Below are 53,116 nucleotides of genomic sequence, written 5' to 3'. Positions count from 1 at the left end.
TGCCTGCGGCAACAGGGTCCCACCCCAGCGGACGGTCCTTGGAGAAACTCCCGGCACCCCCAACACCACGCTGACCGTACAGGCCAAACGTCTTTTAGGCCGCTATGAGCTGCCGACCATAAAACGCCTGACCGCCCTTTGCAGTGCCCGGCATCCGGAACAGACCAGGGCCTTTGCTGCCCTGCGGGCCGAGGCGGAGCGGCTGACAGCAGAAAATGCCTGCTGCCGGGTGAGCCAGCTGGCCGTGAATGGCCGTGACCTGATGGCGGCGGGGGTCAGACCCGGCCCGGGTCTGCGGCAGGTGCTGAACGCCCTGCTGGAGGCTGTCATCACCGGGCAGACACCCAATGAAAAAGATGCGCTGTTGGCAGCGGCGGCCCGATTTTCTGCGTCTTGACAAGAGAAAGAAGCTGCGGTAGTATTATACTACTGTTTTAGTGTGTTATTGAATGAGGAACGATATGACAGAAGCACAGAACACGAAGCGCCCCGGGGCACTCATCGCCATGAGCGGCGGTGTGGACAGCTCGGTGGCGGCATGGCTGATGCAGCAGGCGGGGTACGACTGCACCGGCATCACCATGCGGCTCACCCGCAACGAGACGCTGGGGCAGTCCGGTTTCCACACCTGCTGCTCCGAAAAGGATATCGAGGATGCCGCCGAGGTGGCCTTTGCGATGGATATCCCCTATGAGGTGCTGGATTTCACCGCCGACTTCCGGGAGAAGATCATCGAAAAATTCATCCGGGTATACGAGATGGGCGGCACGCCCAACCCCTGCATCGACTGCAACCGGTATATGAAGTTCGACCACCTGCTCCGCTGGGCTGAGAGCCATGGCATGGAGTATGTGGTCACGGGCCATTACGCCCGGGTGGAGCAGGACGAGGCCACCGGCCGCTGGCTGCTGAAAAAGGGGCTGGACGAGGGTAAGGATCAGAGCTATGTGCTCTATAACCTGACCCAGGAGCAGCTGGCCCATGTGCGCCTGCCGCTGGGGGGGCTGCACAAGGCCGAAGTGCGTGAGATCGCGGAAAAGCAGCATTTCATCAACGCCCGCAAGCATGACAGCCAGGATATCTGCTTTGTGCCGGACGGCGACTACGCCCGCTTCATGGAGGACTTCACCGGCAAGCACTACCCGGCAGGTGATTTTCTGGACGAGAACGGCAAAAAGGTGGGCACTCACAATGGCGCGGTGCGGTATACCATCGGCCAGCGCAAGGGCCTGGGCCTTGCCATGGGTGCGCCGGTGTATGTCTGCGCCAAGGATATGCAGGCCAACACCGTCACGGTGGGCCCGGAGGAGAACCTGTTTGACCGCATCGTCTATGCCGACGAGGTGAACTGGATCACCATCCCGGAGCTGACCGTGCCCTTGCGGGTCACGGCCCGCACCCGCTACCACCAGACCGAGCAGGCGGCCACCGTCTACCCGGCAGGAGAGGGGCAGTTCCGGCTGGAATTTGACCAGCCCCAGCGTGCCCCCACGCCCGGTCAGGCTGTGGTGCTGTATCAGGGGGATGTTGTGCTGGGGGGCGGCACCATCGTTGCGGTGGAATAAACCGCTCAGGCGCTTTGCAGGAAAGTGATAAAGTAAAACAAAAGCAACTGCGTCGAACTGATAAAACAATAGGCGTAGTGTAAGATGGAGGAGCAAGTATCTATGCAGGATCAATATTCCCGCACCCAGCTGCTGCTGGGCAAGGAAGCAATGGAAAAGCTGCACAATTCCCGTGTGGCGGTGTTTGGCATTGGCGGCGTGGGCGGCTACACGGTGGAAGCGCTGGCACGCAGCGGTGTGGGTGCGCTGGACCTCATTGATGATGACAAGGTCTGCCTGACCAACCTGAACCGCCAGATCGTGGCCACCCGCAAGACCGTGGGCCAGTACAAGGTGGATGTGGCCGAACAGCGTATCCACGAGATCGACCCCAACATCAAGGTCACCACCTACAAGATCTTTTTCACCCCGGAAACGCAGGATCAGTTCGACTTCACCCAGTACGACTATGTGGTGGATGCCATCGACACCGTCACCGGCAAGATCGCGCTGGTGGTCAAGGCCAAGGAGGCCGGCACCCCCATCATCTGCGCCATGGGTGCAGGCAACAAGATGGACCCCACCCGCTTTGAGGTGACGGATATCTACAAGACCTCCGTCTGCCCGCTGGCCAAGGTGATGCGCACCGAGTGCCGCAAGCGGCGGATCAAGCACCTGAAGGTCGTCTACTCCAAGGAGCCTGCCATGACCCCCATTGAGGATGATTCCATCAGCTGTAAGAACCACTGCATCTGCCCTCCGGGCACCCAGCGCAAGTGCACCATCCGGCGCTCGGTCCCCGGCTCCAACGCCTTTGTGCCCTCGGTGGCCGGGCTCATCATCGGCGGCGAGGTCGTGAAGGATCTGGTCGGATTTGTGCCGATGAAAGGTTAAAAACGAGAACGCCCCTCTCCGGTCTCACAGATGTCGGAGAGGGGCGTTTTGGGTCAGGGGAAACCGCTCTCACGGCATGGGAACAGGTGGAGCGCGCATCGGGCCGCAGGGCTGCCGCCTGCCCGGGCGTAGCCATTGGCGGTCACCCCAGCAAACAAAATGTTGAAATACGTTCATTTGACAAAATACTTTTGCTAATTTATACTGGGATGCATATTCACATGCAAAAATTAAGGATAGAAGATAGGAAGTATCGTCATGCTGACTCTGGATAAGATCTACCACGCCGCCTTTGTGCTCAAGGACGTTGCCCGCAAGACCGACCTGATCGAAGCGCCCAAGCTCTCCAAGGACTGCCGCCTCTACCTCAAGACCGAGAACCTGCAGGTGACCGGCAGCTTCAAGGTGCGGGGAGCCTATTATAAGATCAGCCAGCTCTCCAGGGAGGAGAGCGAAAAGGGCGTGATCGCCTGCTCTGCCGGAAACCACGCACAGGGCGTGGCTCTGGCCGCCACCCGCCGGGGCATCAGGAGCATCGTCTGTATGCCGGACGGTGCCCCCATTATGAAGGTGGAAAATACCAAGAGCTTGGGCGCGGAGGTCTGTCTGGTGCCCGGCACCTATGATGATGCCCACGACAAGGCCGTGGAGCTGCAGGCCGAGACCGGCATGACCTTCATCCACCCCTACGATGACGAACAGGTCATCGCAGGTCAGGGCACCATTGGTCTGGAGATCCTTGACCAGCTGCCCGATCTGGATGCCGTCATCGTGCCCGTGGGCGGCGGCGGCCTGATCTCCGGCGTGGCCTTTGCCATCAAGAGCCTGCGCCCCGAGGTCAAGGTCTATGGTGTGCAGGCCGAGGGTGCCCCCAGCATGTACCGCAGCCTGCATGAGCACAAGTATCAGACCCTGAAAAATGTGGCCACCTTTGCGGACGGCATTCAGGTCAAGACCCCCGGCGAGCTGACCTATCAGCTCTGCGAGGAATATGTGGACGACATCGTGACCGTCAGCGAGGACGAGACCGCCGCCGCCATCCTCTCCCTGATGGAGAACCAGAAGCTGGTGGCTGAGGGGGCCGGTGCGGTGCCTGTGGCAGCGGCGCTGTTCCACAAGCTGCCCATCGAGGGCAAAAAGGTGGTCTGCCTGATCTCCGGCGGCAACATCGATGTGAACATCCTCAACCGCGTCATCACCCGTGGTCTGGTGATGAGTGGCCGCAAGGCCAACCTGACCATTGCGCTGGAGGATAAGCCCGGCCAGCTGGAGCGGGTGGCTGCCATCGTTTCCCGCTGCGGCAGCAATGTGGTCTCTGTCCTGCATGACGGCTCTGACCCCAATATGCCCATCTCCAGCTGCTTCCTCAAGCTGGTGCTGGAGACCCGCGACCATGCCCAGATCGAGCAGATCCGGCAGGAGCTCACCAAAGAGGGCTTCCAGCTGGTGGCCGAGCGCGTGTGATTTTCTGACCGCCTCATCTGCCGCCTGCGGCGGCAGTTTTCTTTCAAAACAGCAAAAAGCGCCGTGCAGTCATTTCACTGCACAGCGCTTTTTCTTATCCATAAAAACGAAAAAGCAAACATTATTTCTGCACGCCGCTCTCGCACTGTTCGATGAACTGTTTGGCCACGCGGGGGCTGCGGCCGCCGGCGCGGATGGCGAAGGCCTCGGCTTTGACCAGCAGCTCTTCCATGGGCATCTGGATGTGGTGCTGTTTTGCCAGCTCTTCCAGAATGGCGGCAAAGCGGGCTTTCTCGGGCCGCTGGAAGGTGACAGTCAGGCCGAACCGGGCGGAAAGGCTCATCAGCTCCTGCCGGGTGTCGGCTTCGTGGATGTCGTCGCCGGTGCGGTCGGTCAGGGTCTCCTTGATGAGGTGGCGGCGGTTGGAGGTGGCGTACACCGCAATGTTCCGGGCCCGGCCGCCCACGCTGCCCTCAAGGATGGCTTTCAGGGCGGCAAAGTTGTCGTCGTTGGAGGAGAAGCTCAGGTCATCGATGAAGAGGATGAACTTGAGGGGGTTGGCCGCCAGCTGATCCATCAGGTCGGGGATCTGGTAGAGCTGGTTCTTCTTGACCTCCACCAGCCGCAGGCCGTCGGCGGCATACTCATTGGCAATGGCCTTGACCGTGCTGGATTTGCCGGTGCCTGCATCGCCGTAGAGCAGGACATTGTTGGCGGGGGAACCGGCCAGCAGGGCGCGGGTGTTGGCAATGACCTTTTCCCGCTCCTTCTCGTAGCCCGGCAGCTCGCTGAGCTTCTGGGGGTCGGGGTACTTCACGGGCACCAGCTGGCCATTCTCCACTGTGAACACGTGGTGCTTGGCAAACATGCCGTAGCCCTTCTTCCCGGCTTCCCGCATCCGCTGGTTGTAGGCGGCGGTCAGGTCGAGCTGCCTTGCCTCCCAACGGGGCAGGAACGCCAGCTCCCGGCTCTGCCGGTCGGCGGCTTCCAGCAGCGCGTCCAGCGTCAGGCCGCAGAGCTTCTGCAAAAAGTTCAGCTCACTGTTCAGGGCGGCTTCCATCACAGGGGAGAGCTGGCCCGCGGCGGCCTGCCGCACACAGAAGGTCTCGGTCTCCAGCACGGCGTTGGAAAGATAATCGCCCAGATTGGTGGTGTGGGCAAACAGGGCAGCTTCAAAGGCGGCCACAGCATCGCACAGGGGGGCGATGCTGTCGTCAGCCGCTTCCAGCCGGTCGGTCAGCGCCGCCAGCTTTGCCACAACGGGGTCGCCCAGCAGGGCACGGAAAACAACAAGCCCGTGGAGCCGGGCGTTCCATTCACGAAGTTGCATAGGAAAATCCTCTCTTTTTAACGGCCTTGCCCTCTCAGGCGCGCCGCGCCAGCTCCCCCAAAGGGGGAGCCATTGGCAGGCCGGTCAGAAGGCTGTTTATTTTTATAACAGTGTAGAATTGATTATACTCTTGGAAAAGGCGCTTAGCAAGGGTGTGTTCAATTATCTTCATCTTTCGGCTGATTCACTTTACAAATCGTCGATTGACAAAGGCCCGATTTATAGTATAATTGACCCAACGTTCAAATCGGAATGCAAGATGCGAAAAGTAACGTGTCTGAGGGAAAATTTTGTTGAGAGTGTAAGAGGAAAAGGAACAGGAGCAACTTACCATGCAGTTGAATGGTTCGCAAATTTTTGTTGAAGTCCTCTGCGAACAGGGCGTGGACACCATCTTCGGCTATCCCGGCGGTGCTGTGCTGAACCTGTACGACGAGCTGTATAAGAATTCTGACCGCATCCACCATGTGCTGACCGCCCACGAGCAGGGCGCTTCTCATGCGGCCGATGGCTATGCCCGCGCAACGGGCCGCACCGGCGTGGTGTTGGCCACCAGCGGCCCGGGTGCCACCAATCTGGTCACCGGCATTGCCACTGCCTACATGGACTCCGTGCCCATGGTCGCCTTTACCGGAAATGTGCCGACCCCCGGTCTGGGCAAGGACGGCTTTCAGGAGGCGTACATCGAGGGCATCACGATGCCCATCACCAAGCACAACTTCACGGTGCGCAAGGTAGAAGAGCTGGCCGATACCATGCGTGCGGCGTTCCGCATTGCGCAGAGCGGCCGCAAGGGCCCGGTGCTGGTGGATATCCCCAAGGATGTCACCGCTGCTGTCTGCGAGTTCACCCCCAAGCAGCCGGAGCCGATCCGCACCGTGACCACCTACGACGAACAGCAGGTCAAGTGGGCCGCCGATATCATCAACGCGGCCAAGCGCCCGCTGGTCTATTTTGGCGGCGGCGTGCGGAGCGCGGCTTCCTGCCAGCCCCTGCGTGACCTGATCCACAAGGCGGAGATCCCCGCCACCTATACTCTGATGGCCGCAGGCGTTGTGCCCTACGGTGACCCGATGAACATCGGCATGGTTGGAATGCACGGCTGCTACACCTCCAACCGGGCGGTCGCGGATTGTGACGTGCTGATTGCACTGGGTACCCGATTTTCTGACCGCGTGGCCCTGAACCCCAAGACCTTTGCCAAGAACGCCACCATCATCCAGATCGATATCGACCCCAGTGAGCTGGGCAAGAATGTGGATGTGGATCTTGCCATTGCCGGTGATGTCTGCTATGTCCTGAGCGGGATGCTCCCCCTTATTGAGGAGAAGAAGCACCCCGACTGGTTGAAGATGATCCACGAGTGGCAGGCACAGGATTACCACCCCGTGTCCGACCCCACCCGCCTGATGCCCCATCAGGTCATCGGCGAGGTGTGCAGCCAGTGCGGCCCTGAGGCCGTGTATGTCACCGACGTGGGCCAGCACCAGATGTGGGCGGCCCAGTACATCCGCCACACCAAGAGCCGCGGCTTTATCACCAGCGGCGGCCTGGGCACCATGGGCTTTGGCTATGGCGCGGCCATCGGCGCGCAGATGGCGCTGGGCCGGGAGCAGCGGGTGGTCATGTTCACGGGCGACGGTTCCTTCCACATGAACCTCAACGAGGCCTGCACCGCTGTCAGCTATGAGCTGCCCATCATCACGGTCATCTTCAACAACTCTGTGCTGGGCATGGTGCGCCAGTGGCAGACCACTTTCTACGAAAAGCGCTACTCCCAGACCGACCCCCACCGTCGCACTGACTTTGTCAAGCTGGCCGAGGGCTTTGGCCTGAAGGGCTACCGCTGCACCAACCTCCCCGAGTTCCAGGCCGCATTTGCCGATGCCCTCAAGCAGAAGGGCCCCACCTGGATCGAGTGCATCATCGACAAGGACGAAAAGGTCCTGCCCATGATCCCTGGCGGCGGCGACATCAATGATATCATCATGGAATAAGGAGGACTGACCCATGGAATCCAAACGCAGAGTCATCAGTCTGCTGGTGGACAACCAGAGCGGTGTTCTGGCCCGGGTGTCCAACCTGTTCTGCCGCCGCGGCTTCAACATCGACAGCCTGACGGTGTCCGCCACCAACGACCCGGCAGTCAGCCGCATCACCGTGACCATCACCAGCGATGAAAAGGCGCTGAGCCAGCTCATCCTCCAGACCGAGCGGCTGGAAGTGACCCGGCAGGTGTTCGTGCTGGATCACGAGAACTCGCTGGAACGGGAGCTGCTGCTGCTCAAGGTGGCTGCCGATGTCCACAACCGCAGTGAGCTGCGGGAGATCGCCAGCATCTACAAGGCAAAGATCATTGATCTTTCGCCCGACAGCATGGTGCTGGAACTGACCGGCCGCCCTGAAAAGGTGGACGCGTTCCTCAAGATCCTGGCAGATTACAAGATCCTTGAGCAGTGCCGCACCGGCGTGACTGCCCTGGAGCGCGGCGGGATGCACCAGCACATGCAGAAACCCCCGCAGGAGGTGCGGGCAGCCCAGCTGCCCCTGCCCGGGACCCATTGCCCGCAGTAAGGGGAGAAACCCCACCGTCAATGCTTCGCATTGCCACCGCCCCTAGTAGGGGCGGCTCTGGCGTTGCATAAAGCCCTGCAAGTTCCCCTTTCTGCCAAGGGCTCCCCTAATAGGGGAGCTGGCGAGCAGATGCGAGCCTGAGGGGTTCAACTCAGTTTTCCATAAAAATCAAAATATAAAAATAAAACAGGAAAGAGTAAAAGGAGACTACTACCATGGCGATCAAGAAATACTACGATTCCGACTGCAACCTCGGCGTGCTGGACGGCAAGACCGTTGCTGTCATCGGCTTCGGCAGCCAGGGCCACGCCCATTCCGAGAACCTGGCCGAGAGCGGCGTGAACGTTGTTGTCGGTCTGCGCAAGGGCTCTGCCCACTGGGCAAAGGCCTCCGAGTTCGCTGCCACCCACGACAACTTCAAGGTCATGGAGGTCGAAGAGGCTGCCAAGGCTGGCGATGTTGTGATGATGCTGGTGCCCGATGAGCTGTGCGCCGATATCTACAACACGCAGGTCGCACCTTACATGACCGAGGGCAAGGCTCTGGCCTTTGCACACGGCTTCAACATCCACTTCAAGACCATCACCGCTCCCAAGAATGTTGACGTGATCATGATCGCTCCCAAGGGCCCCGGCCACATCGTCCGCCGCCTGTACACCGAGGGCGAGGGCTGCCCCTCTCTGATCTGTGTGGAGCAGGATTACACCGGCAAGGCAAAGGACATCGCTCTGGCTTACGCTTCCGGTATCGGCGCTGGCCGTGCAGGCATCCTGCAGACCACCTTCAAGGAGGAGACCGAGACCGACCTGTTCGGCGAGCAGGCAGTTCTGTGCGGCGGTGTCTGCGAGCTGATCCACGCAGGCTTCGATACGCTGGTGGAGGCTGGCTACGAGCCCGAGATGGCATACTTTGAGACCTGCCACGAGATGAAGCTGATCGTTGACCTGATCAACGAGGGCGGCTTCTCCAAGATGCGCTACTCCATCTCCAACACCGCTGAGTACGGCGATTACCGCACCGGCAAGCGCCTGATCACCGAGGAGACCCGCAAGGAGATGAAGAAGGTCCTGACCGAGATTCAGGACGGCACCTTTGCTTCCGAGTTCCTGACCGAGATGAGCCCCAAGGGCGGCCGCAAGGTTCACTTCCTGGCTGAGCGCCGGATGCAGGCCGAACACCCCATCGAGAAGGTGGGCGCAGAGCTGCGCAGCATGATGAGCTGGCTGAAGAAGTAATTAACTCCCCCAGTCGCCTGCGGCGACAGCCCCCTCAAAGAAGGAGCCTTTTGTCTGACCGCAGCGTGAAGCCTCCCTCCGTGAGGGAGGTGGCATCGCGCAAGCGATGACGGAAGGAGTTCAGCCAAAAGCTGCTTTTAAAACTAAGAAAGGCTCCCTCCTTTGGGAGGGGGTCTTTTGTTATAAGGAAAAGAGGAATAAACCATGAGAAGCGATAATGTGACCAAGGGTTCGGAGCGGGCCCCCAACCGAAGCTTATTCTACGCACTGGGTTACACCCCCGAGGAGCTGGAGCGCCCGCTGATCGGCGTGGTCAGCGCTTACAGCGAGATCGTGCCCGGCCACATGAATCTGGATAAGATCGCCGATGCCGTCAAGGCCGGTGTGGAGATGGCGGGCGGCACCCCCATCCTGATCCCTGCCATCGGTGTCTGCGATGGCATCGCCATGGGCCATGTGGGCATGAAATACTCCCTGGCCTCCCGCGAGCTGATCTGCGACAGCGTGGAGACCATGCTGATGGCCCATCAGCTGGACGGTCTGGTGCTGGTGCCCAACTGCGATAAGATCGTGCCCGGCATGGTCATGGCCGCGGTCCGCATGGATGTGCCCGCGGTGGTCTGCTCCGGCGGCCCCATGCTGGCTGGCAGCTACGGCGGCGAGGAAGTCAGCCTTTCCAAGATGTTCGAGGCCGTGGGTGCTTACAAGGCCGGTATGATCACCGACGAGCAGCTGGAAGACTGCACCTGCAACTGCTGCCCCAGCTGCGGCAGCTGCTCCGGCATGTACACCGCCAACAGCATGAACTGCCTGTGCGAGGCCATCGGCATTGCCCTGCCCGGCAACGGCACCATCCCGGCGGTCTACTCCAAGCGCCTGCAGCTGGCCAAGCACGCCGGTATGGCCATCATGGACATGGTCAACAAGGGCATCACCGCCCGCCAGATCATCAACGAGCGCTCCATCCGCAACGCACTGACCTGCGATATGGCGCTGGGCTGCTCCACCAATACTGTCCTGCATCTGCTGGCCATTGCCTACGAGGCCGGTGTGCCCATTGACCTGAAGCTCTTCAACGAGATCAGCGCCAGGACCCCCAACCTCTGCCATCTGGCCCCCGCAGGCCCCACCCACATGCCCGACCTCTATGCCGCAGGCGGCATCCCCGCTGTGCAGGCAGAGCTGGCCAAGAAGGGCCTGCTGGATCTGGATGTGCCTACTGTGACCGGCAAGACCCTGGGGGAGAACATCAAGGGTGCCCACATCCTGAACGAAAAGGCCATCCGCCCCATCGAGAACCCCTACTCCCAGACCGGCGGCCTGCAGATCCTGTGGGGCAACATTGCTCCGGACGGCTGCGTGGTCAAGCGCAGTGCCGTGGCCCCCGAGATGCAGCAGCACTCCGGCCCGGCCCGCGTGTTCAACAGCGAGGAGACCGCCATTGCAGCCATCTACGCAGGCCAGATCGTCCCGGGCGACGTGGTGGTCATCCGCTACGAGGGCCCCAAGGGCGGCCCCGGTATGCGCGAGATGCTCAACCCCACCTCCGCTCTGGCCGGTATGAAGCTGGATAAGACCGTGGCCCTCATCACCGACGGCCGCTTCTCCGGCGCATCCCGCGGCGCGGCCATCGGCCACGTCAGCCCCGAGGCTGCTTCCGGCGGTCCCATCGGCCTGATCGAAGAGGGCGATACCATCAGTATTGATATCCCCAACGCAAAGATCACACTGGAGGTCAGCGACGAGGTGCTGGCCGAGCGCAAGGCAAAGTACGTTGCGCCCGAGCCCAACATCAAGACCGGCTGGCTCAGCCGCTATGCCCGCATGGTCACCAGTGCAAACCTGGGTGCGGTGCTGAAGTGACCCGGAAGACCGCATAACAGCAAAAGCTCCCGACGCGCAGAACGTCGGGAGCTTTTTTTATCCGAAACAGCGGGATACAGAAAATAGGACAAAAGAAAAGCATCTTGAATTGCTTCGAGATGCTTGGTGGTTGCGGGGGCCGGATTTGAACCAACGACCTTCGGGTTATGAGCCCGACGAGCTACCAGACTGCTCCACCCCGCGATATTTACTTGTCTGCATCAGCTGTTCGCTGACTGCTCAAGTATAATACCACAGAGGCGGGTGGATGTCAAGGGTTTTGGAAAAGTTTTTTACTTTTTCTTTCTGGGATGGCGGACACGGTAGTAGATCACGCCGCAGACCGCGCCGATGAGGATGGCGGGCCATGCGCCCACAAGGAACACCGCCACGGCCTGTGCGCCGGACACGAAGCCGGTCCAGCCATTGCGCAGGGCGGCCAGCAGCTTTGCGCCGAAGCTGGTGCTGGTGGGGGTCAGGGTCTCCACCTCGTTCAGGGTGATATAGACGGTGCAGCAGGAGACCTGATTGCTGTACCAGTCCAGCTGGCTCTGCCAGCTCTCGATCTGGTACTGCACATCGCTCAGGCTGGACTCGATCTCCAACAGGTCGGCCAGGGTGTCGGCCTGGGCCTGCAGCTCCTGCAGGCGGGTGCGCTGAGCGGTCAGGCTGGCCAGCCGGGCCTCGGTGTCCATATACCGGGTGGTGATATCCTCCGCCTGCTGGTTCTGGTAGGTCACGCTGCCGGACTGGGCAGCGGCGGCCAGAAAGCTCTTGTAGCTGTCCTGGGGCACCCGCAAAGTCAGGCTGACGCTCCGGGTGCTGTCGGTGTTGGTGTACTCGCTGCTGGATTCCATATAGCCGTCCGCGTCAGAAAGGGCCGCATCCAGTGCCGCACGGGCGGTATCGTAATCCCGGGTCTCCAGCGTGAGATTGGCAGTATAGATAATCTTGGCGCTGTCGGCGGTGCGGGTGGAAGCATCGCTCTCCGCTTCGCCGGAGGTCAGCAGGGAACCGCCGGTGGCAGTGTCTGCTGACCGGTGGCCGTCCTCTGCGCTGAAGGAGGAGATACCGTTGTCCGCAGAACCGTAGGTGGCGTTTTCGGTGTCCTCCATGGAGTAAACAGCTGCCTGCGGGGCGGCTGCCCTGGTGGCGGCGGCAGAGTAGTTGGAGGAAGAGCCGCCGCCCAGCAGGGTGACCCCTTTCCATTCGTAGGCATACACGGCACCGTACAGGCAGACCCCGCAGACTGCCGCGCAGGCGGCCAGCTGGGCCCAGCGCCGGGCGGGGAAGCGGAGGGTCTTTTTCTGTTTTTGGGGGGTCGGGGAAGGCGCGGGCATGGCGATGCTCTTGGCACCGGGTGTCTCGGCGGCATTGGCCTGCAGGGCAAGCAGTTTTGCCTTCAGGTCATCGGAAGCGTGCAGATCGTCCACTTCCATCTTGTATTCATACCACCTCATCTTCGATCTCCTCCTTCAGCAGCGTATGTAACTGGGCGCGTGCCCGCCGCAGCCAGCTGAGCACCGTGTTGGTGGGCGCACCCAGCATCCGGCCTACCTCGGCGGCGGTGTAGCCCTCATAATAATGGAGGTACACGGCGTTGCGGTAGTTTTCTGGCAGAGTGCGCACCGCATCGAGCACACTGCCGTCATTTCTGGATTCCGGGGCAGGAATGTTTTCGTCCAATTCGGTGTCCTTCTGGCGCGCGGCCCGGGTAATATCCCGGCAGCGATTGATGGCGACCCGCAGCAGCCAGGCTTTGAGGTGCTCCTCGCTCTCAAAGCGGCCTTCGTAGCGCAGGAGCTTTTCAAACACATCCTGCACCACGTCCTCCGCGTCGGCGGTGCAGCTGCAATTGTGCATCGCGGCGCGGAACACGGTGTCGCTGTATCGCTGTACAGCCAGCGCAAAAACTTCATCTTTGGTCAACTGTCCCATAAGTCTCTTTCTCTCCTTTGCGGCCCCGGGCGGGGCTGGTGGAAACAACTGTTTCAAAGGGACGTTTCACCCCATATACGGGTGAAACGCACGGATTATTGCATTAACGATAAAGCCTTTGGAAAAGGGCAATTTTCTCCGCAAGATACAGATCTGCTTTGGGGTGGGCCAGCCAGTGCTTCTGCCGGGTGGTCTGGCACAGGCGGCGGGTAAGGGCGGCAGGGTCGGTGTCGATGGCCTCCACATCCTGCAGGGTCAATTGCAGGGTCAGAGCGGCCGGGACATCCGGCAGGGGCGGCAGCGGGTCCTCCCAGACAAAGGGAGGCAGGAGCTGCACCGCGCAGACAGCGCGGGAACACTCCTCGGTGAGCAGCAGGGCGGCGGGGGAGCCATCCGGCTCCACATGCAGGCTGCTGTAAAGCAGCTGGAGGTTCCGGGGAGCAGAGAGCAGAACAGCACCCTCGTCCGCCGTTTCGCTGAGGGTGAGGCACCCGGCGGCCTCGTCGGCATAGATGCGCCGGGCCGGTGCCCGGAAGCTGGCATAGAGCGCAGGCAGGTGGAACACACCCGCCTTGTCCAGCCCGTGCTGCAGCAGCAGATAGAATTCGGTCAGCGGGTGGTTCGGGTCCGGCTGCGGCATCCCGAAGTCCGGCCGGGAAAGATGTCCTCCGCCCATAGTCTCCCTCCTTTTCCAGTGCATTACCCTTTTAGTATATGGGTTTTGCAACGGATTTTCAACTGTAATTGCAACGCTTTCGGAGAATGGGAAATTTTCCCGCGCGGCCAGGACCCTTTGCGGTGGAGCCTCCGGCAGACCAAAACGGGAGACAGAAACAAAAAGCCCGATCGTTCGGAAACGACCGGGCCTGTGCATATTGTGCTGAGAGAGACGCAGTTACTTCTGATAACCCAGCGTAGCCGCCATCACGGCTTTGATGGTGTGCATCCGGTTTTCGGCCTCGTCAAAGACGATGCTCTGGGGGCCCTCGAATACCTCATCGGTCACCTCCATGGCATCGCGGCCAAAGCGCTCGCCCATCTCTTTGCCCACAGCGGTCTTGTGGTCGTGGTAGGCGGGCAGGCAGTGCATAAACACGGCCTTGGAGCCTGCAATATTCATCAGCTCCTGATTGATCTGATAGGGGGCCAGGTCGTGGATGCGCTCGGCCCAGACCTCGATGGGCTCACCCATGGAGACCCACACATCGGTGTAAAGGACATCGGCACCCTGGGCAGCCTTGGCGGGATCCTCCTCAAAGGTCAGGGTGGCACCGGTCTCGGCGGCAATGGCCTGACACTGTGCGATCAGGGCGGCATCCGGCTGATACTTTTTGGGGGCGCAGGCGGTGAAGTGCAGACCCATCTTGGCACAGCCCACCATCAGGCTGTTGCCCATGTTGTAGCGGGCATCGCCGAAGTAGACGAAATGGATGCCCTTCAGGCTGCCGAAGTGCTCCCGGATGGTCAGGAAGTCGGCAAGGATCTGGGTGGGGTGGAACTCGTTGGTCAGGCCGTTCCAGACCGGAACACCGGCGTAATGGGCCAGGTCTTCCACGATCTCCTGCCCATAGCCGCGGTACTCGATGCCGTCAAACATCCGGCCCAGCACCCGGGCGGTGTCGGCAATGGATTCTTTTTTGCCGATCTGGCTGCCCGACGGGTCAAGGTAGGTGACCTCCATGCCCAGATCGTGAGCGGCGACCTCAAAGCTGCAGCGGGTGCGGGTGGAGGTCTTTTCAAAGATCAGGGCGATGTTCTTGCCTGCCAGCTGCTCATTGTGGCGGATGCCGGCCTTTTTCCTGGCCTTCAGGTCAGCGGCCAGATCGAGCAGCTCCTCGATCTCGGCAGGGGTGTAGTCCAGAAGCTTCAGAAAACTGCGATTTTTCAGACTCATTGTATACTTTCCTCTCTATGCAATGCAAAATGTATATTTATTCGATAAGATGGTTCTATTATATAACGAATAAACTGTATTTTCAAGGGAAAGTTTTGGGAGAAACCTCTCAGTCGCGGCAGCGCCCGCGACTGAGAGGTTTGATCACAGCTCCAGCAGTTCCTTCCGCCCGCTGGGGGTGTAGGCGGTCAGCCGCACGCCTGCCTTTTTGAACATGAACCGCGCCGCCACGCTGGAATCGGAATCGTGGTACTTGTCGCCGTAGTACACCACCTCGGAGATGCCGGACTGGATGATGGCCTTGGCGCACTCGTTGCAGGGGAAGAGGGTCACGTAGACCCGGGCACCCTTCAGGTTGTTGTGGGCGCTGTTCAGGATGGCGTTGAGCTCCGCATGGCAGACATACATATATTTCGTGTCCAGCGGGTCGCCCTCGCGCTCCCACGGCATGGCATCGTCATCGCATCCAATGGGCATTCCGTTGTAGCCCAGGGAGAGAATCTTGTTCTCCGGGCTGACGATACAGGCTCCCACCTGGCTGCTGGGGTCCTTGGAGCGCATGGCGGTGAGCAGGGCGATGCCCATAAAGTATTCATCCCAGTTGATGTAATCGGTGCGTTTCATGGCAAAGTGCCTCCCTCTATCTTTCATTGGGTCTATTGTACCATGCCAACCCACGTCCTGCAATCGATTTTGCGCGCATCCGGTCAAAATGCACAAAAGAACCCTGGGAAGTTTGGCGGGCAGATGAAAGAAAATTTCGGACAATCTATTTGAAAATCATTTGGAGTGTGGTATTATCTTTGTAAAATATGCCACAAAAACGGAGAGGCTGCTCCGTGCGGCGGAAATGAGGGAAAAACCGATATGAAATACGCAAGCAACAACATCCGTAATATCTTGATTGCAGGCCATGCCGGCAGCGGCAAAACGACGCTGACTGAGGCACTGGTCTATTTTTCGGGCGCAGCAGAGCGTATGGGCCGTGTTGAGGACGGCACCACGATTTCGGACTTTGACCCTGAGGAAGCAAAGCGGAAGGCAAGTCTGTCGGCATCCGTGGTGCCGGTGGAGTACGAAGGCATCAAGTACAACCTGATCGATGCGCCGGGCCTGTTCGACTTTGAGGCAGGTGAGTATGAGGGCATCCGCGCTGCCGAGAGCGTGCTGGTGTGTGTTTCCGGCCGCAGCGGCGTGACCGTGGGCGCGGAGAAAGCCTTCCAGCTGGCCCGCAAGAACGGCAAGGCCACCATGGTGTTCATCTCCAAGTGCGACCTGGAAAATGCCAACTACTTCAAGATCCTGGAGGAGATGAAGATCAAGTTCGGCTCCACCGTCTGCCCCTGTGTTGTGCCCGCCAAGCTGGACGATGGCACCCCTGTCTACATCAACCTGTTCAGCCAGAAGGCCTTCAAGTATGAGAGCGGCAAGCAGATCCAGGTGGAGCTGCCCGATATCGGCCACCGCTTCCAGGGCCTGATCGAGGCTATGAGCGAGGCCATTGCCGAGACCGACGATGAGCTGATGGAAAAGTTCTTCGGCGGTGAACCCTTTACGACCGAGGAGATCGTTGAGGGAATGCGCAAGGGCGTTAAGGACGGCCTGATCACCCCCGTGTTCTGCGGCAGCGCTGTCAACCAGCAGGCATTGGATATGCTGCTGTTCAATATGCACAAGCTCCTGCCCAGCCCGCAGCACGATGCCGCCATCCTGGCCGAGAATGCCAGCGGCGAGCCTGTGGAGCTGCATTGTGATGAGACCGAGCCCACCGCAGCCTATGTCTTTAAGACTGTGGCTGACCCGTTCGTGGGCAAGCTGAGCTACCTGCGCGTGATCAGCGGCAAGGTGACCGGCGGCGCTGCTCTGGTCAACGCCCGCACCGGCGAGACCGAGAAGATCAGCAAGCCCCTGACCGTCATCGGCAAGAAGCAGGTCGAGACCGACGGCATCGGTGCCGGTGATATCGGCGCTGTGGCAAAGCTGGTCAGCGCAAAGACCGGCGATACCCTGTGCGATGCTTCCCGCGTGGTCAAGCTGCCTGCCGCTGCCTTCCCGCTGCCCAGCCTGTTCATGGCAGTCACCGTGGCCAAAAAGGGCGATGAGGGCAAGATCTCCAGCGCACTGGCCCGCCTGATGGAAGAAGATCCGACCCTGAGCTACGTCAATAACGCCGAGACCCACCAGCAGATCATTGGTGGCCTGGGTGAGCAGCATCTGGATGTGGTCAAGGCCAAGCTGAAGAATAAGTTCGGCGTGGAGATCGGTCTGGAAGCTCCTCGCATTGCCTACCGTGAGTCCATCCGCAAGGCCTGCCAGAAGCAGGGCCGCCATAAGAAGCAGACCGGCGGCCACGGCCAGTTCGGCGATGTCGTCATCAACTTCGAGCCCTGTGACAGCGAGCAGGTCGTGTTTGAGGAAAAGGTGTTCGGCGGCAGCGTGCCCAAGAACTTCTTCCCGGCTGTAGAAAAGGGTGTCCGCCTTGCCGCCGAAAAGGGCGTGCTGGCCGGTTATCCTGTGGTCGGCCTGAAGGCTACCCTGCTGGATGGCAGCTACCACCCCGTGGACAGCTCCGAGATGGCCTTTATCATGGCTGCAAAGCTGGCCTATAAGGCTGCAATGCCCGAGGCAGGCCCCGTCATTCTGGAGCCCATCCATACCCTGAAGGCCCATGTCCCCAACGACAACACCGGCGATATCATGGGCGATGTGACCAAGCGCCGCGGCCGCGTGCTGGGCATGGAACCCGATGAGGATGGTATGCAGACCGTTATTGCCGAGGTCCCGCTGGCTGAGCTGAGCAACTTCACCACCTTTATCCGGCAGATCACCCAGGGCCGCGGCTGGTTCACCACCGAGTTTGCCCGCTACGAGATCCTGCCCGAGATGCTGGTGCCTGCCGTGGTGGAGCAGGCCAAGAAGCTGGGCAACCTGGATGAGGGTGCGGAGGATTGAGCCTCTCCGTCTCGCATCCGCTCGACAGCTCTCCTGATAGGTGAGCCAAGTTAAGTTCATATTGACATTTCCGGAGCCCTGCTGGCAATTCCCTCTGCCGGCGGGGCTTTTTGTTGTTGGGGGAAGGGAACAAAACAGAAAAAGGCGGGGCATCAGCTTACTGCACTGATGCCCCGCCTTTGCAGGTCAGATCATTTTTTTCCGTTTTCCGGGTTTCTTTTTCCGCACACTATACCCGAAGGTGCCCAGCTTTTTGCCCAGGCTCAGGTACTCGCCGTGGCTGTACACGATCAGCTTTGCTTTGTCCAGGCAGAGCTTGCCGTTTTCATCCAGCAGGCTCTCATCCACATCGCAGGCCACGACTTCGGCCAGGAACAGGTCATGGCTGCCCAGCGGGATGACCTGCGTGACCCTGCATTCCAGATTGACCGGACTTTCCTCCAGGATGGGGCAGTCGGTCAGAACGCTGCCCGGGGCGGCGTGGAGCTTACAGGCGGCAAACTTGTCGTTGTCGCGGCCGCTCTTCACACCGCACCAGTCCACCGCACGCACCAGCTGTTCGGTGGGCAGGTTGATGGCAAATTGTCCGCTCTCCTTGATGAGGTGGTGGCTGTACCGCTCGGGGCGGACGCTGATGGATACCATGCTGGGCTGGGTGCAGATGGTGCCTGTCCAGCCGATGGTGATGAGGTTGGGCTGCTCCAGCCCGCCGCAGGAGACCAGCACCGGCGGTTCCGGGTTCAGCAGGGTGCTGCCCCGCCAGCTCTGTTTGCTCATCCGTGATACTTCCTTTCATAGGGGGCCCAGGTGCGCTCCGAGATGATGTAGCGCGGGCGGGCCTTTGTTTCCATATAGATCTTGCCGATGTATTCGCCGATGACACCCAGGCAGACCAGCTGCACGCCGCCCACAAAGCAGACGATGCAGATGGTGGAGGCCCAGCCGGCCACCACGCTGCCCATGGCCGCCTGCACGATGGCCCAGATCACGCCGATGAAGCTGATGAGGCTGACCACGATGCCTGCCCCGGTGATGAGCCGGATGGGCTTGTTGGAAAGGCTGGTGATGCCATCAAAGGCCAGCGCCAGCATTTTGCGCAGGGGATAGTGGCTCTCACCGGCCAGCCGCTCGTGCCGCTCGTAGAGTACCTGCTCGCTCTGGAAGCCCACCAGCGGCACCATGCCGCGCAGGAAGATGTTGACCTCCTTGTAGTCGGCAAAGCTGTCCAGCACGCGGGCGCTGATGAGCCGGTAGTCGGCGTGGTTGAACACGATATCCGCGCCAAGGGCATTCATCAGGTGGTAGAAGCCCTCGGCAGTGAACCGCTTGAAGAAGGTGTCGGTGTCCCGGCGGCTGCGCACGCCGTAGACCACCTCGGCACCGTCCAGATATTTCTGCACCATCTCGTCCATGGCGTTGATGTCATCCTGACCATCGCAGTCAATGGAGATGGTGATGTCGCAGTTGTTGGCGCGGGCCTCCATCAGGCCCGCCAGCACGGCGTTCTGGTGGCCCCGGTTCCGGCTCTGGGAAATGCCGATGAAATGCGCATCCTGCTTTGCAAAGCTGCAGATGAGCTCCCAGGTCTTGTCGCGGGAACCATCGTTGACGAACAGCACCCGACTCTTGTCGCTGATCATGCCTTTTTCGGTGAGGCTGGTGATCTTTTGCAGGAACATCGGCGCTGTGATGGGCAGCACCTGCTCCTCATTGTAGCAGGGGATCACGATCCAGAGAATTGGTTTAGACATAGTTACAGATCACTTTCCTTTTATAGAATCATCTGCCGCAGAGCTTCCGGCTCCAGCAGCTTGAAGCTGGAACGGTAGGTGTCCAGCAGGCCGTCCCGCTGCATCAGGCTCAGCTCCCGGGAAAGGGCGCTGCGGTCGCAGTTGAGGTAATCGGCCAGCTGGATGCGGGAGAAGGGGATGGTAAAGGTCATGCTGCCCTGCTGCTCGGCCTCGCTGAGTAGGTAGGCGCAGACCTTGGCCCGCAGGGTCTTCATCACCAGCAGGTCCACCCGGCGGGAGAGCAGGAAATATTTATCGCTGATGGTCCGCACCAGATTCTGCAGCAGGCGCTGGCGGGCAGCGGAGCCGTCCGGCTGGAGCAGCTTCTCGTAGGGGAAGAGCAGGACCTCGCAGGGGGCGGATGCCACCACCGTGACCGGGCTGTCCAGGCTGGAACCGCCCAGCACGTCACCAAACACGCCCCCCGGCCCCATGTGGGTGATGGGGATCCGTGCCCCGCCCGGTGCCGGGCGGTAGGCCTCGATGCTTCCGGTCAGCACAACGCCGACCCGGTGGCTGGGGGCCCCGGCCTGCACCAGCGCCTCGCCCCGGCCATAACTGCGGATGCAGGCCCCAAGCTCACTGAGCAGGGGGCGCAGTTCCCCGGCAGAGATCCCGGCAAAAAGAGAGGTGGATTGTAACAGCGGCAGATAGTTTTCCATGTCAGTTCCGTGAGGTTTTCCCCGGGCCCTCACCGCCCTTCTGCAATTCCGTTGCATGGGCAACGGTATTTTTAGCTCCATTATAGTAAACTTGAGCGCGTAAAGCAAATGATTTTGCAAAATTTGCAAATTTTGTTTCTGGTTGGAACAACAAAGAGAGGAAGGAATCTGAACCATGATGAAAAAACTGACTTCCCTGCTGCTGTCGGCTGCGCTGATGATCAGCCTGCTGGCCTGCGGGGCTTTTGCCGCCAAAACAAAAAGCGGTGTGCGCATTGCGGGCCTGAAGGGCCCCACCACCATGGGCCTGGTCAATCTGCTGGATATGGAGCGCAGCGGCAAGGCCAGCCAGCACTACGACTTGCAGCTCTACGGTGCAGCGGACGAGATCGTGCCCAAGCTCATCAAGGGTGAGCTGGATATGGCCGCCATCCCCGCCAATCTGGCCGCGACCCTCTACCAGAAGACCAATGGCGGCATTCAGGTGATGGCCGTGAACACGCTGGGCGTGCTGTATGTGGTGGAAAAGGGTGACAGCATCCACAGCTTTGCCGACCTGAAGGGCCGCACCATCCTGTCCACCGGCAAGGGCACCACGCCGGAGTATGTTCTGCGCTATCTGCTCACCAAGAATGGCCTGGACCCCGACAAGGATGTGAAGATCGAGTATTACAGCGAGGCCTCCGAGGTGACCGCCCAGATGGCCGCCTCCAAAAAGGATGCCATTGCCGTTCTGCCCCAGCCCTATGTGACCGCCGCCCAGCTGAAGGACAGCAGCCTGCGGGTGGTGCTGGACCTGACCAAGGAGTGGAACAAGGTCTGTGACACCCAGCTCATCACGGGGGTCACCGTTGTCCGCACGGAGTACGCCAAAGAGAACCCGGACATCGTGGCAAATTTCCTGCGGGATTACGAGAAGAGCATCAAGGCCGCCCAGACGGATGTTGCCGGTACGGCGGCTCTCTGTGAGGAGACCGGCGTGGTGGCCAAAAAGGCCATTGCCCAGAAGGCGCTGCCCCAGTGCAACATCGTTTACCGTGTGGGGGACGAGATGAAGGCCGATGTCAACGCCTACCTCAAGGTGCTGTATGATGCTTCCCCCGCTGCAGTGGGCGGCAAGCTGCCGGATGCAAACTTCTACTACACCAAGGCCACGCCCGGCCAGGTGTTCTGGAAAAGCGTCCAGCGCAGTTTTCAGTAAACCGATAAAAAGGAGAGCCGTGCAGCCGCACGGCTCTTTTTGAGTGAGAACGGAGCAGATAAAATGAAGCAGACAAAAAAACGCTGCACAGGGCTGCTGGCAGCGGCGGTGTTCTGGCTGGCCGTCTGGCAGGCGGCGGCCATGGCCATCGGGCAGGAGGTCTTTCTGGTGTCACCCATTCAGGCGGCGGGCACCCTGATGGAGCTGCTGCCGCAGGCCGATTTCTGGCAGCGGGTGGGGTTCAGCGCCGGGCATATCCTGCTGGGTTTTGCGCTGGGCGTGGTGGTCAGCGTTCTGCTGGCGGCCGCCGCCGAGCGCTGGGCCTGGGTGGACACGCTGCTGGCCCCGGTCATCCAGCTGGTCAAGGCCACGCCGGTGGCCAGCTTCATCATTCTGGCGCTGGTGTGGGTCAGCGGGCGGTCGCTCTCCATCCTCATCAGCTTTCTGATGGTCCTGCCCGTGCTGTACAGTGCCGTACGCACCGGCATCGAGAGCGCGGACGTGCAGCTGCTGGAAATGGCACAGGTGTTCCACCTGCCGCTGGCCCGGCGGGTCAAAGCCATCTGGCTGCCCGCCATTCTGCCGGCCTTCCGGCAGGGGTGCAGCGTGGCGCTGGGCATCTGCTGGAAGAGCGGTGTGGCCGCCGAGGTCATCGGCCTGCCCGATGGCAGCATCGGAGATGCCCTCTACCGGGCAAAGATCACACTCTCCACCGGGGAGCTGTTCGCCTGGACGTTCGTCATCATCCTGCTGAGCGCAGGTTTTGAGAAGCTGTTCCTGGCCCTGCTGGACAAGGCGGTGGCCCGCGTGTTGGGAGAGGATGTGGCAAAAAATGATTAACAAACTGGAAATTTGCGGATTAACAAAACGCTTTGGAGAAAAAACGCTCTTTGAGGATCTGAATCTGACCCTTGCGGAGCCTGCCGTTCTCTGGGCACCCAGCGGCTGGGGCAAGACCACCCTGCTCCGCATCCTGATGGGGCTGGAAGTACCGGATTCCGGCACGGTGCAGGGCGTGGGCCGGGTCGGCGCTGCCTTTCAGGAGGATCGGCTCTGCCCGCAGCTGACCGCCGTGCAGAACGTGGAACTGGTGCTTCCGGAGGAAAAAACACAATACAAAACGCAAATCGTGTCAGATTTTCAACGATTTGGATATGATGAGCAGGCGCTTGCCCTGCCTGCCCGGAAGCTTTCCGGCGGGCAGAAGCGCCGTGCGGCCCTGCTCCGCGCCCTCTGGGCCGGGTGCGACACCCTGCTGCTGGACGAACCCTTCACCGGCATGGACCCGGAGACCATGAAAAAAGCCGCAGCGCTCCTGAAGGAGCGCCGCGGTGAACGGGCTGTTCTGTTGGCCACCCATGACCGGGAAGCCATCCGGGAGCTGGGATGGAGGGTCATTGACCTCACGTAAGCAGCCGCTTACAGCAGCTCTGCCAGAATGCTGTTCTGCACAATGAGACCGGCGGGGGTGAGGGCAAGGGTGCTGCCATCGAAGGTGGCATAGCCGGACTTCACACAGTTTTTCACAAAGGCGAGCTGGGCGGTGGAAAACTCCTTCCCGTAGCGGGCCTTATAGGCGGCAAGATCCAGCCCCTTGCGCAGCCGCAGCTGTAAAATGAGATAGTCCTCTGCGCCGCAGCCTCCGTCCATAACGGGGGCTGCTTTGTCGTTCAGGAAGGCCTCGGTGTCGGCAGGGTAATAGAATCGTCTGCCGCCCATGCAGGAGTGCGCCGCCGGGCCAAGGCCGAGGTAATCCCCACAGTCCCAGTAGATGAGGTTGTGCCTGCCCTCATAGCTGGGCTTTGCAAAGTTCGAGATCTCATACTGCCGGTATCCGTGGTGCTCCAGGTGTTCCACGGCGTAGAGGTAAAAGTCTGCTGCTTCGTCGGGGGAGGGCAGACCCTCGGGCGGGTGCCTGCCAAAGGCGGAATCCGGTTCGATCTTTAAGAGGTATGCGGAGATGTGCGTTGCCCCGCCCTCCGCAATGAGCTCCAGTGTCTCATCGAATTCGGCCTGCGTATAATGGGGCAGGGCCAGCATGATGTCGCCGCTGATGTTGGTAAAGCCTGCCCGCCGTGCCGCCGCAAAAGCTGCCCGGGCCTGCCGGGCGGTGTGGGGGCGGCCCAGCGTTTTCAGCTGGCTGTCACGGGCCGACTGTACCCCGAAAGAGATGCGGTTCACCCCGGCTTCCCGGAAACCGCACAGGGTCTGCTCGGTTACGGTCTCGGGGTTGGCCTCCAGCGTGATCTCCGCCCCGGGTGCCGGAGCTGCCGCCGCAATGAGCCGGGCGGCATCGGCAGGGGAGAGCAGGCTGGGGGTGCCGCCGCCAAAATAGATCGTGTCCGGGTGAAGAGGCGCTTCCGGCGCAAAGCGGGCAAGCTCCCGCAGAAGGGCATCCACATACTGGGTGGGCACACCGCGCTGGCCGGGGGCAGAATAGAAATCGCAGTACCGGCATTTGGAAAAGCAGTAGGGAATATGCAGATAAAGTCCAAGAGACATACAATATCACAGCCTTTTTCACGAAACGTTCATTTCTATGCAGTATACTATAAAACGTAGACCGGAGCAAGGCGGAATGCCCGCCCCGGCAAAAAGACTGGAGGAGTTCCACAATGGATTACAGAAATTATGACCGCGGCTATGCGGAGCCCACGATGAGCGCATCGGACTATATGACCCGCACCTACCGCTGGATGGCCTGCGGCCTGCTTATCACCTTCGCCATGGCCTATCTCACTGCGACGACCTCGCTCATCTATCTGGTCGATTCGCTCTATCTTGTGCTGACCATTGCGGAGCTGGCGCTGGTGTTCGTGCTGAGCTCCCGGGTACAGACCATGTCGGTGGGAGCTGCCCGCGCGACCTTTTTCGGTTATGCACTGCTCAACGGCATGGTGCTGAGCTACTATTTCCTCGTTTTCTCGGCAAGCACCCTGATCATGGCGCTGCTGGCAACGTCCCTTTACTTCGGGCTGATGGCTGTTTACGGCACCACCACCCATAAGGACCTGACCGGCTGGGGCCCCCGCCTGATGATGGCTCTGGTTGCCATGATCATCACCGGCTTTGTGGGGATGCTGTTCGGCTTCGGCTTTGGCGGCTCGGTGCTCTACTGCGGCATCGGTCTGGTGGTGTTCATGCTGTTGACCGCTTACGATACCCAGAAGCTGCAGCAGATGTACAGCTACTACTCCGCTGATGCTGAGATGGCCGAAAAGGCTTCCATCTATGGCGCGCTGACCCTGTATCTGGACTTCATCAACATCTTCCTGTATGTTGTCCGCCTGATGGGCAACAACCGCCGCCGCAGCTGATCTGTGTATTTCAGCCCTCTCCGTCAAGGCCTCAGGCTTTGACGGAGAGGGTTTTCTTTTTATAAAATGTGTATAAACCCGGTTCCGGAATCGCATACTGCAATCAGAAAATCAAGCGAAACCATGACGGATTGGAGTAACGAACATGGAACAGATCAGGAAATTTCTGCGGGACAAAGGGTTTGCACTGGCACTGCTGGCCTGTCTGGTGGCGGCAGCGGCGGCGGGGGTCTGGGCGGTGCGCACCGTGCGCGACGAGCTGGACAAGAACCTTTCGGGCCTGAAGACACCGGACAGCACATCCACGGCCCCCGGCATCGATGAGGGGCTTTCCACCACCACGCCACAGGAGGACGAAACAACATGGGAATGGCCGACCGAACCCGCCGCAAACAGTGTAAGCAATGTGCCCAAGGCGGCCTCCTCGGCATCGCGGAGTGCATCTTCGGCCTCCTCTGCGCCGCAGGCTGGCTCTGGCTCGGTGCGCGAACCATCCGCGCTGCAAGGTGCATCCTCGCCTGCCAGCAGTTCGGCAGCGCCTGCTTCCACGCAGCCGGTCTCTGGCAGGGTGCTCAATGGATACAGCGGCGATGAGCTGGTCTACAACAAGACCCTGGGCGACTGGCGTACCCACAACGGCATCGACTATGCCTGCGCAAAGGATGCTGCCGTCCAAAGCCCCACGGCGGGTACGGTGGTGCTGGCCGGTTCCGATGGCAGCTGGGGCCCCACTGTGGCGATCAAGGACAGTGCGGGCCGTGTCTGGCGGCTCTGCGGCGTGGCCAGCCCGGCGGTGAAAGAGGGCGAGACGGTCAGTGCCGGGCAGACATTGGGCAAAGTGGGCAGCGTCAGCTGTGAATGCGCCGAGGAAAGCCACATCCATCTGGAAGTGAAGCAGGACGACAGTTATCTTGACCCCGCAAAACTGATGCAGTGACCCAAAGCGGCAGACACGACCGTCTGCCGCTTTTCTGCGCTTTTCCAAAGGAATGCAGATTGCAATTGCGGGCCGATTCTGGTATGATAAACTAGAACAAATTTCGACAGGCAGTGAATTGCGGGAGGAACCAGAATGGCAAAGGTGTTGATCGTGGGGGCCGGTGCGGCCGGGCTGATGGCGGCGGGGGCCGCTGTGCGGCAGGGGCATCAGGTAACGGTGCTGGAGCATACCGACAAGCCCGGTCAGAAGATCCTGGTCACGGGCAAGGGGCGCTGCAATGTGACCAACGACTGCACTGCAGAGGAGTTTCTGCACCATGTCCGCACCAATCCGCGCTTTCTGTTCTCCTCGCTGGGGGCGTTCCCGCCCGCCAGGACCATGGAGCTGTTTAAGAGCCTGGGCGTGGAGCTGAAAGTGGAGCGCGGCCGCCGGGTGTTCCCGGTGTCCGACAAAGCCGAAGAGATCCGGCAGGCACTGCTCCGCTACGCACAGGACGCGGAGATCGTCTATGACGGGGCAAAAAAGCTGCTTCTGGAAGAGCTGCCCCCGGAGCCGGAAGCCGCCCCTGCCGTGCCGGAAAATCCGCGCCATCCCAAAAAGAAAAAAGCCGGGCCTGCCCTGCGCTGTGTCGGTGTGCGGGGGACTTCCGGGAAAGAATACCGGGCCGATGCCGTGCTGGTGGCCACCGGCGGTGTGAGCTACCCCACCACCGGCTCCACCGGTGACGGCTACCGGCTGGCCCGGCAGGCCGGGCACACCCTTGTGGAGCCGGTGCCCAGTCTGGTCAGTCTGGTCAGCCATGACCCGGACTGCAAAAAGATGATGGGGCTTGCCCTGAAAAATGTGACCCTGACCCTTTTTGAGGACGGCAAGGACATCTTTGAGGAGCAGGGCGAGATGCTGTTCACCCACTTTGGCATCAGCGGCCCGCTGACCCTGAGCGCGTCCAGCCATCTGGGCGACATGAAAAAGCACAAGTACCACGCCGAGATCGACCTGAAGCCCGCCCTGAGCGAGGAGCAGCTCTATGACCGCATCACCCGGGATTTTGCCCTGCTGGCCAACCATGCCGCCCAGGGGGCGCTGGTCAAGCTGCTGCCTGCCAGTATGCAGCCGGTCATGGTGGCACGCTGGGGCATTGACCCTGCCACAAAGGCCAACCAGATCACCCGGGAGCAGAAGCGGGAGCTGATGCGCCTGATGAAGCACTGGAACGTGCCTATCGATGCCCGGGGCGACCTGGCCCATGCGGTCATCACTTCCGGCGGCGTGTCCGTGCGGGAGGTGGACCCCAGGACCATGCAGAGCAAGAAGGCGCTGGGCCTTTACTTTGCAGGTGAGGTGCTGGATGTGGATGCCTATACCGGCGGCTACAACCTGCAGATCGCTTTCTGTACGGCGCAGAGCTTTGCAAATCACCTCTGAGAGGTTGGACAGAGCAGAGCTTGACTGATAATAAAATACTTATTATATAAATAAAGGAGAATCCCAAATGGTTTCAGTTGCAATCGACGGCCCTGCGGGGGCAGGCAAATCCACTCTGGCGCGGCGGCTGGCCGCAGAGATGGGCTACATCTATGTGGATACCGGTGCCATGTTCCGCACCATCGGCCTGTATGCCCTGCGCAAGGGCGTGGACCCGAAGGACAATGCGGCGGTCAACACCCTGCTGCCGGAGATCGGCCTGCGGGTGGACTGCATTGACGGAGAGCAGCATATCTATCTGAACGGTGAGGACGTGAGCACCGCCATCCGCACGGAGGAGGCCGGCATGGCCGCCTCTGCCGTGGGTGCCAACCCGGAAGTCCGCGCCTTCCTGCTGGAGCTGCAGCGCGGCATGACCAAGACCCAGAACGTCCTGATGGATGGCCGGGATATCGGCACTGTGGTGCTGCCGGATGCTACTGTCAAGATCTTCCTGACCGCTGCTCCCGAAGCCCGGGCCAGACGGCGCTGGCTGGAATACCAGCAGAAGGGCATGGAGGTCGCTTTTGAGGATGTGCTGGCTGATGTGAAGCAGCGGGACTATCAGGACACCCACCGTGCCGCCGCCCCCCTGAAGCAGGCCGAGGATGCAGTGCTGCTGGATACCTCTGACCTCAACTTTGAGCAGAGCCTTGCGGCGATGAAAAAGATTATTGCAGAAAAGGTTGATTAAATGGTACTATATTACATACTGCTGCCGCTGGCCTGGCTGGTGTTCCACATCGGCTTCCGGGTCCATACCGTTGGCCGCGAGAACCTGCGCAAGGTGCAGACCAAAGGCTGCATCATTGCCCCCAACCACGTTTCAGCCATTGACCCGGTGTTCATCGTCATCAGCCGGTTCTGGGGCAGGCGGATGCTCGTTTTTGCCAAAAAGGAGCTGTTTGAGATCAACGCCCTGCTCACCTGGTTCTTCCGCTGCTGCGGCGCGCTCTGCGTGCGCGGCACCAAGGAGGAGCTGGAGATCATTGACCGGACCGTGGAGGCCTGCCGGGCGGGGGAGACTTTGCTCATCTTCCCGGAGGGCACCCGCGAAAAAGAGGGCAGGCTCCTGCCGCCCAAGAGCGGCCTGTTCGTCATTGCGGCGCAGGCCGGGGTGGATGTGGTGCCGGTGCGCATCCGCTACGATACGCCGGACGGGAAGATGCGGTTGTTCTGCCGGGTGAACGTCATCTACGGCGAGCCGATGCCCGCCGCCCAGTTCGCCATGGAGAGCCGCCGGGATATGAAGGTGCTCCGGGCCAATAAGCAGGCACTGCTGGATGCCTGGGAACAGCTGAAGTGAGAACCTCTCCGTCACCTTCGGTGACATCTCCCCTGGTAGGGGAGGCAAGAAAACAACAGCGTAAACTTGGCTCCCCTATTAGGGGAGCTGCCGAGCGAATGCGAGGCTGAGAGGTTTAGAGAAGGAGAAACGCTATGGAAATTCGTCTTGCCAAAACCGCCGGCTTCTGCTTTGGCGTGAACCGCGCGGTGGAGTTGACCTACAATCTGCTGAACGAGGGCCATAAGGTGGCAACGCTGGGCCCGCTGATCCATAACCCGCAGGCAGTGGCCGATATGGAAAGGCGCGGGGCGCTGGTGGCCGATACCGTGGACGATATCCCCACCGGGTATGAGGTCATCATCCGCAGCCACGGCGTGCCCCGCACCATCTATGATACTTTGGAGCAGCGCGGCCTTGTTTACCACGATGCCACCTGCCCCTTTGTGAAGAAGATCCAGAGCATTGCCGCCCGGGCCGAGGCCGAGGGCGCGGTGCTTCTGGTGGCCGGTGATGCTGCCCACCCCGAGGTGCAGGGCATCGTGGGCCATACCCGGGGAGAGGTATTTGTGTTCAGCGATCTGGACGAGCTGAAGGCCTGGAAAGGCCCTTCTGACCCCCAAAAGCCCATTTTTGCGGTTGCACAGACCACATTTCAGGTAACAAAATGGCAAGAAAGTTCGGAGTTTCTCAAAAAAGCCTATACAAACGCCCGAATTTTTGATACAATATGTAATGCGACGTGGGCGAGGCAACAGGAAGCGGAAGACCTCAGCCAACAATGCGACATCATTGTTGTCATTGGCGGTCATCATTCTTCCAATACCCAAAAGCTGGTACAGGTCGCCGCAAAGCATACGAAAGCCGTGACGGTCGAGACAGCGAGCGAACTTCGGCCGGAATGGTTTGCAGATGTAAAAACGGCGGGCGTAACAGCAGGGGCTTCAACGCCATCGTCTATTATTGAGGAGGTACTTAACAGTATGAGCGCAGAAATCAATGACAGCATGAGCTTCGAGGAGATGCTGAACGCATCCGAGGAGAAGCGTGTTCATGCAGGCAGTATTGTGAAAGGAATCGTGACCAGCATCTCTGCCAACGAGATCCAGGTGGATATCGGAGCCAAGCAGACCGGCTTTGTCAAGCTGAGCGAGCTGACCGATGATTCCTCCGCCAAGGTCGAAGACCTGGTGAAGGTTGGCGATGAGCTGGACCTCATCGTCGAGAAGGTTATGGACCAGGACGGCGTTATCCAGCTCTCCCGCAAGAAGCTCGCATCTCGCAAGGGCATGGAAGAGATCGCCAAGGCTGCTGAATCCGGCGAGGTCGTCGAGGGCGATGTCACCGAGTTCAACAAGGGCGGCGTTGTCGTCAACGTCAAGGGTGTTAAGGTGTTCGTTCCCCGTTCTCAGGCCACGATGCGCCGTGACGAGGACTACACTGCTCTGGTTGGCCAGCATGTCCAGCTGGTTGTTACCGAGTGCTCCGGCCGCAAGATCGTCGGCAGCATCAACAAGGTCACCGCTGAGCAGAACAAGGCAAAGCGTGAGGAGTTCTGGGCAAATGTCGAGGTGGGCAAGACCTACACCGGCGTTGTCAAGAGCCTGACCTCTTACGGTGCATTCGTCGATATCGGCGGTGTGGACGGCCTGTGCCACATCAGCGAGCTGAGCTGGAACCGCATCAAGCATCCCTCCGAGGTTGTCTCCGTTGGTGACACCATCGAAGTGTATGTGAAGGACATCGACACCGAGAACCACAAGGTCTCTCTGGGCTACAAGAAGGCTGAGGACAACCCCTGGGAGCAGCTGAAGAACAACTACCCCATCGGCAGCACCTTCCATGCTCCGGTCGTGTCCCTGACCAAGTTCGGTGCATTCGTCCGCATCCTGCCGGGTGTTGACGGTCTGGTCCACATCAGCGAGATCAGCAATGATCGCGTTGAGAAGGTCTCCGACGCACTGAAGGTCGGCGATATGGTCGATGTGAAGCTGCTGGATGTTGACTTCGACAAGAAGCGCATCAGCCTGTCCATGAAGGCTCTGCTGAACGACGACGCTGAGTAATCAGTCCGTGGTTCGCTGAGTTTCAGACACAATGCGACTGCAGCCCCGTTGCCGGGTAACGGCGGCGGGGCTGTTTTTATTAAACCTCTCAGTCAAAGCCTTGCGGCTTTGCCAGCTCCCCTAATAGGGGAGCCCTTGGCAAAACCGGGAACTTTGGACTGAATGAGAAAGGTTTGACGGTATGATTAACTGGTTAAAGAAGCACTGGGAGGTCATCTCCTACCTGATCTTCGGCGTGCTGACCACCCTGCTGAATATCCTGCTGTACGCCCTGTTCAACAGGCTGTTCGGCTACACCGCCGCCAACAGCTGGGGCAATGTGCTGGACAACATCCTCTGCATCCTGTTTGCCTACACCACCAACCGGGCCTTTGTGTTCAACAGCAAGACCAAAGGCAGGGCGATGGCAAAGGAGTTTGGTGCATTTGTCACCTGCCGTCTGGGTACAATGCTGCTGGACACTGCAATTATGCTGGTGCTGGGCAATCTGCTGGCGGCCCAGGGCGCAGCACTGATGGACGAGCTGATGCAGGGGGTGCTGAGCGTGGTGGCCCACTGGCTTGGCCCGGATACGGCCATACAGATGGCAGCCTCCTATGCAGGCACACCGGCGGGGGTCACGGATGGCTCTGCCGCTATTGCCGTCATCGGCGGTGCAGACGGCCCCACGGCAATCTTCGTTACCAGCTGCTACAATGCGCAGGCACTGTGGGGGCTGTGCGTCAAGGTGTTCTCGAATGTGATCGTTGTGGTGCTGAACTATGTGTTCAGCAAGCTGATCATCTTTAAGAAAAAGTAACTCCCTCTGTCTGCACCTACGGTGCAGCCACCTCCCTCTGGGAGGGAGGCATTGCCTTGCATTTGCCGACAAGGCTCCCTCTCAGAGGGAGCTGTCACCGAAGGTGACTGAGGGAGTTTTAAGTAACAAAACAATGGAGGTACGGTATTATGAAACGTGGTCTGAAAGGTTTTGCATTCCTGGTTTCCGGTCTTGTTCTGGGCATCATTGGTGCCACCGCATCCGTAACGGCAATTGCCCTGAGCGCTGTGGGCATGGCAAAGGTCCGCCGTGCCAGCAAGAATTGATGGAGGAAAATAATATGACCCGTGAAGAAATCCTCTCCCATGTCGATCATACCCTGCTGAAGCCCGAGGCTACCTGGCCCCAGATCCGGACCATCTGTGATGAGGCCATTGCCAACCACACCGCATCCGTCTGCATCAACACTTGCTATGTAAAGCAGGCAGTCGAGTATATGGCGGGCCGCATCCCGGTGTGCTGCGTGGTGGGCTTCCCTCTGGGTGCCATGGATACCGCCAGCAAGGCCTTTGAGGCCAAGACTGCCATTGAGAACGGCGCTGCCGAGGTGGACATGGTCATCAACATCGGCCGCCTGAAGAACAAGGAATACGATGCTGTCCGTGAGGATATCCGTGCCGTGAAGCAGGCTGTGGGCGACAAGGTGCTCAAGGTCATCATTGAGACCTGCCTGCTGACCGACGAGGAAAAGGAAAAGATGTGCGACATCGTCTGCGAGGCGGGCGCTGACTACATCAAGACCAGCACCGGCTTCTCCACCGCAGGCGCTACCTTCCACGATGTGGAGCTGATGGTCAAGGGCGTGCATGGCCGCTGCAAGGTCAAGGCTGCCGGCGGCATCTCCACCGTGGAGGATATGGAAAAGTTCCTCGCTCTGGGCGCAGACCGTCTGGGCACCTCCCGTGCGGTCAAGCTGCTGAACGGCGAACAGGCCAAGGGTTACTAAGAGAGCTTCGGGAAACTCCCGGTACTTCTAGGGGAAATCCTAATCAATTTCGTTGAGATGTCTAAAAAGAGTGATACTCTTCTTGACAATCTGACGAAGAGATGATAAGATATCTCTCAGAAAACAACTGAATACCGACTTATCAAGAGCGGCTGAGGGGACAGGCCCTGTGAAGCCCGACAACCTGTGCGAAAGCATAAGGTGCCAAATCCTGCGGGAAACCGAAAGATAAGAGTGCAAACGCTCAGAGCTTCGGTTCTGAGCGTTTTTGTTTGCGCAAACTTGATGGACGTGTATGAAGCTGTGCAAGATTCACCACACACATGGAGGACAAAATTTATGGCAAGACACCTGTTTACTTCTGAGTCCGTCACCGAGGGACATCCTGACAAGATCTGCGACCAGATCTCCGATGCTATCCTGGACGAGATCCTGACCCACGACCCCGATGCCCGCGTGGCCTGCGAGACCTGCGCTTCCACCGGTCTGGTCCACATTATGGGCGAGATCACCACCAACTGCTATGTCGATTTCCAGAAGATCGTCCGCGAGGTCATCTCTGACATCGGTTACACCCGTGCAAAGTACGGCTTTGACGCTGACACCTGCGCTGTTATCTCCAACATCGACGGCCAGAGCCCCGATATCGCACTGGGCACCAACGACCAGGTCGGCGGTGCAGGTGACCAGGGCATGATGTTTGGCTATGCCTGCGATGAGACCCCTGAGCTGATGCCCATGCCCATCAGCCTGGCCCACAAGCTGGCCAAGAAGCTGACTGAGGTGCGCAAGAGCGGCGAGCTGGATTACCTGCGCCCGGATGGCAAGAGCCAGGTCACCGTGGAGTACGACGAGAACAACAAGCCCATCCGGGTGGATGCAGTCGTCATCTCCAGCCAGCATAGTGAGAACGTGACCATGGAGCAGCTCCGGGCCGACATCATGGAGAAGGTCATCAAGGCCACCATCCCTGCCGAGCTGCTGGATGAGAACACCAAGTACTACATCAACCCCACCGGCCGCTTTGTTGTGGGCGGCCCGCAGGGTGACAGCGGCCTGACCGGCCGCAAGATCATCGTTGACACCTACGGCGGCTACGCCCGCCACGGCGGCGGCGCATTCTCCGGCAAGGACCCCAGCAAGGTGGACCGCAGTGCCGCTTACGCGACCCGCTGGGTGGCCAAGAACATCGTGGCTGCCGGTCTGGCTAAGCAGTGTGAGGTGCAGGTGGCCTACGCCATCGGCGTGGCAAAGCCTGTGTCCATCATGGTGGATACCTTTGGCACCGGCACCGTGGCCGATGAGAAGATCGAGCAGGCAGTGGAGAAGGTCTTTGACCTGACCCCCGCCGCCATCATCCGTGACCTCGGCCTGCGGAAGCCCATCTACCGCAAGCTGGCCGCCTACGGCCACATGGGCCGCGAGGATCTGGGCGTGAAGTGGGAGAACACCGACCGCGTGGATGAGCTCAAGGCCGCTGTTGCAGCGCTGTAAAACTGAAACGCAAAGCGCCCTGTACCGTGAAAGGTGCAGGGCGCTTTTCTATGGTGGGCGGCAGACAACCAAAAAACGCTCCCCCGTGCAGGTGGGGAAGCGTTTTTTGGTTGCCCTTTTCAGGACAGGGTAAATGATAAGAAGGTAAATGAAGAAAATAGCATAATAATAGAAGGATGAACAACAGGAGTGCCGGAAAGCGCGTCGTTTCGCTTTGTATCCAACTGACGCTCCTGTTGGATACAAGATAACACTTTTCACAGAAAAATACAAGAGCTTTTTTGAAAAAAGTTCTTTTGTTCGAGCAAAAAAAGTAATTTTGTCACAACGCACAAAAACGGGGGAGATGTGTTTGGCAAAGTGATGAAACAAGCATGGGCCGGGGCAGAGGTTCAGAATTGCAGAAGCTGATTCTTTACAACAGGATGCGGCTGTGTTATGATGGATACATCTATGAGAAAAGGACGCTCTGCGGCTCGGAAGGGCAGAAAGCGTGTGAAGAAGCGAGGAATAGAATGGAACATACGATCACAAAAAACGGAGCCCCGTGCTTTGGCGGGCGGGCCCCGCTGTTCAGCCAGCGTGACCTGCTCAGGCTGGTGGGGCCGCTGCTGGTGGAGCAGCTGCTGGCCGTGACGGTGGGCATGGCCGATACCATGATGGTCTCCCGCTGCGGCGAAGCCGCCATCTCGGGTGTCAGTCTGGTGGATATGATCAACAACCTCATCATCGTGCTGTTTGCGGCGCTGGCCACCGGCGGCGCGGTGGTGGTCAGCCAGTATCTGGGTGCAAAGGAGCAGAAGCACGCCAACGCAAGCTCGGGTCAGCTGATCCTGCTCAGCGCTCTGCTGGGCGTGGGTGTGGGGGTGTTCTGCTTTGTGCTGGCCCGTCCCATGATCCGGCTGTGCTATGGCAGCATCGATGCCGACGTACTGGAGGCCGGTGTGCTCTACCTGCGCATCACGGCGGTCAGCTACCCGTTCCTGGCCATGTACAATGCCGGTGCGGCACTCTTCCGCAGCATGGGCAACTCCAAAATCTCCATGCAGATCAGCATCCTGATGAACATCATCAACATCGTGGGCAATGCGGTCTGCATCTTTGTGCTGGGTATGGGCGTGGACGGCGTTGCCTGGCCCAGCGTCCTCTCCCGTGCTGTGGCGGCGGTGCTCATCCTGAACCGCTGCTACCAGAAGGGCCACATGCTCACCGTGCCCAAAACGTTCCGGCTGGATGGCCGGATGGCAAAGCGCATCCTGGGCATCGGCATCCCGTCCGCCTTTGAGAACAGCCTGTTCCAGGCGGGCCGCATTCTGGTGGTGAGCATGATCTCCACCTTCGGCACCGTGCAGATCGCCGCCAATGCCGTGGCAAACAATCTGGACGGCATGGGCTGCATCCCGGGGCAGGCCATTGGTCTGGCCATGATCACGGTGGTGGGCCGCTGCGTTGGCGCAGGGGACAATGAACAGACTGTTTTCTACACCCGCAAGCTGCTGCTCTGGGCCTACATCTCTATGGGAATCTTCAACGGCGGCATCCTGCTCTTCCTCAAGCCGCTGGTGGGCATCTACGCCCTCTCCGGCGAGACCATGGCGCTGGCCATCCTGCTGGTGCAGATCCACGCAGGCAGCGGCCTGTTCCTGTGGCCGGCCTCCTTTGTTCTGCCCAACGCCCTGCGCGCGGCCAACGATGTGAAATTTACCATGGTGGTCTCTGTGCTCAGCATGGCCATCTGGCGGCTGGGGTTCAGCTACCTGCTCTGTGTCAGGATGGGCTGGGGCGCTGTGGGTGTCTGGATCGCCATGGTCATTGACTGGGTCTGCCGTGTCATCTGCTTTGTGGCGCGCATGAAGAGCGGCGCATGGAAAACAAAATATCAGGCATAAGAAAGGAACAGGATATGAAACTGATCAGCTGGAACGTCAACGGCCTGCGGGCCTGCCTGACCCACGATTTTGCCGCAAGCTTTGCGGCGCTGGATGCCGACATCTTCTCGGTGCAGGAGACCAAGATGCAGCCGGGGCAGGCTGATTTTGCCCCCGAGGGCTACACCGAGTACACCTACTCTGCCGAGAAAAAGGGCTACTCCGGCACGGCCTGCTGGTGCAAAACGGCCCCGCTGGCCGTGACCACCGGCATCGGCAGGGAGGAGCACGACCACGAGGGCCGGGTGCTGACGCTGGAATATCCCGGCTTCTATCTGGTCAACTGCTACACGCCCAACAGCCAGGACGGCCTGAAGCGGCTGGACTACCGCATGACCTGGGAGGATGCGTTCCGGGCCTACCTGCTGGAGCTGGACGCGAAAAAGCCGGTCATCCTCTGCGGTGACCTGAACGTGGCCCACACCGAGATCGACATCAAGAATGCGAAGACCAACCGGATGAGCGCGGGCTTCACTGACCAGGAGCGGGCCAAGATGACTGAGCTGCTGGCGGCGGGCTTTACCGACACCTTCCGCGCGGTTCACCCGGACGAGGTGAAGTACAGCTGGTGGAGCTACCGCTTCCACGCCCGGGAAAAGAACGCGGGCTGGCGCATAGATTATTTCATCGTTTCAAACCGCATCGCCGGCAAGGTGACCGCCGCCGAGATCCACAACGAGGTGTTCGGTTCCGACCACTGCCCGGTGGAGCTGGTCATCGACCTGTAAGCCGTTGCGATCATGATCTTATCATAAGGAGAAACCTGGATGCTCAAGTATTATCTGATGGTGTTTTTTGTCTCGATGGTGCCGGTCATTGAACTGCGCGGTGCCATTCCGATCGGGCTGGGCATGGGCCTGCCCGCCCTGCCCACCTATCTGGTCTGCGTGCTCGGCAATATGCTGCCGGTGCCCTTTATCTATCTGTTTGCCCGCAAGTTCCTCATCTGGGGCTACCACAAACCGGTCATCGGGCCGGTGTGCAAGTTCTTCATCACCAAGGGGGAAAAGGGCGGCCGCAAACTGGAGGAAAAGGCCGGCAAGGGCCTGACCGTTGCCCTGCTGCTCTTTGTGGGGATTCCGCTGCCCGGCACCGGTGCCTGGACCGGCACGCTGGCAGCCTCCATTCTGGACATGAAGTTCAAGGATGTTCTCATTGCCTGCATGGGCGGTGTGCTGCTGGCGGGCATCATCATGGGCCTGGCCAGCGCCGGTGTGTTGGGCGCGGCCAGCAGCCTGTTTGCAGTGTGACAGATAGGAGAATAAATCTCTCCGTCGCGGGCTTTGCCGCGACAGCTCCCCTGATAGGGAAACCAAGTCCTGCCTCGCCTATTAGGAGAGGTGGCATCGAGCGATAGCGATGATGACGGAGAGGTTTCGTACAGAAGCAGGCTGCCGAAGGCTGGCAAAAGCGCTTTAAGTGTGTTACAATAAACAGTAACGTGTCGTTACGACAAAGAAAGGACGAAGCAATCATGGATCAGGCATTGAATCAGAAGATCGACGCCTTTATTGCGGCGAACAAGGAGCAGATTCTGGAGGACATCGCGGCGCTGGTGGCCATCAACAGTGTGGAGGGCACCCCGACCGAGGAAGCTCCCTTTGGTGAGGGCCCCCGCGCGGCGCTGGACAAGACGCTGGAGCTGGCTGCAGGCATGGGTCTGGCGACCCGCAACTGCGAGAACTACATCGGCTATGCCGAGCTGGCCGGTGCAGACCCCGAGAAGTATCTGGCAACCATCTGCCATGTGGATGTGGTGCCCGTGGGCAACGGCTGGAGCCAGGACCCCTTCAAGATGCAGATCCGGGACGGCTGGATGATCGGCCGTGGTGTGGCTGATGACAAGGGCCCCATGGTGGCTACCCTGTACGCCCTGAAGTTCCTCAAGGAGGAGGGCGTTTCCCTGCGGTATCCCATCCGCGCAATGGTTGGTGACAACGAAGAGACCCACATGAACGATGTGGAATATTACCTCAAGAACTACCCGGCCCCGGTGTTCTGCTTCACTCCGGATGCAGAGTTCCCGGTGTGCAACGGCGAGAAGGGCCATTTCGGTGCGGAGCTGGTCAGCCCGGTCTGCAACGGTGAGATCAAGGAGTTTGAGGGCGGCGTTGCCAACAATGCAGTCCCCGACCGCGCCAGCGCACTGGTAGAGACTGACATCACCAAGCTGAAAAATGCCCCCAACATCACGCTGGAGCCGGAAGGCAATGGGGTGCGTATCCGGGGCTGGGGCAAGAGCGGCCATGCCGCCATGCCCGAGGGCACGGTCAACGCCATCGGTCTGGTGGTGAACTACCTGCTGGACAACGGTCTGTGCAACGATGCAGAGCGCGCCTATCTGGAAGCCCTGAAAAAACTGCACGCTTCCACCGCAGGCACCGGCCTGGGCATCGACTGCGCCGACGGCCCCTTCGGCCCCCTGACCATCATCGGCGGCCGCATCTTCATGCGGGAGGGCCGGATCGTCCAGACCATGGACAGCCGTTACCCCACCTGCACCAACGCCGAGAAGATGAAGGAGCAGATCAAAGCTGCCATTGGCACGGGTGCTTCTCTGGAGAAGGCCGAGGGTGCCGAGCCCTTCTATATCGCAGCCGATACCCCCGCCATCAAGGCCTGCATCGAGACCTACAACGAGGTCACCGGCGAGAATGCCACGCCCTTTACCATGGGCGGCGGCACCTATGCCCGCCACTTCCCCTATGCGGTGAGCTTTGGCCCCGAGCACGAGGACATGGTGCTGCCTGAGTTCGGCGGCCCGATGCACGGTGCCAACGAGGCAGCTCCCATCGATAAGCTGCTGGAGGCCCTGAAGATCTACATCATCGCCCTGTTGCGGCTGGAGGAGATCGACTTCTGATGAACGTTCTGGTCATTGACGGCCAGGGCGGCGGTCTGGGCCGCCAGCTGGTGGCGGCCATCTCTGCCGCCTGCCCGGAAGCCCGGCTGACCGCCGTGGGCACCAACAGCCTTGCGACTTCGGCCATGCTCAAGGCGGGGACGGTCCGCGCCGCCACCGGCGAGAACGCCGTGGTCGTGAACTGCCGCACCGCGGATGTTATCGTGGGGCCCATCGGCATTGTGATCGCCGATGCGCTGCTGGGCGAAATCACCCCCGCCATGGCGGCGGCAGTCTGCCAGAGCCCTGCCCGGCGGGTGCTGGTGCCCATCAACCACTGTGAGAACATCGTGGTGGGCGTGCCCGACCAGCCCATCGGCCAGCTGGTGGCGGCAGCGGCACAAAAGGTCAAAGAACTGGCTGAAACTCCTTGTAAATAACAGAAAAGCAGCTGCGTTCCGTGTGTGCGGAGCGCAGCTGCTTTCATTTTGTAGAAGCTTTGTTCAGTTTTTGCGGATAGTACCGCCATGCCAGCGGCTCCCCTATGAGGAAAGCTGGCACGCAAAGTGGGACCGAGAGGTTCAGCGCTGCTGTTTCTGGATGACCTCGTGGATGCTGGGGGGCACATCCCCCTGCGCGTCCTTTTCCAGCCTGCTGATGCGGCGGTCCAGCTCGGTGAGGCGCTGGGCCATGACATCCGGCAGATCCTGCTGGTCCAGGTCATCGGCGGGGTTGACGGCCTTGTTGTTGATGCGCACCACCTCGGCGGGCACGCCCACGGCGGTGCAGTTGGCGGGCAGGTTGCGCAGCACAACGCTGCCTGCGCCGATGCGGGCGTTATCGCCGATATACACCGGGCCCAGCACCTTGGTGCCCGCGCCGATCAGCACATTGTTGCCCAGGGTGGGGTGGCGCTTGCCGGTGTCCTTGCCGGTGCCGCCCAGCGTCACGCCGTGGTAGATGGTGCAGTTATCGCCGATCACGGTGGTCTCGCCGAACACGATGCCCATGCCGTGGTCGATGAACAGGCACCTGCCGATCTGGGCACCGGGGTGGATCTCGATGCCGGTCTTGTGGCGGCCGTGCTGGCTGACCCAGCGGGCAAGGAAAAAGTGCCCGTGCTCATACAGCCAGTGGGCAATGCGGTGGTAGACCAGGATATGGAAGCCGGGGTACAGCAGGATGACCTCCAGCACGCTGCGTGCGGCGGGGTCTTTGCGCTGGATGTTCCGTGCGTCCTCCAATAAGCTCATGTGGGGAACCCTCCCTTTTGTTCAGCCGCCTCGGTGCGGCCCTCTCTTTTTGACAGATACTATAATAACACATGCAAACTTCAATGTACAGTGCTTTGGTAGGAATTGACGGAGAAAAATCCCCCTCCACGCAGGGATTATGGGGCGGGAAACGGGTTTTCGGTAGAGTAGCCAAAATTCCGGGAGATACAGTCAAAACCTTTTCACACAGGAATCTTACAGAAAGCATTGACACATTTTGCGTTTCTATGATAAAATATAATGAAAACAAATGCGAAGGAAAAGGAGAAGCGGACGAATGCTGTCAAAAATGAACGCTGAACTGAAAAAGCAGTTTGCAGCCGTTTTTGCGGTGGGTTCCGTGTTTCCTTTTTTCGCTTTTTGAACTTTTCCGTTTGTGGAAAAGTTCTTTTTTTTGCCTGTCCGCGGGCTGCAATGCCCGCATCCGCCCATCCGAAATACGAACAGGGAGGTAAAAGAATATGCTGCTCATCAACGCTGTAAACGCTGCGGGCCGCCCGGTGGAGCTTTTCGTGAAAGACGGAAAGATCGCCGCCGTGGGTCAGGATCTTTCCGCACTGGCCGGGGAGGGGGAGACTGTCCTCGATGCCGGCGGGCTGACCGTGCTGCCCGCCTTTGTGGACCTGCACTGCCACTGGCGCACCCCGGGCTTTGAATATAAGGAGGACATCGCCACCGGAAGCATGGCTGCGGCCGCAGGCGGCTACACCTTTGTCAACCTGATGCCCAACACAAAGCCCGTCTGCTCCTCTGCCGCACAGGCAGCCATGGTGGAGCAGAAGGCCGCCGAGGTGGGCCTGTGCGATGTGAACCAGACCGTTTCCATCACCGAGAACTTTGACGGCAAGACCATCGACCACCTCAAGACCCTGCCCGCCAGCGTGAAGTTCATCACCGAGGATGGCCACGGTGTGCAGGACAACGCCACCATGGCCCGGGCCTTTGCCATCTGCACCCAGCGGGATATCACTGTGATGAGCCACGCCGAGGATATGGAGATCAGCCCCTGGGATTACCGGCTGGCTGAAGACCTGGAGACCGTGCGCAACTGCTGGCTGAGCGAGTACTACCAGACCAGGCTGCACATGTGCCACGTTTCCACCCGGGGCGCGCTGGAGGCCATCCAGATGGCAAAGCTGCGCGGCGCACCTGTGACCTGCGAGGTGACCCCGCATCACCTGTGGTTCAACAATGAGACCTGCGATTACCGGGTCAACCCGCCCATCCGCACTGCGGATGATGTGCAGGCGCTCATCGATGGTATCCGTTCCGGTGTGGTGGATGCCATTGCCACCGACCACGCTCCCCACTCCGAGGAGGACAAGCTGAAGGGCATGGCCGGTATGGTGGGCAGCGAGACCGCCTTTGGGGTCTGCTACACCAAGCTCTGCAGGGAAGAGGGCCTGCCGCTGGAACTGCTGGTGCACCTGATGAGCACCCGCCCGGCAGAGATCCTGGGCCTTGCCAAGGGCCAGCTGGAGCCCGGCTACGATGCAGACTTCGTGCTGGTGGATCTCGACACCCCCTACACTGTGGACAAAGAAAAGCTGCACTCCAAGAGCCATAACTGCCCCTTTGATGGTGCACAGCTCTACGGCAGGGTCTATGCTACCATCAAGGGCGGCAAGCTGACCTATCAGGCGGAGGAATAAAAGTCAGAACGTATCACTTCACCTCTTTGCCAAGGGCTCCCCTACTAGGGGAGCTGGCAGCGCGTCAGCGCTGACTGAGAGGTTTAATTCGTAATAAGAGAGTATGGAGGAACCCGACAATGACAAACATGGACAAGCTTTACGAAGCAGTTGCAGCCCGCGGCCCGGTATGTGTGGGTCTGGACACTGATTTCAGCTACCTGCCCGCTGACTTTGTGGACACCACCCTGACCAAGGGGGAGAACATCGTCCGCTTCAACAAGAAGCTCATCGATGCCACCAAGGCTGTGGCTGGCTGCTACAAGGTGCAGATCGCATACTACGAGTCCCTGGGTCTGGAGGGCATGAAGGCCTACGCCGAGACCCTGGCCGCTGTCCGCGAGGCCGGTATCCCTGTCATCGCCGATATCAAGCGCGGCGATATCGCCAAGACCGCCGAGATGTACGCCATGGGTCACTTCACCGGCGACTTCGAGTCCGATTTCGTCACCCTGGCCCCCTACATGGGTCTGGATTCCATCAGCCCCTACCTGCCCTATGCCGAAAAGCAGGGCAAGGGTATGTTCGTCCTCTGCCGCACCTCCAACGGCGGTGCCAAGGACTTTGAGTATGAGAAGCTGGCAGACGGCCGCCACGTCTACGATCTGGTGGGCGACAAGCTGAACGCTCTGGGCAAGGACTACATGGGCGAGCACGGCTACTCCTCCATCGGTCTGGTCATCGGCGGCACCCACATCGAGGAGGCCACCGAGATCCGCGCCAAGTATCAGGACAGCTTCTTCCTCATCCCCGGCTACGGCGCACAGGGCGGCAAGGCGGAGGATATTGCCCAGTACCTGACCAAGGGCAACGGCGGCGTGGTCAACTCCAGCCGCGGCATCCTGCTGGCCTACAAGAAGCAGCCCGGCGTGGCCTTTGATGAGGCCGCTTACAACGAGTGTGTGAACATGAAGGAGGCCATTGCTCATGCGTGCAGCCTGCTGTGAAGCCACCGTTCTGAGCCATGAGAGCATCCTGCCGGACATCCGGCTCCTGCGTGCCCTCTGGCCTGACCGGGAACATGCCCCCCACGCCGGGCAGTTCTTTACCCTGCGTGCCTGGGGTGCCGATGAGGCCCCCTTCCTGTCCCGCCCCATCAGCGTGCACAAGTGGGAGCCGGAGACCCAGACCATTGAGTTCCTGTATCAGGTCATCGGCGAAGGCACTCACAAAATTGCCCAGCTGAAGACCGGCGATACCTTCCAGCTGACCGGCCCCATGGGCAACGGCTTTGATATCCCGGCCCTGGCCGAACAATACCATAAGATCGCTGTGGTGGGCGGCGGCATTGGCACCGCCCCCATGTATCAGGTCACCCGGGAACTGGCAGCTGCCGGTGTTAAGCCGGACGTGTTCTTCGGCTTCCGGGATACCCCCTACTGCATGGAGGAGTACCGCTCTATTGCAAATGTGGTAAAGGTCTCCACCGATACCGGCGCGGTGGGTTTCCACGGCTTTGTGACCCAGCTGTATGACCCGGCAGATTACGATGCCGTGCTGATCTGCGGCCCCACCGTGATGATGAAAAACGCTGCCCGGATCTGTGCCGAAAAGGGCACTCCCTGCTTCGTGAGCCTGGAAAAGAAGATGGCCTGCGGCATTGGTGCCTGCCTTGGCTGCACCTGCGAGACCAAGGGCGGCGAGGGCAAGAGCGTGTGCAAGAATGGCCCGGTCTTTGATGCAACGGAGGTGTTCTTCTGATGGCTGACCTGAAAACAAACCTGCTGGGCTTTGTGATGAACAGCCCGGTCATCGGCGCTTCCGGCACTGTGGGCTACGGTGTGGAGTACGAAGAACTGGCCGATTTTTCCAAGATCGGCGGCATCTCCGGCAAGGGCCTGACCCTGCACGGCCAGTACGGCAACAAGGGTGAGCGCCTGTGGGAGACCCCATCCGGCCTCATCAACAGCATCGGCCTGCAGAACCCCGGCGTTCAGCACTTCATTGACGTGGAGCTGAACGAGATGCTGGAGCTCAAGCAGAAATACGGCACAGTGGCCATTGCCAATCTGGGTGGACACAGTGAGGAAGAGTATGTTGAGGGCGCGGCTCTGCTGAGCGAGAGCGCAGTGGACATCGTGGAGCTGAACATCTCCTGCCCCAACGTCAAGGTGGGCGGCATGGCCTACGGCGTGAAGGCCGAGGCTGCCGGTGAGGTGGTGCGGATGGTCCGCGCGGCCTGCAAAAAGCCCCTGATGGTCAAGCTGAGCCCCCAGGCAGAGAACATCCCCGAGATGTGCAAGGCTGTGGAGGCCGCCGGTGCGGATGCCATCAGCCTGACCAACACCTTCCAGGCCTGCGCCATTGATCTGGAAAAACGCAAGCCGGTGTTCAACAACATCTTTGCCGGTCTGTCCGGCCCGGCGGTGCGGCCCATTGCCCTGCGCATGGTCTGGCAGGCAGTGGGTGCCGTGAACATCCCGGTGGTGGGTCTGGGCGGCATTGCCACCGGCCGTGATGCACTGGAATTCATCATGGCAGGTGCCACGGCGGTACAGGTGGGCGCGGCAAACTTTGCCAACCCCCGCGCCATGGAGACCATTGCCGATGAGATGGCACAGTGGATGGATGCCCACGGCGTGAAAACGCTGGAGGAGATCCGCGGCTGCGCACGAAATGCTGAATAATCGAGCTGATATACCAGAATAACCATGACTTATGCGTATAAAGTGAAAATTTGCGCATAAATTTGCAATTACTGCAAAAGCGTGGTACAATACCGTTCAAAAGATATTTTTCATAAAAAAGAGAGGGAGAACTACAATGAGTGAAGCACTTGAAATTCTGAAGAGCTGTGACGCATTCCTGGAGGGCCATTTCCTGCTCTCCTCCGGCCGCCATTCCAGCGCATACTGCCAGATGGCCTACCTGCAGCAGTACCCTGACCGCTGCGCCGAGGTAATGAAGGCTGTGGCCGATCAGATCAAGAAGCTGGATGTGGATGTCATCGTGGGACCTGCCATGGGCGGCATCGTCTATGCTTACGAGCTGGCCCGCCAGACCGGCAAGCGCGCCATTTTCACCGAGCGCGTGGACAATGTGATGACCCTGAAGCGCTTTGCCATCCAGCCGGGTGAGAAGTGCATCATTGCTGAGGACGTTGTCACCACCGGCATCTCCTCCCTGGAGACCAAGCGCGTGATCGAAGAGGCCGGCGGCATCTGCCTGGGCATCACCTGCGTGGTGGACCGCACCAAGCCCGAGGCTCCGTCTCCCATTCCCATCCTGGCCAGCGCCCTGAAGCTGGACCTGCCCAACTACGCACCCGAGGAGTGCCCCATCTGCAAGGAGGGCAAGCTGCCTCTGGTGCACCTGGGCAGCCGCAAGATGAAGCAGGAAGCCAAGCAGACCCTGTAACTTGACAACAACCGTGTTGAAACAAGGAGTACCTATGAACGCTTATCTTCTTTTGGCAAACGGCATGGTCTTTGCAGGCCAGTCAGTGGGTGCTGAGGGCGTTACCGTGGGCGAAGTCGTCTTTGCCACCGGTATGGTGGGCTTTGAAGAGACCCTGACCGACCCCAGCTACTACGGCCAGATCATCACCCAGACCTATCCCCTCATCGGCAACTACGGCATGAACAAGGACGATATGGAGTCGGACCGCATCTGGGCCAAGGGCTACATTGTGCGCGAGGCCTGCACCACCCCCTCCAACTGGCGCTGTGAGGAGACGCTGGACAGCTTTTTGAAGAAAAACAATACCATCGGCATCGAGGGCATCGATACCCGCCACCTGACCCGCATCATCCGGGAGAGCGGCGTGATGAACGGTGCCATCCTGACCACCTTTGACCCCGCTGACCCTGCCAACAAGGCCGAGACGGAGAAGCTGCTGGAGACCATCCGCGCCTATGCCGTGACGGATGCTGTCAAGAGCGTGACCTGCGAGAAGCCCGAGGTCTTTAACGAGAAGGGCGAGACCCACATCGTGCTGATGCACTACGGCTGCAAGCGCAATATCGTGCGCTGCCTGGTCAAGCGCGGCTGCAAGGTAACGGTGATGCCCGCCTTTGCCACAGCTGAGGAAGTGGCTGCCCTGAACCCGGACGGCATCATGCTGTCCAACGGCCCCGGCGACCCCGCCGAGCCGGTGGAGGTCATCGAGAACCTGAAGCAGATCTTTGCGCTGGGCATCCCCACCTTCGGCATCTGCCTGGGCCACCAGCTGAGCGCTCTGGCCGCTGGTGCCAAGACCATGAAGCTGAAGTATGGCCACCGCGGTGCCAACCAGCCTGTCACTGATTTTGAGTCGGGCCGCACCTTCATCACCAGCCAGAACCACGGCTATGCGGTCGTGGGCGAGGAGCTGCCCGCCGAGATGGGCGAGGTGGCACAGGTGAACGCCAACGACGGCACCTGCGAGGGCATCAAGTACAAGAAGTGGAACTGCTTCACGGTCCAGTTCCACCCGGAAGCCAACGGCGGCCCCAAGGATACGGAGTTCCTGTTTGACCGCTTCCTGAACAACGTCAAAGCAGCCAAAAAGGAGGTGCGCTGAAATGCCCAAGGACCCCAGAATCAAAAAGGTGCTGGTCATCGGCTCCGGCCCCATCATCATCGGCCAGGCCGCTGAGTTCGACTACTCCGGCACCCAGGCGTGCCGCGCCCTGAAAGCAGAGGGCATTGAGACCGTTCTGCTCAACTCCAACCCCGCTACCATTATGACCGACCCCGATGTGGCCGATCATGTCTATATCGAGCCCATGACCCTTGAGGTGGTGGAGCGCATCCTGGAGATCGAGAAGCCCGACTCCGTTCTGCCCAACCTGGGCGGCCAGATGGGCCTGAACCTCTCCATGGAGCTGGCCCGTTCCGGCTATCTGGACCGTACCGGCATCCGCCTGCTGGCCTGCAAGCCTGAGACCATCGACCGCGCCGAGGACCGTGAGCTGTTCAAGGAGACGATGGAAAAGCTGCACCAGCCCATCATCCCCTCTGAGGTCGTGGAGACCCTGCAGGATGCGCTGGCCTGTGCGGACCGCATCGGCTATCCCGTCATTGTCCGCCCTGCCTTTACCATGGGCGGCACCGGCGGCGGTATCTGCGAAAACAAGGAAAAGCTCATCGAGATCGGCACCAACGGCCTGCGGCTTTCCCCCATCCATCAGATCCTGGTGGAAAAGTGCATCGCCGGTTGGAAAGAGATCGAGTACGAGGTCATGCGCGACCACAAGGGCAACGTGATCACCGTCTGCAACATGGAGAACCTGGACCCCGTCGGTATCCACACCGGCGATTCCGTGGTCGTGGCTCCCTCCCAGACCCTGACCGATCACGAGTACCAGATGCTGCGCACCGCCGCACTGGATATCATCACCGAGCTGGGCATTGAGGGTGGCTGCAACTGCCAGTTTGCCCTGAAGCCCGACAGCTACGATTACGCGGTCATCGAGGTCAACCCCCGTGTGTCCCGTTCTTCCGCTCTGGCCTCCAAGGCCACCGGCTACCCCATTGCCAAGGTGGCCACCAAGATCGCCATTGGCTATACGCTGGACGAGATCACCAATGATGTCACCGGCAAGACCTGCGCCTGCTTTGAGCCTGCGCTGGACTACATCGTGGTCAAGTACCCGAAGTGGCCCTTTGATAAGTTCGTCTACGCCGACAAGTCTCTGGGCACCCAGATGATGGCCACCGGCGAGGTGATGAGCATTGGCAACAGCTTTGAGGCTGCCATGATGAAGGCGGTCTCCTCCATCGAGCTGGGCATGGACACCCTGACCCACAAGCCCTTTGAGGAGCTGACCGATGACGAGATCGTGGCCCACCTGCATGTGCAGGATGCGGAGCGCGTGTTCTGTGTCTACGAGGCCCTCAAGCGCGGCATCGACCACGAGACCATCTGGAAGATCACCAAGATCGACTGGTGGTTCCTGGATAAGATGCAGCACCTGGCTGACCTGGAAAAGGGTCTGGCAAAGTGCAACGGTGTTCTGAGCCTGGAGCAGTATCAGACCGCCAAGAAGTATGGTTTCCAGGATAAGACCATCAAGCGTCTGGCACAGGTGGAAGCTCTGCCTGTGGAGAACTACCGCGCCGGTTTCAAGATGGTCGATACCTGTGCTGCTGAGTTCTCGGCCAACACCCCCTACTTCTACTCCACCTACGACGGCGACAACGAGGCCGCCGAGTTCATTGCTGCCAGAGAGGCAGAGGCTGCCGCAAACGGCCAGCCCAAGAAGAAAAAGGTGCTGGTCTTTGGTTCCGGCCCCATCCGCATCGGTCAGGGCATCGAGTTCGACTACTGCTCTGTCCACTGTGTCTGGACCCTGAAGAACCACGGCTGCGAGGCCATCCTCGTCAACAACAACCCCGAGACCGTCTCCACCGACTTTGACACCGGTGACCGTCTGTACTTTGATCCCCTGAACCCGGAGAGTGTGGACAACATCATCGCCACCGAAAAGCCCGATGCCTGCGTTGTCCAGTTCGGCGGCCAGACTGCCATCAAGCTGGCAAAGCACATGGATGAGATCGGCCTGCCCATTCTGGGCACCCCGGCGGATGCCATTGACGAGGCAGAGGACCGTGAGCGCTTTGACGAACTGCTGGAGCGCTGCAACATCCCCCGTGCGCCCGGCCGCACCGTGTTCAATCTGGAGGAGGCTCTGGCTGCCGCCGATGAGATCGGCCTGCCTGTTCTGATGCGTCCCTCCTACGTTCTGGGCGGTCAGAACATGATCGTGGCCTACACCAAAGCCGATGTCATCGAGTACATGGGCGTTATCACCGAGCACGTGGACATGGATCACCCTGTCCTGCTGGATAAGTATATCATGGGTACCGAGTGCGAGGTCGATGCCATCTGTGATGGCGAGAACTTCCTCATCCCCGGCATCATGGAGCAGGTGGAGCGTACCGGTGTCCACTCCGGCGACTCGATCTGTGTCTACCCGGCACAGCATCTGACCCAGGCCGAGATCGACACCATGGTGGATTACACCGGCCGCTTTGCCCGCGAGCTCCACGTCACCGGTCTGGTCAATGTCCAGTACGCTGTTTCCAACGGCAAGGTCTATGTCATCGAGGTCAACCCCCGTTCCTCCCGTACCGTGCCTTACATCTCCAAGGTCACCGGTGTGCCCATGGTGGATCTGGCCGTGCGCTGCTGCCTGGGCGAGAAGCTGGCAGATATGGGCTACGGCACCGGCCTGCACCCCAACGCCCCCTATGTGGCCGTTAAGGTGCCTGTGTTCAGCTTTGAAAAGCTGCACGGCGTGGATACCCAGTTTGGCCCTGAGATGAAGTCTACCGGCGAGGTGCTGGGCATTGCTCCCAACTATCACGATGCCCTGCTCAAGGGCCTGATCGGCGCGGGCTATACCTTTAAGACTCCCGGCCCCGCCTCCTGCTGCATCTTTACCGTGAAGGACAGCGACAAGCCCGAGTTCGTGGATATCGCCTGGAAGCTCAAGAGCATGGGCTACAAGCTGTACGGCACCTCCGGCACTTGTGCATGGCTCAACAAGCACATGGTCCCCTGCAATGAGGTGCGCAACATGTCCGGCGAATCCCCCAACATCGTGGACCTGCTCCAGAGCGGTCTGGTGGACTATGTGTTCTCCACCAGTGCCAAGGGCCGTGACCCCAAGCGCGATTCTGTCCGTCTGCGCCGCAAGGCCGTGGAGCTGAGCATTCCCTGCATCACTGCTGTGGATACCGCCAATGCTCTGGTCGATTGCCTGCGCAGCGACCATGACCTGAAGAATATCCCGCTGGTGGATATTGCAACGCTGTATCATAAAAAATAACGCGCAAAATGTAACTCGTGCGCAATATTGTGCGTTTCGTGCGCAATCTCTCGTAATGAGGGGCTGCATTTGTTATACTCAACAACGCAAAATTTGCCAAAAGACGTTACTTTTGGACGTTCCAGGAGGATATCGATACAATGACTCGTTCCCAGATGATCGAAACCGTGGCACGCAAGACTGGCTTTACCGAAGCACAGGTCGAGACCACGATGGACGCTTTGTTTGACCAGATCGCTGACTGCCTGCGTGCAGACGAGAAGGTGACCATTGCCGGCTTTGGCCGTTTTGAGATGCGTCCCCGCAAGCCCAAGGCTTACACCAACCCCAAGACCAAGGTCTCCAGCCGTCTGGAGTCCACCTCCATCCCTGGCTTCAAGGCCAGCGGCCGTTTCAAGCAGAAGCTGGAAGCAGGCCGTGCCGCCGCTCAGAGCGTGGAAGAGACCGCCTGAGCGCGTACATCCCAGATCCAACCGCAGAGCCGTGCCCCAAAAGGGCACGGCTCTTTTTGCGTGCTGACAAGCGCCGCGTTTCATGGTATACTGAACAAAACAAGGGTAGAAGGATAAGGAGTATCAAACATGCTTTACAGTGAGTTGCAGTGCAGTGAAGCCATCCACAAGGCCGTGGAGCGGATGGGGTTTGCGGAGATGACGGAAATTCAGGAAAAGACCATCCCTGTGATGCTGGCAGGCCGGGATGTGATCGCCAAAGCCCCCACAGGCACCGGCAAGACCTGTGCCTTCGGCATCCCGGTGGCGGAACATATCGACCCGGAAAAAAAGTACCCGCAGGCTGTGATCATGGCCCCCACCCGGGAGCTTGCCCAGCAGATCGCCGAGGAGCTGACCGAGCTGACCTACTTTATGCCTGAGGTGCAGGTGGCCTGCGTGTACGGCGGTGCCAACATGGAAAAGCAGGCCAGGCGTTTGGCAGAGGGCTGCCAGATCGTGGTGGCCACCCCGGGCCGCCTGATGGACCACTATAAGCACCACAGCATCGATCTGGCCCATGTGACCCAGGTGGTGCTGGACGAGGCCGATGAGATGCTGAACATGGGCTTTTATAAGGACGTGCGGCATATCATTGAGCTGATGAAGGCCCGCAAAAGCCTGTCCATGTTCTCCGCCACCATCAGCCGCGAGGTCATGGACATCGGCTGGCTGTATCAGAACAACGCCGAGGAAATCACCGTTCAGCCCAGGGAGGAGAGCCAGCCCAAGATCACCCAGTACATGCTGGAGACCTCCGGCCGCAACAAGCTGTCCGACCTGGCTCAGATCATCATTGGCGAGGGCTACAAGCGGGTCATGGTGTTCTGCGATACCAAGTTCAATACCGCCACCCTGGCCAACCAGCTGGCCCGTCTGGGCTTCTCTGTGGACTGTCTCCACGGCGACCTCTCCCAGAAGGAACGCAACCAGATCATGCAGAACTTCCGGGATGGCAGGCTGGCGATCCTTGTGGCCACCGATGTGGCTGCCCGCGGCATCGATGTTTCGGATGTGGATGCGGTCATCAACTACGATGTCCCCGGCGACAACGAACATTACACCCACCGGATCGGCCGCACCGGCCGCGCCAAAAAGGAGGGCGTGAGCTATCTGTTCTATGTGCCCGAGGAGAAAAAGCGGGTGCAGGAGCTTCTTCGCCTGACCCGCAACACCGACCTGTGTACCCCGGTTCACTTTGATTTCAACCATGAGCGCATCGTGGTGGAGAAAAAGCAGGACAATGCCGATCGGTTCCAGATCAAGTGCTATTTTTAAAGGAAGAAACTCCCCCAGTCTGCTCCGCAGACAGCCCCCTCAAGGAGGGAGCCTGCCCGTACGGTAAGCCTCCCTCTCTGAGGGAGGTGTCGAGCGAATGCGAGACGAAGGGAGTTCTTTTTTCAAAAAACCATTGACCTTCCCCTTTCTGGAAGGTGTAAGATGGTGTCTGTAAGGAGGCTGCGGAGCCAATGAAGATCAACGAGGTGGAAGCCGCCGTGGGCGTGACCAAAAAGAATATCCGCTTTTATGAGGAAGAGGGACTCATCAGCCCCCGGCGGGAGCCCGGCAACGGCTACCGCAGTTACTCGGAGGCGGATATTGAGCGTCTGCGGCGCATCAAACTGCTGCGCAAACTGGATGTGCCGCTGGCCGAGATCCGGCAGATGCTGGAGGGAGAGTGCACGCTGGCTGAGGGAATGTCCCGTCAGCTGGAGCGCCTGCACACCCGCCGCACCGATCTGGACGAGGCAGTGAACTTCTGCGCCCTGCTTCAAAAGGAACCTGTCAGCCTCAATGAACTGGATGTGGAGCAGACGCTGGCGCGCCTGACCGCAAAGGAAGAACAGGGAGTGAGTTTTGTGAACATTGAGCAGACAGACCGGAAAGCAGAACGGGTCCGGGGTGCACTGGTGGGGGCAGGGCTGTTTACGGCCCTGATGCTGTTCATCATGGGCATCATGGTATGGGCCGCCTGCGTGGACCCGGAGGAGACTCCGCCGCTGCCGCTGCTGGTGGTACTATTCGGCATCCCGGCAGGCTGCATCATCGGCACGCTGAAGGTGCTGGTGGATCGTCTCAAAGAGATCGGAAAGGGAGAAGAAGATGCTTATCGTAACTATTAACGAAGTCCCCGGTAAAAAGATCGAGGCTCTGGGGGTGGTGCGGGGCAGCACCGTGCAGAGCCGCAACCTTGGCCACGACATCATGGCCGGGTTCCGTACCCTTGTAGGCGGCGAAGTTACCGACTACGCTGAGATGCTCACCGAGGCCCGGCAGATCGCCACAGGCCGCATGGCAAAGAATGCGGAGGAACTGGGAGCCGATGCTGTGGTTGGGATGCGTTACGCCTCCGCTAGTGTCATGCAGGGTGCGGCAGAGGTCATTGCTTACGGAACGGCGGTGAAATTTGTATGAGTGCAAAAGAAAAACAGGGCTTTTCTATTTATTTCCTGATCGCTTTTGGTCTGGCGTGGCTGTGCCAGGTGGGCGGCTGTATGGCCCTGCTCCAGCAGAAGAATGCCGTGCTGTATCAGCTGGCGTTGATCGGCACCATGTTTTGCCCGCTGCTGGCTGTGCTGCTGGTGCAAAAAGTGTTTCTGCGCCAGCCTGTCGGTATCGGCTGGAAGGTGCAGGGCAAACGACGGTTCTGGCTGGCGGCATGGTTTGGCCCGGCAGTGTTCACCCTGCTGGGCGCAGTGCTGTATTTTGCCGTGTTCCCCTCCCGGCTGGACTTTTCCTGCAGCTGGCTGGTGGCCGCCTACGGCGGTGAGATGGATGCCCAGACCCTGCGCAGCGAGCTGGGGGTCTCCACCCTCAGTTATCTGCTGCAAAACGGGCTGTTTGCGGTGATTCTTGCCCCCGCCATCAATATGTTCCCCGCACTGGGCGAGGAGGCCGGCTGGCGCGGCTACATGATGCCCCGCCTGAAGGAGCGGTTCGGCCTGCTGAATGGTCGTCTGTTGGGCGGCGTTGTGTGGGGTGTCTGGCATTGGCCCCTGATGCTGCTGGTGGGGTACGAGTACGGCACAAACTATCTGGGCGCACCGGTGCTGGGGCTTGTAGTGTGGTGTGTGGTCTGCTTTGCCCTGAACACCCTGCTGGATTTCCTCTACGAGAAAACAGGCTGTATCTGGGTGCCTGCCATTGCGCATGGGGCTTTCAATGCCATTGCGGCGCTGCCGCAGGTACTGATCACCCCGGCAGATGCATATTATAATGTACTGGGTCCCATGCCCATCGGTTTGATCTCTGTGCTGCCCATGCTTGCTGTGGCAGTAGGATTGACCCTGCATCAGATGAAACAGGAACAGTAAGAAGAAAACGCAATCCCCGGCGGTCAGATCGACTGCCGGGGATTTCTGTGCCTATATTATAAATAAGGAAAGCAGGCAGAAAAGTGTCGCAAACCCTGCCCGGAAGCACTCCTTTTGCGAAATATAGAAAAAACTCAAAAAAGATGCAA

At 59.8% G+C, this 53,116-nt stretch carries 49 protein-coding genes, 1 tRNA gene, 1 pseudogene and 1 riboswitch; of the genes and pseudogenes, 39 read left to right on the top strand and 12 right to left on the bottom strand.

What is annotated here, in order from left to right; all coding sequences use genetic code 11:
* The 4 genes and pseudogenes from J3353_RS09950 to ilvA all read left to right on the top strand — a co-directional run.
* Positions 1 to 397 (top strand): annotated as a pseudogene (locus J3353_RS09950) (tRNA nucleotidyltransferase); the annotation flags it as partial.
* Between the two features lie 64 nt (positions 398 to 461).
* Positions 462 to 1,565, top strand: a complete 1,104-nt coding sequence (gene mnmA / locus J3353_RS09945; RefSeq protein WP_117534557.1) for a tRNA 2-thiouridine(34) synthase MnmA — start codon at positions 462 to 464, stop codon at positions 1,563 to 1,565.
* 102 nt (positions 1,566 to 1,667) lie between these two features.
* A complete protein-coding gene (locus J3353_RS09940) occupies positions 1,668 to 2,438 on the top strand; it encodes a ThiF family adenylyltransferase (protein WP_035393308.1) in 771 nt (256 codons plus the stop codon).
* A gap of 258 nt (positions 2,439 to 2,696) precedes the next feature.
* On the top strand, positions 2,697 to 3,902 hold the full coding sequence (ilvA, locus tag J3353_RS09935) for a threonine ammonia-lyase (RefSeq protein ID WP_156074647.1): 1,206 nt from the start codon (positions 2,697 to 2,699) through the stop codon (positions 3,900 to 3,902).
* A gap of 121 nt (positions 3,903 to 4,023) precedes the next feature.
* Here the strand turns inward: ilvA and J3353_RS09930 are convergent, their stop codons facing one another.
* Positions 4,024 to 5,232, bottom strand: a complete 1,209-nt coding sequence (locus J3353_RS09930) for an ATP-binding protein (protein ID WP_207684770.1) — start codon at positions 5,230 to 5,232, stop codon at positions 4,024 to 4,026.
* Positions 5,233 to 5,564: 332 nt separating this feature from the next.
* On the opposite strand from J3353_RS09930, the gene ilvB reads away from it, so the two are divergent.
* The 4 genes from ilvB to ilvD all read left to right on the top strand — a co-directional run bounded on the left by ilvB (position 5,565) and on the right by ilvD (position 10,904).
* Complete coding sequence (ilvB, locus tag J3353_RS09925; protein WP_207684769.1) at positions 5,565 to 7,229, top strand: biosynthetic-type acetolactate synthase large subunit; 1,665 nt, start codon at positions 5,565 to 5,567, stop codon at positions 7,227 to 7,229.
* A 13-nt stretch (positions 7,230 to 7,242) separates the two neighbouring features.
* Positions 7,243 to 7,806, top strand: a complete 564-nt coding sequence (ilvN, locus tag J3353_RS09920; protein ID WP_097772776.1) for an acetolactate synthase small subunit — start codon at positions 7,243 to 7,245, stop codon at positions 7,804 to 7,806.
* Between the two features lie 215 nt (positions 7,807 to 8,021).
* A complete protein-coding gene (ilvC, locus tag J3353_RS09915; RefSeq protein WP_005929348.1) occupies positions 8,022 to 9,041 on the top strand; it encodes a ketol-acid reductoisomerase in 1,020 nt (339 codons plus the stop codon).
* Between the two features lie 204 nt (positions 9,042 to 9,245).
* Positions 9,246 to 10,904 (top strand): dihydroxy-acid dehydratase, encoded by a 1,659-nt coding sequence (gene ilvD / locus J3353_RS09910; protein WP_005929346.1) that lies wholly within the window; start codon positions 9,246 to 9,248, stop codon positions 10,902 to 10,904.
* A 127-nt stretch (positions 10,905 to 11,031) separates the two neighbouring features.
* Here ilvD and J3353_RS09905 read toward each other — a convergent pair.
* From J3353_RS09905 to J3353_RS09880, 6 genes are all read right to left on the bottom strand, one after another.
* A tRNA-Met gene (locus J3353_RS09905) sits at positions 11,032 to 11,108 on the bottom strand.
* Between the two features lie 89 nt (positions 11,109 to 11,197).
* Positions 11,198 to 12,364: a DUF4349 domain-containing protein gene (locus tag J3353_RS09900; RefSeq protein ID WP_207684768.1), complete on the bottom strand. Its 1,167-nt coding sequence runs from the start codon at positions 12,362 to 12,364 to the stop codon at positions 11,198 to 11,200.
* Positions 12,351 to 12,842: an RNA polymerase sigma factor gene (locus J3353_RS09895; protein WP_207684767.1), complete on the bottom strand. Its 492-nt coding sequence runs from the start codon at positions 12,840 to 12,842 to the stop codon at positions 12,351 to 12,353. The genes J3353_RS09900 and J3353_RS09895 overlap by 14 nt, the downstream gene beginning before the upstream one ends.
* 103 nt (positions 12,843 to 12,945) lie before the next feature.
* Positions 12,946 to 13,518, bottom strand: coding sequence for a hypothetical protein (locus J3353_RS09890; RefSeq protein ID WP_242700918.1), 573 nt, complete (start codon positions 13,516 to 13,518; stop codon positions 12,946 to 12,948).
* Between the two features lie 219 nt (positions 13,519 to 13,737).
* Entirely contained in the window at positions 13,738 to 14,736 is a 999-nt protein-coding gene (gene argF, locus J3353_RS09885; protein WP_005929339.1) for an ornithine carbamoyltransferase, read from the bottom strand.
* Positions 14,737 to 14,880: 144 nt separating this feature from the next.
* Positions 14,881 to 15,360, bottom strand: a complete 480-nt coding sequence (locus J3353_RS09880; protein WP_035393303.1) for a dCMP deaminase family protein — start codon at positions 15,358 to 15,360, stop codon at positions 14,881 to 14,883.
* A 243-nt stretch (positions 15,361 to 15,603) separates the two neighbouring features.
* On the opposite strand from J3353_RS09880, the gene J3353_RS09875 reads away from it, so the two are divergent.
* Positions 15,604 to 17,688, top strand: coding sequence for an elongation factor G (locus J3353_RS09875; protein WP_207684765.1), 2,085 nt, complete (start codon positions 15,604 to 15,606; stop codon positions 17,686 to 17,688).
* A 186-nt stretch (positions 17,689 to 17,874) separates the two neighbouring features.
* Here the strand turns inward: J3353_RS09875 and J3353_RS09870 are convergent, their stop codons facing one another.
* Genes J3353_RS09870 through J3353_RS09860 form a run of 3 tightly spaced genes read right to left on the bottom strand, consistent with a single transcriptional unit; the run spans position 17,875 to position 20,140 of the window.
* The gene (locus tag J3353_RS09870; RefSeq protein WP_207684764.1) at positions 17,875 to 18,465 is read right to left on the bottom strand and encodes a flavin reductase family protein; all 591 of its coding nucleotides are present in this window, start codon (positions 18,463 to 18,465) and stop codon (positions 17,875 to 17,877) included.
* The gene (locus J3353_RS09865; protein ID WP_207684763.1) at positions 18,462 to 19,439 is read right to left on the bottom strand and encodes a glycosyltransferase family 2 protein; all 978 of its coding nucleotides are present in this window, start codon (positions 19,437 to 19,439) and stop codon (positions 18,462 to 18,464) included. Before J3353_RS09865 ends, J3353_RS09870 begins: the two co-directional genes overlap by 4 nt.
* A 20-nt stretch (positions 19,440 to 19,459) precedes the next feature.
* Positions 19,460 to 20,140 carry a Crp/Fnr family transcriptional regulator gene (locus J3353_RS09860; RefSeq protein WP_207684762.1) on the bottom strand — a complete coding sequence of 227 codons (681 nt, stop codon included), beginning with the start codon at positions 20,138 to 20,140 and terminating at the stop codon, positions 19,460 to 19,462.
* A gap of 178 nt (positions 20,141 to 20,318) precedes the next feature.
* Here J3353_RS09860 and J3353_RS09855 point away from each other — a divergent pair, with 178 nt between their 5' ends.
* The 3 genes from J3353_RS09855 to J3353_RS09845 all read left to right on the top strand — a co-directional run bounded on the left by J3353_RS09855 (position 20,319) and on the right by J3353_RS09845 (position 22,752).
* Positions 20,319 to 21,341, top strand: a complete 1,023-nt coding sequence (locus tag J3353_RS09855; RefSeq protein WP_207684771.1) for an ABC transporter substrate-binding protein — start codon at positions 20,319 to 20,321, stop codon at positions 21,339 to 21,341.
* 63 nt (positions 21,342 to 21,404) lie between these two features.
* Positions 21,405 to 22,181 (top strand): ABC transporter permease, encoded by a 777-nt coding sequence (locus tag J3353_RS09850; protein ID WP_207684761.1) that lies wholly within the window; start codon positions 21,405 to 21,407, stop codon positions 22,179 to 22,181.
* Positions 22,174 to 22,752, top strand: coding sequence for an ATP-binding cassette domain-containing protein (locus J3353_RS09845; RefSeq protein ID WP_207684760.1), 579 nt, complete (start codon positions 22,174 to 22,176; stop codon positions 22,750 to 22,752). The genes J3353_RS09850 and J3353_RS09845 overlap by 8 nt, the downstream gene beginning before the upstream one ends.
* 8 nt (positions 22,753 to 22,760) lie before the next feature.
* Here the strand turns inward: J3353_RS09845 and hemW are convergent, their stop codons facing one another.
* Positions 22,761 to 23,843, bottom strand: a complete 1,083-nt coding sequence (hemW, locus tag J3353_RS09840) for a radical SAM family heme chaperone HemW (RefSeq protein WP_207684759.1) — start codon at positions 23,841 to 23,843, stop codon at positions 22,761 to 22,763.
* A 113-nt stretch (positions 23,844 to 23,956) separates the two neighbouring features.
* On the opposite strand from hemW, the gene J3353_RS09835 reads away from it, so the two are divergent.
* The 15 genes from J3353_RS09835 to J3353_RS09765 all read left to right on the top strand — a co-directional run bounded on the left by J3353_RS09835 (position 23,957) and on the right by J3353_RS09765 (position 38,883).
* Positions 23,957 to 24,658, top strand: coding sequence for a Bax inhibitor-1/YccA family protein (locus tag J3353_RS09835; protein WP_005929314.1), 702 nt, complete (start codon positions 23,957 to 23,959; stop codon positions 24,656 to 24,658).
* Positions 24,659 to 24,803: 145 nt separating this feature from the next.
* Positions 24,804 to 25,595 (top strand): M23 family metallopeptidase, encoded by a 792-nt coding sequence (locus J3353_RS09830; protein WP_005929312.1) that lies wholly within the window; start codon positions 24,804 to 24,806, stop codon positions 25,593 to 25,595.
* Positions 25,596 to 25,730: 135 nt separating this feature from the next.
* Positions 25,731 to 27,023 carry an NAD(P)/FAD-dependent oxidoreductase gene (locus J3353_RS09825; RefSeq protein WP_207684758.1) on the top strand — a complete coding sequence of 431 codons (1,293 nt, stop codon included), beginning with the start codon at positions 25,731 to 25,733 and terminating at the stop codon, positions 27,021 to 27,023.
* Between the two features lie 67 nt (positions 27,024 to 27,090).
* Positions 27,091 to 27,756, top strand: a complete 666-nt coding sequence (gene cmk / locus J3353_RS09820; RefSeq protein ID WP_156061773.1) for a (d)CMP kinase — start codon at positions 27,091 to 27,093, stop codon at positions 27,754 to 27,756.
* Positions 27,757 to 28,368 carry a 1-acyl-sn-glycerol-3-phosphate acyltransferase gene (locus J3353_RS09815; RefSeq protein WP_005929305.1) on the top strand — a complete coding sequence of 204 codons (612 nt, stop codon included), beginning with the start codon at positions 27,757 to 27,759 and terminating at the stop codon, positions 28,366 to 28,368.
* A 134-nt stretch (positions 28,369 to 28,502) separates the two neighbouring features.
* On the top strand, positions 28,503 to 30,413 hold the full coding sequence (locus tag J3353_RS09810; protein ID WP_005929303.1) for a bifunctional 4-hydroxy-3-methylbut-2-enyl diphosphate reductase/30S ribosomal protein S1: 1,911 nt from the start codon (positions 28,503 to 28,505) through the stop codon (positions 30,411 to 30,413).
* A 181-nt stretch (positions 30,414 to 30,594) separates the two neighbouring features.
* Complete coding sequence (locus tag J3353_RS09805) at positions 30,595 to 31,212, top strand: GtrA family protein (protein WP_207684757.1); 618 nt, start codon at positions 30,595 to 30,597, stop codon at positions 31,210 to 31,212.
* A 149-nt stretch (positions 31,213 to 31,361) separates the two neighbouring features.
* Complete coding sequence (locus J3353_RS09800) at positions 31,362 to 31,499, top strand: hypothetical protein (protein ID WP_005929299.1); 138 nt, start codon at positions 31,362 to 31,364, stop codon at positions 31,497 to 31,499.
* Between the two features lie 14 nt (positions 31,500 to 31,513).
* A complete protein-coding gene (gene deoC, locus J3353_RS09795) occupies positions 31,514 to 32,179 on the top strand; it encodes a deoxyribose-phosphate aldolase (RefSeq protein ID WP_207684756.1) in 666 nt (221 codons plus the stop codon).
* Between the two features lie 136 nt (positions 32,180 to 32,315).
* A riboswitch (SAM riboswitch) is annotated at positions 32,316 to 32,414 on the top strand.
* Positions 32,415 to 32,518: 104 nt separating this feature from the next.
* Positions 32,519 to 33,673, top strand: coding sequence for a methionine adenosyltransferase (gene metK / locus J3353_RS09790; RefSeq protein ID WP_097769956.1), 1,155 nt, complete (start codon positions 32,519 to 32,521; stop codon positions 33,671 to 33,673).
* Positions 33,674 to 34,188: 515 nt separating this feature from the next.
* A complete protein-coding gene (locus J3353_RS09785) occupies positions 34,189 to 35,562 on the top strand; it encodes an MATE family efflux transporter (protein WP_207684755.1) in 1,374 nt (457 codons plus the stop codon).
* A 14-nt stretch (positions 35,563 to 35,576) separates the two neighbouring features.
* Positions 35,577 to 36,329 (top strand): exodeoxyribonuclease III, encoded by a 753-nt coding sequence (locus J3353_RS09780; RefSeq protein WP_098923261.1) that lies wholly within the window; start codon positions 35,577 to 35,579, stop codon positions 36,327 to 36,329.
* A gap of 39 nt (positions 36,330 to 36,368) precedes the next feature.
* On the top strand, positions 36,369 to 36,851 hold the full coding sequence (locus J3353_RS09775; protein ID WP_207684754.1) for a small multi-drug export protein: 483 nt from the start codon (positions 36,369 to 36,371) through the stop codon (positions 36,849 to 36,851).
* A 224-nt stretch (positions 36,852 to 37,075) separates the two neighbouring features.
* Positions 37,076 to 38,464: a Sapep family Mn(2+)-dependent dipeptidase gene (locus J3353_RS09770; protein ID WP_156061785.1), complete on the top strand. Its 1,389-nt coding sequence runs from the start codon at positions 37,076 to 37,078 to the stop codon at positions 38,462 to 38,464.
* Positions 38,464 to 38,883: a DUF3842 family protein gene (locus J3353_RS09765; protein WP_098923257.1), complete on the top strand. Its 420-nt coding sequence runs from the start codon at positions 38,464 to 38,466 to the stop codon at positions 38,881 to 38,883. The genes J3353_RS09770 and J3353_RS09765 overlap by 1 nt, the downstream gene beginning before the upstream one ends.
* Positions 38,884 to 39,024: 141 nt before the next feature.
* On the opposite strand, the gene epsC is transcribed toward J3353_RS09765, so the two are convergent.
* Positions 39,025 to 39,696 (bottom strand): serine O-acetyltransferase EpsC, encoded by a 672-nt coding sequence (gene epsC, locus J3353_RS09760; protein ID WP_005929282.1) that lies wholly within the window; start codon positions 39,694 to 39,696, stop codon positions 39,025 to 39,027.
* Positions 39,697 to 40,178: 482 nt separating this feature from the next.
* Between epsC and J3353_RS09755 the strand changes: the two genes are divergently transcribed.
* From J3353_RS09755 to J3353_RS09700, 12 genes are all read left to right on the top strand, one after another.
* Entirely contained in the window at positions 40,179 to 41,369 is a 1,191-nt protein-coding gene (locus J3353_RS09755; protein WP_005929278.1) for a dihydroorotase family protein, read from the top strand.
* Positions 41,370 to 41,488: 119 nt separating this feature from the next.
* On the top strand, positions 41,489 to 42,355 hold the full coding sequence (gene pyrF / locus J3353_RS09750) for an orotidine-5'-phosphate decarboxylase (protein ID WP_117506121.1): 867 nt from the start codon (positions 41,489 to 41,491) through the stop codon (positions 42,353 to 42,355).
* Complete coding sequence (locus J3353_RS09745; RefSeq protein ID WP_005929274.1) at positions 42,336 to 43,109, top strand: dihydroorotate dehydrogenase electron transfer subunit; 774 nt, start codon at positions 42,336 to 42,338, stop codon at positions 43,107 to 43,109. The genes pyrF and J3353_RS09745 overlap by 20 nt, the downstream gene beginning before the upstream one ends.
* The gene (locus J3353_RS09740) at positions 43,109 to 44,035 is read left to right on the top strand and encodes a dihydroorotate dehydrogenase (protein ID WP_005929272.1); all 927 of its coding nucleotides are present in this window, start codon (positions 43,109 to 43,111) and stop codon (positions 44,033 to 44,035) included. Before J3353_RS09745 ends, J3353_RS09740 begins: the two co-directional genes overlap by 1 nt.
* A 136-nt stretch (positions 44,036 to 44,171) precedes the next feature.
* Positions 44,172 to 44,765 (top strand): orotate phosphoribosyltransferase, encoded by a 594-nt coding sequence (pyrE, locus tag J3353_RS09735; RefSeq protein ID WP_097772757.1) that lies wholly within the window; start codon positions 44,172 to 44,174, stop codon positions 44,763 to 44,765.
* A gap of 34 nt (positions 44,766 to 44,799) precedes the next feature.
* The gene (locus tag J3353_RS09730; RefSeq protein ID WP_154277555.1) at positions 44,800 to 45,909 is read left to right on the top strand and encodes a carbamoyl phosphate synthase small subunit; all 1,110 of its coding nucleotides are present in this window, start codon (positions 44,800 to 44,802) and stop codon (positions 45,907 to 45,909) included.
* 1 nt (position 45,910) lies between these two features.
* Positions 45,911 to 49,162 (top strand): carbamoyl-phosphate synthase large subunit, encoded by a 3,252-nt coding sequence (gene carB / locus J3353_RS09725; protein ID WP_207684753.1) that lies wholly within the window; start codon positions 45,911 to 45,913, stop codon positions 49,160 to 49,162.
* A 140-nt stretch (positions 49,163 to 49,302) separates the two neighbouring features.
* Entirely contained in the window at positions 49,303 to 49,614 is a 312-nt protein-coding gene (locus J3353_RS09720) for an HU family DNA-binding protein (RefSeq protein ID WP_005929264.1), read from the top strand.
* Positions 49,615 to 49,743: 129 nt separating this feature from the next.
* On the top strand, positions 49,744 to 50,931 hold the full coding sequence (locus tag J3353_RS09715) for a DEAD/DEAH box helicase (protein WP_005929262.1): 1,188 nt from the start codon (positions 49,744 to 49,746) through the stop codon (positions 50,929 to 50,931).
* A 191-nt stretch (positions 50,932 to 51,122) separates the two neighbouring features.
* A complete protein-coding gene (locus J3353_RS09710) occupies positions 51,123 to 51,776 on the top strand; it encodes a MerR family transcriptional regulator (RefSeq protein WP_207684752.1) in 654 nt (217 codons plus the stop codon).
* Positions 51,757 to 52,068, top strand: coding sequence for a heavy metal-binding domain-containing protein (locus J3353_RS09705; protein ID WP_005929259.1), 312 nt, complete (start codon positions 51,757 to 51,759; stop codon positions 52,066 to 52,068). Before J3353_RS09710 ends, J3353_RS09705 begins: the two co-directional genes overlap by 20 nt.
* Positions 52,065 to 52,967, top strand: a complete 903-nt coding sequence (locus J3353_RS09700; protein ID WP_207684751.1) for a CPBP family intramembrane glutamic endopeptidase — start codon at positions 52,065 to 52,067, stop codon at positions 52,965 to 52,967. The genes J3353_RS09705 and J3353_RS09700 overlap by 4 nt, the downstream gene beginning before the upstream one ends.
* The last annotated feature ends 149 nt before the right edge of the window (positions 52,968 to 53,116 follow it).

The sequence above is a fragment of the Faecalibacterium sp. Marseille-Q4137 genome (assembly GCF_017377535.1).
GTDB classification, from domain to species: domain Bacteria; phylum Bacillota; class Clostridia; order Oscillospirales; family Ruminococcaceae; genus Faecalibacterium; species Faecalibacterium duncaniae.
This window is presented reverse-complemented; position numbering and strand designations above follow the sequence as displayed.

Excerpts from the sequence above, each read along its gene's own strand:
- mnmA (WP_117534557.1), top strand. The coding sequence starts at position 462 with ATGACAGAAGCACAGAACACGAAGCGCCCCGGGGCACTCATCGCCATG.
- J3353_RS09940 (WP_035393308.1), top strand. The coding sequence starts at position 1,668 with ATGCAGGATCAATATTCCCGCACCCAGCTGCTGCTGGGCAAGGAAGCA.
- ilvA (WP_156074647.1), top strand. The coding sequence starts at position 2,697 with ATGCTGACTCTGGATAAGATCTACCACGCCGCCTTTGTGCTCAAGGAC.
- J3353_RS09930 (WP_207684770.1), bottom strand. The coding sequence starts at position 5,232 with ATGCAACTTCGTGAATGGAACGCCCGGCTCCACGGGCTTGTTGTTTTC.
- ilvB (WP_207684769.1), top strand. The coding sequence starts at position 5,565 with ATGCAGTTGAATGGTTCGCAAATTTTTGTTGAAGTCCTCTGCGAACAG.
- ilvN (WP_097772776.1), top strand. The coding sequence starts at position 7,243 with ATGGAATCCAAACGCAGAGTCATCAGTCTGCTGGTGGACAACCAGAGC.
- ilvC (WP_005929348.1), top strand. The coding sequence starts at position 8,022 with ATGGCGATCAAGAAATACTACGATTCCGACTGCAACCTCGGCGTGCTG.
- ilvD (WP_005929346.1), top strand. The coding sequence starts at position 9,246 with ATGAGAAGCGATAATGTGACCAAGGGTTCGGAGCGGGCCCCCAACCGA.
- J3353_RS09900 (WP_207684768.1), bottom strand. The coding sequence starts at position 12,364 with ATGAGGTGGTATGAATACAAGATGGAAGTGGACGATCTGCACGCTTCC.
- J3353_RS09895 (WP_207684767.1), bottom strand. The coding sequence starts at position 12,842 with ATGGGACAGTTGACCAAAGATGAAGTTTTTGCGCTGGCTGTACAGCGA.
- J3353_RS09890 (WP_242700918.1), bottom strand. The coding sequence starts at position 13,518 with ATGGGCGGAGGACATCTTTCCCGGCCGGACTTCGGGATGCCGCAGCCG.
- argF (WP_005929339.1), bottom strand. The coding sequence starts at position 14,736 with ATGAGTCTGAAAAATCGCAGTTTTCTGAAGCTTCTGGACTACACCCCT.
- J3353_RS09880 (WP_035393303.1), bottom strand. The coding sequence starts at position 15,360 with ATGAAACGCACCGATTACATCAACTGGGATGAATACTTTATGGGCATC.
- J3353_RS09875 (WP_207684765.1), top strand. The coding sequence starts at position 15,604 with ATGAAATACGCAAGCAACAACATCCGTAATATCTTGATTGCAGGCCAT.
- J3353_RS09870 (WP_207684764.1), bottom strand. The coding sequence starts at position 18,465 with ATGAGCAAACAGAGCTGGCGGGGCAGCACCCTGCTGAACCCGGAACCG.
- J3353_RS09865 (WP_207684763.1), bottom strand. The coding sequence starts at position 19,439 with ATGTCTAAACCAATTCTCTGGATCGTGATCCCCTGCTACAATGAGGAG.
- J3353_RS09860 (WP_207684762.1), bottom strand. The coding sequence starts at position 20,140 with ATGGAAAACTATCTGCCGCTGTTACAATCCACCTCTCTTTTTGCCGGG.
- J3353_RS09855 (WP_207684771.1), top strand. The coding sequence starts at position 20,319 with ATGAAAAAACTGACTTCCCTGCTGCTGTCGGCTGCGCTGATGATCAGC.
- J3353_RS09850 (WP_207684761.1), top strand. The coding sequence starts at position 21,405 with ATGAAGCAGACAAAAAAACGCTGCACAGGGCTGCTGGCAGCGGCGGTG.
- J3353_RS09845 (WP_207684760.1), top strand. The coding sequence starts at position 22,174 with ATGATTAACAAACTGGAAATTTGCGGATTAACAAAACGCTTTGGAGAA.
- hemW (WP_207684759.1), bottom strand. The coding sequence starts at position 23,843 with ATGTCTCTTGGACTTTATCTGCATATTCCCTACTGCTTTTCCAAATGC.
- J3353_RS09835 (WP_005929314.1), top strand. The coding sequence starts at position 23,957 with ATGGATTACAGAAATTATGACCGCGGCTATGCGGAGCCCACGATGAGC.
- J3353_RS09830 (WP_005929312.1), top strand. The coding sequence starts at position 24,804 with ATGGAACAGATCAGGAAATTTCTGCGGGACAAAGGGTTTGCACTGGCA.
- J3353_RS09825 (WP_207684758.1), top strand. The coding sequence starts at position 25,731 with ATGGCAAAGGTGTTGATCGTGGGGGCCGGTGCGGCCGGGCTGATGGCG.
- cmk (WP_156061773.1), top strand. The coding sequence starts at position 27,091 with ATGGTTTCAGTTGCAATCGACGGCCCTGCGGGGGCAGGCAAATCCACT.
- J3353_RS09815 (WP_005929305.1), top strand. The coding sequence starts at position 27,757 with ATGGTACTATATTACATACTGCTGCCGCTGGCCTGGCTGGTGTTCCAC.
- J3353_RS09810 (WP_005929303.1), top strand. The coding sequence starts at position 28,503 with ATGGAAATTCGTCTTGCCAAAACCGCCGGCTTCTGCTTTGGCGTGAAC.
- J3353_RS09805 (WP_207684757.1), top strand. The coding sequence starts at position 30,595 with ATGATTAACTGGTTAAAGAAGCACTGGGAGGTCATCTCCTACCTGATC.
- J3353_RS09800 (WP_005929299.1), top strand. The coding sequence starts at position 31,362 with ATGAAACGTGGTCTGAAAGGTTTTGCATTCCTGGTTTCCGGTCTTGTT.
- deoC (WP_207684756.1), top strand. The coding sequence starts at position 31,514 with ATGACCCGTGAAGAAATCCTCTCCCATGTCGATCATACCCTGCTGAAG.
- metK (WP_097769956.1), top strand. The coding sequence starts at position 32,519 with ATGGCAAGACACCTGTTTACTTCTGAGTCCGTCACCGAGGGACATCCT.
- J3353_RS09785 (WP_207684755.1), top strand. The coding sequence starts at position 34,189 with ATGGAACATACGATCACAAAAAACGGAGCCCCGTGCTTTGGCGGGCGG.
- J3353_RS09780 (WP_098923261.1), top strand. The coding sequence starts at position 35,577 with ATGAAACTGATCAGCTGGAACGTCAACGGCCTGCGGGCCTGCCTGACC.
- J3353_RS09775 (WP_207684754.1), top strand. The coding sequence starts at position 36,369 with ATGCTCAAGTATTATCTGATGGTGTTTTTTGTCTCGATGGTGCCGGTC.
- J3353_RS09770 (WP_156061785.1), top strand. The coding sequence starts at position 37,076 with ATGGATCAGGCATTGAATCAGAAGATCGACGCCTTTATTGCGGCGAAC.
- J3353_RS09765 (WP_098923257.1), top strand. The coding sequence starts at position 38,464 with ATGAACGTTCTGGTCATTGACGGCCAGGGCGGCGGTCTGGGCCGCCAG.
- epsC (WP_005929282.1), bottom strand. The coding sequence starts at position 39,696 with ATGAGCTTATTGGAGGACGCACGGAACATCCAGCGCAAAGACCCCGCC.
- J3353_RS09755 (WP_005929278.1), top strand. The coding sequence starts at position 40,179 with ATGCTGCTCATCAACGCTGTAAACGCTGCGGGCCGCCCGGTGGAGCTT.
- pyrF (WP_117506121.1), top strand. The coding sequence starts at position 41,489 with ATGACAAACATGGACAAGCTTTACGAAGCAGTTGCAGCCCGCGGCCCG.
- J3353_RS09745 (WP_005929274.1), top strand. The coding sequence starts at position 42,336 with ATGCGTGCAGCCTGCTGTGAAGCCACCGTTCTGAGCCATGAGAGCATC.
- J3353_RS09740 (WP_005929272.1), top strand. The coding sequence starts at position 43,109 with ATGGCTGACCTGAAAACAAACCTGCTGGGCTTTGTGATGAACAGCCCG.
- pyrE (WP_097772757.1), top strand. The coding sequence starts at position 44,172 with ATGAGTGAAGCACTTGAAATTCTGAAGAGCTGTGACGCATTCCTGGAG.
- J3353_RS09730 (WP_154277555.1), top strand. The coding sequence starts at position 44,800 with ATGAACGCTTATCTTCTTTTGGCAAACGGCATGGTCTTTGCAGGCCAG.
- carB (WP_207684753.1), top strand. The coding sequence starts at position 45,911 with ATGCCCAAGGACCCCAGAATCAAAAAGGTGCTGGTCATCGGCTCCGGC.
- J3353_RS09720 (WP_005929264.1), top strand. The coding sequence starts at position 49,303 with ATGACTCGTTCCCAGATGATCGAAACCGTGGCACGCAAGACTGGCTTT.
- J3353_RS09715 (WP_005929262.1), top strand. The coding sequence starts at position 49,744 with ATGCTTTACAGTGAGTTGCAGTGCAGTGAAGCCATCCACAAGGCCGTG.
- J3353_RS09710 (WP_207684752.1), top strand. The coding sequence starts at position 51,123 with ATGAAGATCAACGAGGTGGAAGCCGCCGTGGGCGTGACCAAAAAGAAT.
- J3353_RS09705 (WP_005929259.1), top strand. The coding sequence starts at position 51,757 with ATGCTTATCGTAACTATTAACGAAGTCCCCGGTAAAAAGATCGAGGCT.
- J3353_RS09700 (WP_207684751.1), top strand. The coding sequence starts at position 52,065 with ATGAGTGCAAAAGAAAAACAGGGCTTTTCTATTTATTTCCTGATCGCT.